The following is a 57,671-nucleotide window of genomic DNA, read 5'->3' on the forward strand; positions in this document are numbered from 1 at the left end:
CTCCTGCTTAACATTCTCTTGAAGTCTCCCTAACTTCCATTGTATGGAAGAAAATACTAACCAAAAAACAATAGTTTCTTCATCATCTAATTCATTCTTGTATTCCTCAATTACAATCCTACTTGCTTCCTCATTTGAATATTCATTTGCTAACAAATCCTTATACAGTAACTTAATATCTTCAGCAATATCGTCTGATAATATCGCTACTCCCCAAGCACCCATACATTAACACTCCAATCTATACACTAAAAACCTCTCATTCCCATTCTTCTCATAAGCACCCGGTAACCTTACTTCCTTCTTCAGCTCAAATGCAGTCTGATTCTCTAAGAAGAAAATATAATCCTCCGAAGGATAGTATAAAATAATATCCACTTCTCTCTCTGTTTCTTCTACCGAAAGCAAAATGTTATTCACTACGTTCATAAATACTTGTACAGAAAATGGATTGAAGAAATAAAACCGGTTATCACGTGGATCAATCTCATATTCCTGCGCTAAACAACATTCAAACCGAATTTTATCTTTACTGTTTCTCACTTTTCGCGCATAACGATCACGATTATCCATTGCTTCTTTATAAAACTCTTCATTCATTTCAATCCCAACGGCCGAAGCACCACACTTATGGTGCATGTAAAAGTTTAATCTTCCTTTCCCGCATCCAAAGTCTATAACCCGGTCGCTACTTCTTATTTCATATTGATTCAATAACTCATCTAATCCGCTATATGGCGTCGGTTCATAACGATGATAATGCATAGACTTATTAAACCCTTTTTGTTCACCGACAGTTTTTATATGTAATACAGCATCATAATATTGTTCGTTCATTCGTACTCTCCTATTAAGAAATATTACTTATTATTATACACCACGTACTGGAGGAGAATTTTTCATCAAATTAATTGGTACGTGAAATTATATTGTCGCTAAATCGAATATATCGACTTAATGACAAATTCCTACAAAAAAACAGGAGCTTTCTAGCCCCTGTTTTCTAATACTTTCAATACAGTTTGTTTCAATATTTCTACTCCATCCATTATGCAAGAATGGTCAAACTTCATATACGGATGGTGTAATCCAGGTTGTAGGTTTGCCCCTAGTCCAAGCATGACAGCTTTTAAATGTGGTCTCTTCACTGTGTAGTAATGGAAATCATCGCTTCCTGTTGTATACAGTGGTCCCGTACATCCCTCTTCCCCATACACTGCAAGAATGCCTTTTCGCATAAAGCGCTCCGCTTCTTCTGAAACCTCTGCTCCTGGTGCAAGATCGATCCACTCATAAGAAACTTTAGATCCCATCGATTCAGCTGATTGAATTACTTGCTCTATTTTTTTCTTTAATTCATTTAGTAATATGTTATTTTCTGCTCTTACATCTAAACTAAAATGTCCGTTACCTGGAATGATATTTAGATTATCACCACCAGCTTGGCACCTCGTCATCTTAACTGAATACGAGGTCTGCGGTGGTAGCCATATATTTTTCAAACCGATATTAATCATAGAAATGACATCAATTGCATTTATCCCTTGATGTGGGCGTGCCCCATGTGCATCATCTCCATGAATCGTGCCCTCTAAAAACCCTGCTGCTCCGTGGCGAATAGATGGTGCAGCTTGTTTCAAAGGCAGTTCTTCAATTGGCCTTAAATGAACACCAAATAAGAAATCAGCATCATCCACAGCGCCCTTCTCTACCATCTTTAAAGAACCATTTCCTTTTTCCTCTGCTGGCTGAAAAATAAATCTAACTGTACCGCTATCCCATCTCATATTTTTCAATTGTAAAATAAGCCCCATCACAATTGTCATATGAGCATCGTGACCACACGAATGGTTCGCTTTAAATTCTCCGTCTACTTCTTGCCATAGTGCATCCATATCAGCACGAATCGCGATAACTGGATTCCCGCTTCCGATTTCCGCAATCACACCAGGACAATCATCAAATGTTTTATATGAAATTCCTTCTTCTTTCAAAAAGTCAGTAATATAAGCTGTCGTTTCATACTCTTTCCAACTTACTTCAGGGTTTTCATGTAAATGTTGAAAAATTTCCGTTAAACGCTCTTGTAGTTCTAATGTTTTCAAAGCTTCATTCTCCTTCCCAAATTGCAAACCACTCAGGTTAATTATACTTATGAAAAACAGATGTTTTTATGAACATATTGAATTTTAAGAAAAAAGTCAATTATTTATTTTTAAATGGCGTTAATACCCGATTTCAACACGTCTTATAAAGTGAAACTTTAATCAGTAGGGGTTTTCTTGATCCCCTGCCTAACTCCTTTGCATTCGCTGGATTTTGAGGTGAGGTCTTACTGCCCGGCGAATAGCGGAATAAAGATATCTATACAAATAGAACATTCAATATTTTCTGTTTTTACATTGACGCTTACATCTACTTTTAGTTATTATAATTTAATAACGTCTATTTTGCGACAATTCTAAAAATACAAACATACATATGAGGAGGCAGTTTATGAAAAAAGAAATACCTTTTGGCGTAGCAATAATCCCTATTATCATTACAGTTGCAGTTATGATGGTTACAATTGTTGTATTAAAACAAAGCCCTCACGTCCCACTTATTATCGGTACAACCGTTGCTTCTATCGTTGCCTGGCGTTACGGTTACAAATGGAACGACATTGAAGAAGCAATGTATAAAGGAATTCGCCTCGCATTACCCGCTATCGTTATTATTATTCTTGTCGGTTTAACAATCGGTGCTTGGATTGGTGGCGGAATCGTCGCAACAATGATTTATTACGGTTTAAATCTTTTAACTCCATCACTATTTTTAGTTTCAATTACAATTATTTGTTCTATTGTTGCATTAGCTATCGGTAGCTCTTGGTCTACAATGGGAACAATTGGTGTTGCAGGAATGGGAATTGGTCTAAGCATGGGAATTCCAGCTCCAATGGTTGCCGGTGCTATCATTTCCGGTTCTTATTTCGGCGATAAAATGTCACCGCTTTCAGACACGACAAACTTAGCTGCAGGATTAACAAATACAGATTTATTCACACATATTCGTCATATGTTATTTACTACAATTCCAGGTTTAATTATTACTCTTATCGTTTATACGTTCTTAGGAAGAAGCTTTGGCGCTAACAATATTGATGCAAAAAGCATCGATCAAACATTACAAGTATTGCAACAAAACTTTGTTATCTCGCCTTTCCTATTAATCATACCCGTAGTCGTTATGGTATTGGTCGCTAAAAAGGTTCCTGCTATACCAGCTATTCTCGTCGGTATTATTTTAGGATTTTTATCACAAGTCTTTATTCAAGGTGGTTCTGTCTCATCAGCTGTCGGCGCACTCCAAAATGGATTTGTCATAGACACTGGAAACAAGCTAGTAGACGAACTCTTTAATCGCGGTGGCTTAGATTCAATGATGAATACAGTTTCGATGACAATTGTCGCTATGACTTTCGGCGGAGTACTAGAACATACCGGTATTCTCCGCGCAATCGTAAATCAAATTTTAAAATTAGCGACATCCGCAAAAGGGCTTATCGCTTCTACTATCGCATCTTGCTTTGCGACAAACCTTACTTGCTCTGAACAATATATTTCGATTGTTGTTCCTTCCAGAATGTACGCAAATGCATACACTGAAAAAGGACTGCATTCTAAAAATTTATCCAGAGCATTAGAAGATGGTGGAACATTAACTTCTGTCTTCGTTCCTTGGAATACGTGTGGTGTATTTATTCTAGCAACACTTGGCGTAGGTGCCTTTGAATATGCTCCTTATGCTATATTGAATTTCATCGTACCTATTATCTCAATCATTTACGGTATAACGGGTCTCACAATTACGAAACTATCAGACATTGAAAAAGCAGAACTACTGAAAAAACAGAAAGCTCAACTAGAAGCTTAAAATTTTTGAAACGAATACATCGGTAAATTCAACTCATATATTGCGCGAGGACGCCCTTGTTGATAGGGCATTTCCTCGCCGCAAATATGAGCATACCCATAATCAACTAGTTTCTTTAACAACCGTTCCGTCGATCGCCGGGTCACTTGCAAGTACTCAGAAAGATCAGCTGCTGTAAATTTCAATGAAGGATGCGATTGACTAAACTGAATGATTTTGGACAAGTTTGCCGGACTCAGCTTCGTTTCCTTCGCTATTTTCATTAATTCAGGATTATCATTTTTCAAACTTTGTACTCTCTGTTCTTTCGGGAACGGACCAAATAACTCTTTATCACTCGTTAGTATATAAAAACAACAGTCTATCGGATTATTTTTTGCGAAACCTTGAGCGATTTTTGCATTTTGCTCAGCTTCTTTCACGGTTTTCCCATAACCAAATCCAATAGCTATCTTGCCTTCTACACTCGTAAATACTTTATCTATCATATTTGTTTTTATAATTGATTCGATATCACCGCGAGTTGTATACAAAATGAATGTCATTTCATCAACTTGTTTAAATGAACCGCGTAATTCTTTTGAAATTACATTTAATTGTTCAAGCGAGCTTTCTTGTAACTCTATAAAGGATATAATACAAGCACCAACAGTAGCTGAATGGCTTTTTGCTAACTCAGCTTTTATTTTTGCATCTTTTAATCCATGTATAATTGATTGCGTCGGATCTATCATACGCTCTGAAGGAATACCTATTTTTTGAAGTTCATTGTAGACAGCGTGAATACTAGTTAAAGCTAAATGAGCCGCTCCAGATTGATATTTAGCTAAATGAAAATCAATGATACTCTTAATTTCATTGTTACTCCACAACATATTTTCATAATCCATCACTTGCGGAGTTTCTTTCAGGCCGATATCATGGAACACATTTGTAATAAACGAACGATCTACTAAATCAATTGAAATTTTATGAGGTTGAATACCTTGATGATATAATATAGAAAGAATTGAAGATGCAACAGTTGTCTCATCTTGCTGCAAATATACACTTGGAATTGGTAATTGTTCTCTTATTTCTTTTGCCATATAATAAGGTAAAGCACCTGAGAAAAAGATGACATCACAAGGCTTTAAACGCTTTAATAGTTCAGAAGATTCTGTTGGATGAAGATAAATATATGGATCAATCTCTATTTCTTCTAGTTTATGAGCAATAGGTAAAAGTGTCTCCATAAACTCTTTTGAACCGACAACTGCAATTTTTATCATCATTTCTCTAACTCCTTATCATTAATTAACGACTATTTAACGTCAACTATATCAAATGTACAAAACCATTGTAAACAGGAAGGGGTCTTTATTCAATGAAAATTACAGCTATTCACCTTTACGCAATTCGTTTACCGCTTCGCGATCCGTTTGTTATTAGTTATGGTTCTTATTCTGATATGCCTTCTATTATCGTCAAAATGGAAACAGATGAAGGCATTATCGGTTACGGTGAGGGCGTTGCTGATGACCACGTTACAGGCGAATCATGGGAAAGTACTTTCCATACTTTAAAACATACACTAGCCCCTACTCTTATCGGACAAAATCCAATGAATATCGAAAAAATACACGATATGATGGACAATACCATTTACGGTGTTCCTACAGCAAAAGCTGCGATTGATATCGCTTGTTTTGATATAATAGGCAAAAAACTAAATCAACCTGTATATCAATTAATTGGCGGACGCTACCATGAAGAGTTTCCTGTCACTCATGTCTTAAGTATTGCAAGTCCAGAAAATATGGCTGAAGAAGCTGCTTTGATGATTCAAAAAGGTTACCAATCTTTCAAAATGAAAGTCGGTACGAATGTAAAAGAAGATGTAACGAGAATTGAAGCTGTACGCGAACGTGTAGGAAATGATATCGCGATTCGCGTCGATGTAAACCAAGGTTGGAAAAATAGCGCAAACACATTAACAGCACTTCGTTCATTGGGGCATTTAAACATCGACTGGATTGAACAGCCTGTTATAGCGGATGATATTGACGCAATGGCTCACATTCGTTCTAAAACAAACCTTCCGCTTATGATTGATGAAGGACTAAAAGGCTCTCGTGAAATGCGCCAAATCATTAAATTAGACGCAGCTGATAAAGTAAATATAAAACTAATGAAATGCGGCGGTATATATCCAGCTGTAAAACTCGCTCATCAAGCTGAAATGGCAGGCATTGAATGCCAAGTTGGCTCAATGGTTGAATCATCCGTTGCTTCTTCCGCAGGATTCCATGTCGCTTTCTCAAAAAAAATCATTACTAGCGTCGAGCTGACAGGTCCATTAAAGTTCACGAAAGACATAGGAAACTTACATTACGACGTACCATTCATTCGCTTAAACGAAAAGCCAGGACTCGGTATTGAAATAAACGAAGATACATTACAAGAACTAACCGTCTTTCAAGACGTTGTACGCTAAAGGAGGACTAATTACATGACAGTTCTATACAAAGGAACACTAAAACAAAACAACGACCCATTTCACGTTACATTACTATCTTTAGAACATATGGAACAAATTTTATCATTACAAAACGTTATAGTTGAAGCGCTAGAAGATAAAGGTCGTTTACAACCGCTCTCACTAGAAGAATTTCAATACATTCTAGAAGGAAACGGCATGATGATCGGTGCCTTTATCGAAAACGAACTCATCGCATTTCGTGCCCTACTCGTCCCTCCTATTGACGATGAACATTTAGGACTTGATATTGGCTTACCAGAAAGTGAACTACACCGCGTCATCTATCAAGAAATCTCAAACGTTCATCCGAACTGCCGAGGAAATGGCATGCAAAAAATATTAGCAACAATCATCATGGACGAATTACAAAAAGAAGATAGCAAATACGACTATGTTTGCTGCACCGTTGCACCTTTTAACATCCCGAGTTTAAAAGATAAATTTGCGCAAGGGATGGAAATCGCTGCATTGAAGGAGAAGTATGGTGGTAGTATGCGATATGTTTTTGTGAAGGAGTTGCGCGGGGATAAAGAAAGCAATTGGACGGATATTAAAGATGTTCCGATGAGTGATGTTAGTGAAAAGCAATCGTTACTTTCGGAGGGGTATCGCGGGTATGAGATGGAGAAAACAAACGATACTTTCATTGTGAAGTTTGGACGATAATTTATATACAAAAAGAAAAGGATGTCACCTATTCAAAAATTTGAATGGCGACCTCCTCTTCTCTTTTGATGAACTGTACCTTGGTAAATAAAATTATATGAGCGATTTTTTGAATATATCGACCGTAACTCCAAATATATCAGCGATTTTTGAAATATATCGACTTACCGACAAAGATTGACAATAATCGCAACCTATATAATCCACATTACTAAACCGTCATCTTCCAACTCGATAACGCTAACCAGTTTTCCATTTCCTTATAATCAGGCATTATCTTCCCGACAAGACGCCAAAAAGATCGATCATGATTTAAATGGACCATATGACACATTTCATGAACAACTACATAGTCAATTACCTGCTGTGGTGCCATTGCTAACTTCCAATTAAACGTTAACTGCAAGTTCGAATCACAAGTTCCCCACGTGCGACTACTATCTGTAATACGAATGGAACGCGGTTTTGTTTTAAAGTTATTTTGATGTGCTTTAATACTCTTCTCTACTAACGCCTTGCACTGCTTATAGTAAAATCGTTTTAAAGCTTGCTGTATTTTCTCATCCTTAGGCTCTTTCACATAAATGTGGAGCTTATCTCCTTCAAAAATCGCATTGTCTTGCTCAATACTTATATCCTGAGAAATCTGTATCGGATACGTGTTTCCTAAATACAGAAACCCCTCTCCTTGATCATAAGCCTTTTCCTGTGGACCATGCACTCTCTCTTGCATTTCCTTACGTGTTTTCTGAATCCAATCCCATTTCTCCTCTAGCAACTGGACTAAGTATTCAACAGGTGTACCTTTTGGAGCCTGCACTTCCACATTTCCATACGAATCTACAAAAAGACGCACGGACTTTTTCTTCTTATAAGTTATATGAAAATTAATTGTCTCACCTAAATATGTATGTACCATTTCATCACCTAGCATATTATTTTTACAAATAAAAAAGAGTAGGATACGAACGTCCTACTCTATCTATTATATCATTTACTGCTTTAACGAACTTATTATCCTCTATACTTTACACCTAATCCCTTAATGAAATTCCTTGCGTATCTATCGCCACACTCTTTGTAGTTTTTATGGCCTTTTTTTCTTAACAGAGCGCCTAACTCTCCTTTTGTTACCGTAACGCCTACGCTATCTAATATATCAAGTACATCTTCACTCGTTAATGAAAGTGCAATTTTCATTTTCTTTAAAAGAAGGTTATTGGCACTCTCCTTGCTCTGTACAGGTGCCGGTTGTCCTGGTTTCGGATCTTGCTTTCCTCTTTTTAAAGTAATAAATCCATTTAAAAATGCCTCTAACATCATCATATCGCATGTTAGTACGTACTCATCTTCGATTACATCGTCATTTTCAACTTCATGTTGCGGCGCTCTCTTTATTTTTGTAAGCATATCAACTACTTCTTCTTTCGTTACTTCCATCCCGCCAAGTTTAAAGATTTCCACCATATCTATATCTCTTATATCTAAAGCATATCTTACTCTTTTTAATATATCGTTGTTGCTCATTGCCATTGTTTTTCCTCCTGAAATGTTGATTATAATAATGCTTTTAGCATGTGTAAATTAATGTCGTTAAGTTACTACTTTAACATTTTAGGGGGAGGTTTTGTAGTCTTAGGTGGATTAATACTTTTGGGGATGATTTTAAAACAGCAACATATGTTGTTTAGGCATTTTGAATTATCCATTTAAACCCAATCGAATTATAATGCTACTAGAGTTAATATGAGAGAGAATCAATATTGAATTATCTAATTGGTTATAAAGATGCTGAACGAAACTTCGGACATGAGGATCTAATGCTAACAGAATATACATATGGAGAGTCAGGATCTGATACTTAAAAGTACAAAAGGTAGATTTTCTATCCTTTCATAAAACAATACATAACAAGCTCTATATAACCGCATATTATGTGGTCGAAGAATTCGCGCTTATAAAAGATATCAAACTATGTAAAGAAGAATTAAAATCAAATACCGTAAAAGGTATTTTAGTTGGCAATAGGATAACTCCTTCCTTTGAAGATGATATTAATAAAGCAAAAAAGGATGGGATAATCGTACGAAATTACGGATGGGGATTTACAATTAATTAACACACTTGAAAATGGACTAACCTGATATAGGTTAGTCCATTTCTTTTTATACAACTCTAAATTTGTGATACGGTTCACCTTAACTAATCTAAATGAGTTTATTGTTTATTATTTATATAATTAAATTTAACAAGAAAGATTGTGCCTTCCGATCCTGTTTGAATTTCTATTTTTGCATTATGACGGGCAGCAATGGCATAACATATACCTAACCCCAATCCAGTTCCATTATCTTTGGTTGTATAAAATGGAGTACCCAGTTTCTCTAATACTTCAGGCTTGATACCTTTTCCTTGATCTCGCACTGCAAGCACCACACAATTTTGACCTTCCTTGTAAGTGCTAATGGTTAGTACTTTCCTTGTGCTCATCGCTTCTAAGCCATTACGATATAAGTTTATTAATAATTGCCGTATCTCATTACGGTTTAAAAGTAATTCCGGAATGTCATTTGTATCAACTTGAATATATTTATTTTGATTATACGTATCAACCTTTATTAAAGGAATAATGTCGTGAATAATTACATTTAAATCTAACATCTGCAAATCTGATTTCCTTGTATTACCCATTGAGAGAAATTCAGTAATAATAGAATTGGCACGATCAAGTTCTTCAATCATTAATTTAAAGTACTTATTATGTTTCTCATAGGTGTTCTCTTCTTTTAATAACTGCAAAAATCCCCGTACTGCTGTCACTGGATTTCTAATCTCATGACTGATACCTGCTGCCATTTGCCCTATTAACTCTATGTTGGATAACCTTTTCAATTCCTGCTCATATTGCTTTTTTTCCGTTATGTTTTTAAAAATACAACAAATACCATCATCATACGGGTATGCAATAACCTCGTGCCAATATTCATCAGAGGTAGAAAGAAATTCGAAATGAACTGTAGTTCGCTCTGACATTGCACGATGAAATTCCTTATACATAACTGTGTCGACGCTACTCCGGAAAATTTCCCATACATTCTTGCCTAATACATCTTTTGCTGTTTTTCTTTGTGGAAAATATTGATGCTTATTTACGTACGTAAATTCCCATTTATTATTCAAAGTAAAGAATCCATCCGTAATACTTTCAATCACACTTGTAACTTTTTCATTAGCAGCAGCTAGTTCTCTCGTTCGCTCTTCCACCATGCTTTCCAATTGATCCATATATAACAAGTTTGATAACGTAGGAGCTGTGGCATCAACGATAGATTTTGCCAGTTGAATTTTGGAATTATCGTAATTGTGAGCTTTTCCCTCTTTGCCAACGACGATTACCCCTAATACTCCTCCCATTGAAACCAATGGAATCATCAGTAGACCCTTACTATCTATATTTTTTGTTTGAATAACCTCTTGGATCTTGGCTTCATAGCTTTTCTCCATCCAATCCGCTTCTGTCCAATTGCAGTCCTTGCTTAACTTCGTTGTTTTAATCGTTGTTTTGTCTAGCGGGTCTAAAAGGTGGACGCCCATGTTTTTACTCTCTAAAATCTGTCCTAGGTAAAAAAAACATTTATCAAAACTCTCCTGTATCGAGGAACACATTGATAAATCACGGGTAACATTTAGTAACAGCTGCTTCTCGGCAATAAGGTTTTCCTTTTGTGTTAAATTATTTGCGTTTTGAATTGCGACCGCAGCCATATTTACATACGCTTCAACACTTTGAATTTCTGAATCTGTTAAGTTCATTGGAGCTCCATAATCAAATAAAAAAACCAGACCAAATAACTCCTGCCCAAATGAGATAGGCAGAGCTAATAAGGATTTAATTTTGAACGCATCAACTGGTCTCGGATCTGGTCGATGATCCTTTGAGGTATCAGGGATATAGATGGTTTTTTGGGTTTCAATAACCTCTTTTGCCAGTAAGTCTATTTCAGGATCAATTACCTGAGTATCGAGCGTTACGCCATTTATGGTCTCTGGTTTTCCTGCAAACCCTCTAAATGTTCCATCTTCCTGGGGTAAATAAATTCCAACAGCGTTGCACCTAACAATCTCCTCTGATATCGCCATTGTTACACGCTGCAATACTTCACGTAGTTCTAATTTTGTATTTATTATTTTTGTTATATTCGCGAGCCTAGAATATCTCGTCTGATCACTTAACATTCACATAGCCTCCAGTTATAGGCATAATAAAGTAAAACTTTAATCAGCCCTCACCAATCGGGCTTTTACGGGTAGCACGACTCCCACCTAACTTCTTTGCACTAGCTGAATTTTGAGGTGGGAGTTTTACTACCCGGCAAATAGCGGGATAAAATAAACATGATAATATCAGTGAAAATCAAGACCAACCATTTTCTCCTGTATTCATTTCTTATCCTTGTTTTACATAGAATACATCACTTACTTATGATACGGTTCACCTTAATTAAAATGAAACAAACACTAATTAAATCGCTATACCCTATCCCGCTAACTTTCAAAAGTTACAATGTTTCACTATCTCCATCCTTATCAACACTAGCCTCAAACTTATCAAGCAACGCACGCACTTCATCAGTCGATTTCGTGCTCATCAATTGATTTCGTAGTTCAGCAGCTCCAGGGAAGCCTTTTACATAAATTTTGAAGAAGCGATGAAGCCCTGTGATTGAGCGTGGCAGTACTTCTGCATATTGATCTTGAAGATCAAGTTGTAGTCTTAGAAGATCAAGATGTTCTTTACTACTATGTTCTCTTGGCTCTTTTTCAAAGGCAAATGGATTTTTGAAGATGCCCCGTCCGATCATTACGCCATCAATGCCGTATTTTTCGGCAAGTTCCATTCCAGTTTGACGGTCAGGAATGTCTCCATTAATTGTTATTAACGTATTTGGTGCGATACGGTCACGTAATTTTTTAATTTCTGGAATTAGCTCCCAATGCGCGTCTACTTGGCTCATTTCTTCTCTTGTACGTAAATGAATAGAAAGGTTCGCAATGTCTTGTTTGAAAATATGCGTTAACCAATCTTCCCACTCACTTAACTCTTTAAAGCCAAGTCGTGTTTTTACGCTGACAGGTAGTCCGCCCGCTTTTGCTGCTTGAATAAGTTCTGCTGCAACATCTGGACGTAGAATAAGGCCACTACCTTTTCCTCTCGATGCTACATTTGGTACTGGGCAGCCCATATTAATATCGATTCCTTTAAATCCTAGCTCTGCCATGCCAATACTCATTTGACGGAAATATTCAGGATTGTCTCCCCAAATATGTGCCACAATTGGTTGTTCATCTTCTGTAAAAATTAAACGACCACGTACACTTTTCATACCTTCTGGATGACAATAGCTATCCGAGTTTGTAAACTCTGTGAAGAATACATCTGGACAACCAGCTTCACTTACTACGTGACGGAAAACAACGTCTGTCACATCTTCCATTGGTGCAAGTACGAAAAATGGTCGTGGTAAATCACGCCAAAAATTATCTATCATTTCAAATTCAAATCCTCTCACTATGAATACAATTTCAAACTCTCAATTTATAATTTTTGAAAATCAGCAATATTTATTTTAACTAAAATCGTTTCTAAATGGTATTTTTATAAACCAAAAAGCAGATGGTATAGATTTTTTCTATATCAACTGCTTTTTCATTATACCAACTTAAGCCAAGCCACACACTCCACATGAGTCGTATGCGGGAACATATCAACAGGCTGTACTTCCTGCGTTTTATATCCGCCTTCTTCTAATACTTTTAAGTCGCGTGCTAATGTCGCTGGGTTACATGATACGTATACGACGCGTTTTGGCTTCATGTCGATCATTGTGTTTAGTAGTGCTTCGTCACAGCCTTTACGCGGTGGATCTACGACCATTGTGTCAGCAATTACGCCTTCTTTGTACCATTTTGGAATGACTACTTCTGCTTCTCCTACGCCAAATTCAGCGTTTGTCATGTTGTTTAGTGCTGCGTTACGGTTTGCGTCTTCAATTGCTTCTGGGACGATTTCAACGCCGTACACTTTTTTTGCTTTTTGCGCCAGGAATAAGGAGATTGATCCGATTCCGCAATAGGCATCGATTACTGTTTCGTTACCGTCTAACTTTGCGTATTCTAACGTTTTATCGTATAGTACTTTCGTTTGTTCTGGGTTTACTTGATAGAATGAACGTGCCGAAATCGCAAATTTAATGTCACCGATAAAGTCATAAATATATTCTGATCCGTACAGTACTGTCGTTGTGTCTCCGAAGATTACGTTTGTACGCTTCGTGTTTACGTTTTGAACAATTGATTTTACTTCTGGGAATTTCGCAACAATTTCTTCAATGATTGCTTTTTTGTTTGGTAGTTCAGCTGTGCGTGTAATAAAGACAAGCATAATTTCCCCTGTTACTTGTCCGTAGCGAGCCATTACGTGGCGAAGTGTTCCTTTGTTACGCTCTTCGTTGTATGCCGAGATACCATGTTTCTCACAAATACGTTTCACTTCTTGAATTAATGTATCGTTTTCTTCTGCCTGAATTAAGCATGATTCCATATTAATGATGTCATGCGTTCCTTGACGATAGAAGCCAGCTACAAGTCCGCCTTCACGTTCCCCAATTGGTACTTGTGCTTTATTGCGGTATACCCACGGGTTTTTCATGCCAAGTACAGGATGAACAGGAACATCGCTTAACCCGCCGATGCGCTGCATAACGTCGCGTACTTGTTTTTCTTTCGCTTGTAATTGTCCTTCATATGTTAAGTGCTGAAGCTGGCAACCGCCGCACTCATTGTACACTGGGCATTCTGCATCTTTACGATATGGACTTTCTTGATGAAGCTTCATTAAACGACCAAACGCGAAGTTTTTCTTCACTTTAATAATTTTAATTTGCGCTTCTTCACCTGGTAATCCGTTTTTAACGAAAATAGGATAGCCTTTTACTTTCGCAACACCGGCACCATCATGCGTTAAATCTTCAAATACTACATCTATAAACTCGTTTTTTTCAACTGGTGGCGTCATTTTTGTACTCATTTTCCGACCTCTCTTTTTCATAACACTGCGTTACATTTTATCATACTTATATGGTCTATTTCTATTGGAAGAAAAAAAGCTATTGACGATAGTTCTCTAGTAATGTTACGCTACTACTAATTTAATACGGACGATGTTACCTCATATATACTTGATAATATGGATCGAGAGTTTCTACCCGGCAACCTTAAATTGCTGGACTATGGGGAAAACTAATGAATATTAGCCTATGCGCAAAAAAGGACTCATATTGATTAGCTTTCTCTCATAGATGAAAGTGAATCCATATGGGTCTTTTTTTATTTTTATTTTTCTAAAAGGTCAGACATCTTACGTATGACATAAAACCTCTTCGTTTTATTTTTAGTAATATAACGAGCGTTTTATGTACAAACTTTATACGAACTTCTGAAAGGGGCAACTACATGCAATATGTAATGAGCATTATCGGCATTCTTGTCGTTTTAGGTTTATGTTTTGCTTTGTCAAACAACAAAAGTAAAATCAACTTCCGTGCAATTGCTATTATGATTGGTTTTCAAATTTTAATCGGTTGGTTTATGTTTGGCACAAAGATTGGTCAACAAATCATTGTTTTTATTGGTAAAGTTTTCAACAAACTAATTAAACTTGGTACGACAGGTGTCGATTTTCTCTTTAATGGAATTCAAAGAGATTTTGTCTTTTTCTTAAATGTATTATTAATTATCGTATTTTTCTCAGCACTACTTTCTATCTTTAGTTATTTAGGTGTTTTACCATTCATCGTTCGCGTTATCGGCGGTGCACTTTCAAAAATTACTGGTTTACCACGTGTTGAATCATTCCACGCAGTAAACTCTGTATTCTTCGGTTCAAGTGAAGCGTTAATCGTTATTAAAAACGATTTACAGCATTTTAATAAAAACCGTATGTTTATCATTTGTTGTTCTGCGATGAGTTCAGTTTCTGCTTCTGTTACAGCATCATACGTAATGATGTTAGATGCGAAATATGTACTAGCAGCTCTTCCACTAAACTTATTCTCAAGCTTAATCGTTTGTTCGTTATTAACACCAGTTGATACGAAAAAAGAAGATGAAGTGATTCAAAAATTTGATAGAACTCTATTCGGAGACAGCTTTATCGGTGCAATGATTAACGGTGCGCTTGATGGTTTAAAAGTAGCTGGTATCGTTGCCGCATTAATGATCGCCTTTATCGGTGTTATGGAAGTTGTAAACTACGTAATTAGCGCTGCTTCAGGTGCAATGGGATATGCTGTTACTTTACAACAAATCTTCGGTTATATACTTGCCCCATTCGCATTTTTAATGGGTATCCCAGTTCATGATATTATCCCAGCTGGTGGTATTATGGGTACGAAGATTGTCTTAAATGAATTCGTAGCAATCCTTGATTTAAAAGGCGCTGCTGCAACATTAGACCCACGTACAGTTGGAATCGTTACTGTATTCTTAATTAGCTTCGCAAGTATTAGCCAAATTGGGGCAATCGTTGGTACAATCCGTGCCCTTTCTGAAAAGCAAGGAAGCATCGTATCAAAATTCGGTTGGAAAATGCTATTTGCATCAACACTTGCGTCTATTTTATCTGCGACAATCGCTGGATTGTTTATTTAACAAAGAAAATCACCTTTGCTTACACAGCAAGGTGATTTTTTTATTATCATTTAAGAAACTGAGGAAAACTCTAATGCCTCTTCCTTATTAATAATTTCTCCCTTATATTTACCTTTCACCGAAATATCAATAATTGATTTATTTCCTGTTTCCATTTTCCCTAAAGAAAACATATATATTAAGTCATCTTTTTTTAACATCCATTGTTTTCCGTGCCAAGGACCAGTTAACTTCTGCTCTGGCGATGCCAGTATTTCTCCAAAATATTCACATTCTCCTAGAGATGTTTTTACTGTATTCTTCTCCGTATCAATAACTATATGTTTAAGAAGCTTTATACTTTCACTTGAAAAAATCTCTACTTCATGATCACTTTTTTTCTTAAATTTAAGCTTTCCATCCCTTGTATTCACCAATTTACTTTGATCAATTGCATTTAGTACAAACTCATACTCTTCTTTTGTAACACCGAAATTAAGATGATATGGAAGACTTTTTTTCTCAGCATGCTCTTCTACGTATTTTAAATACCATTCCATATTATTCGCTAGATGCTCTCTCATTCTTTGACCAATATTCCCTACTTTTTTAAGAGTATCTGGATCCATCTCTAACGTCATAATATCCGCCGTAACTTCCGCGTTCATAAGATGTGCTGGAATATACTCTTCCACACTATTCACCTTACTCACTTCACTTTGACAACCAACTACAAATAGCGATATGAGAAGGATATATACTATTTTTTTATATTTCATTTTGTTCTCCACTCCGTACATCATTCTACTTAAATTTATAGCGGTTCTTATTATAGTACAAAATCCTTATATTTTAATAAAAAAACTACTACCTATATGCATAATTGCATATTAACAAGCCTTCCTCTTACTTTAAAATTAGCTTAAAACACTTTCCAAATTATACAAATTACAAACGAACAATGTTATAATTTGTAAAAAAACATTGGAGGATATTTATGAAAGCCCACGCCCTTTTCGACTTCTTACATTTACTAGTTTTAAGCATGAAAAGCTATTATGTATGGGGAATGCCTATCTATGTCTTCATTATTCCTCTTATCTTTGTAGTTGGTTATATTATTATCAATTTGAATAAAAAACGAAAGAATACATCTATTCAAAGCCACTAATCTATCACCCTAATCCCCCTAAAAATCATATTCCCCTCATTTTCTTCAAATGATATGATGAACAAGGGTATATCCCCACCACTCTTATAGTGGTGGGGATTTTAATGTAAATATGCAACATAATACACAATAGAAGGTGATTTCATGAAAAAATACGCAGCAATTGCTTTATGTACATCTGCTATTCTAGCAGGCTGTAATACTAGCAATGTAAACCAGGAACCTAAAAAAGAGAAAAAGGTTCAAGAAGTTAAGAAGCAAGAAGAGACTGTGCAAGAACAAGGTAAAATTTCTTATAATCCGATTACACACGAATCTACAAACACAAGTATTCATATTACAGACATAAAAGATGCTTTAACCGAAGTACAATATAAAATTTGGCGCACAGCTGATGGAAAGGAAAGTGCTAAATCTTTTTCTTCTAAAGAAAAAGAGAAACAATTTACACTTCCTTTTGATATAAAAGAATTTGAAGGAAAACGCGGTGAGTTTCAGATTGAAGCAACAGGAATTAAAGAAGATGGGAAAACGATCCCGCTCACGAAATCTACTATTTCTTTCGAGCAAAAAGTGCCTGTTCTTATGTACCACGCAATTGATGATTATCACGGGCAAGGTATTAAAGATTTATTCGTATCGCCTGCTAACTTTGAAGCTCAAATGAAGTATTTAAAAGACAATGGTTATACATTATTAACATTTGAACGCTGGGGCGATATTAATAAAGTAAACAAGCCGATTTTCGTTACATTTGATGACGGTATGAAAAATAATATGAATGCATTTCGCATTTTACAAAAGCTAAAAGATGATACTTTCAAGCCAGCAGCAACGGAATATATGATTGTTGATAACGTTGATGTAGAAGGCGCTCTTTCTACATCTGAAATAAAAGAAATGGTTGATTCAGGTATTTTTTCTGTACAATCTCACACAGCATCACATGCAGACTTGCCGAAAATTACAAACTATGAAGAAGAATTAAAAGGATCGAAAGAGAAGCTCGAAAAAATAACAGGTAAGCCTGTTATCGCAATTGCTTATCCATTCGGTCATGTAGACGATAAAGTTGTCGCAGAAACAAAGAAATCCTATCAATTTGCAACGACAACGAAGCCTGGACAATTCATTACGAAAGGTGAACCGGATGAGTTGTTAAAAATGAAACGTGTCCGTATACACCACACAACTACTGTGGAGCAATTCGCCTCTTCCATTAAATAAATGTGAGAGCTCAATACATTTTGAGCTCTCTTTTTACTTTATATTTATATATATTTTTAGAATTTTCTTGTATTATATATAGTAAGAAATCTTTCAAACTAAAGGAGATTATACATATGTCATTTGAACAAACGTTAGAGAAATATGCTGCTCTTGCAGTCAATGTTGGTGTTAATATTCAACCCGGACAAACTTTATCAATTAGTGCACCTCTTGAGGCTGTACAGTTTGTACGCCTCGTTACAGAAAAAGCATATAAATCTGGTGCAAAACACGTATATGTTGATTGGAATGATGAGACGTTAACACGCTTAAAGTTCGATCTAGCTCCTGAAGAAGCTTTCTCTGAATTTCCTTCTTGGAAAGCACATGCTCGTGAAGAATTAGCAAAAGAAGGCGCTGCATTTATGTCTATTTATGCAGAAAATCCTGATTTATTAAAAGGTGTAGAAGCAACACGTATCGCAACTGCTCATAAAGTAGCCGGTGAAGCGATGAAAGTATACCGTGATTACGTACAAGCGGACAAAGTAAGCTGGTGTGTTATTTCTGTTCCTACGAAAGAATGGGCTGCGAAAGTATTCCCTGATGTAGCACCAGAGGAACAAGAAGCTAAACTATGGGATGCTATCTTCAAAGCTACTCGCGCTGATTTAGAGAATCCTGTGGAAGCATGGAAAGAACATGATGAAACGCTACATACAAAAGTTGATTACTTAAACGAAAAGCATTATAAAGCTCTTCATTATACAGGTCCTGGAACAGACTTAACGATCGAACTTCCAGAAAAGCATATATGGGCTGGTGCTGGTAGCCTAAATGAAAAGAACGTACCATTTATGGCTAATATCCCAACTGAAGAAGTATTTACAATGCCACTTAAAACAGGTGTGAACGGCCAAGTGTCTAGCACAAAACCGTTAGCATTTGCAGGTAACATTATCGATCACTTCACGTTAACATTTGAAAACGGACGTATCGTAGACTACAAAGCTGAATCTGGTGAAGAAGCTTTAAAACATTTAGTAGAAACAGATGAAGGCTCTCACTTCTTAGGAGAAGTAGCTTTAGTGCCTCATAACTCACCAATTTCAAACACAAATATTTTATTCTACAATACGCTATTTGATGAAAACGCATCTTGCCACCTTGCAATCGGAAGCGCTTATGCATTTAACTTAGTTGGCGGAAAAACAATGTCTAAAGAAGAACTTGCTGAAAATGGTGCAAACGCTAGTATTACACACAACGACTTCATGATTGGATCAGCTGAGCTTGATATCGACGGTATTACAGCTGATGGAAGACATGAGCCGATTTTCCGTAAAGGTAACTGGGCGTTTTAATATAAGAGGAGGCTACCCCAATGGGCAGCCTCCTTTTATTATGTCGTTTTTTCCGGCACATCAATATATTTCAAAAATCGCTGATATAAATTGTGACAAAGAAAAAAGCTATCTTCTACAAAAGATAGCTTTCATGATGCCGATGACACCTTAAGTCCAATTACTCCTAGAACAATAAAGAGAATACAACACGCTTGGAATAAGTTAATATGCTCTTTAAAGAAGTACACACTAATAATTGTAATAAGTAGTGTCCCTAGGCCGGACCAGATCGCATAAGCAATACTTAGGTTAATCTTCTTTACAACGATAGCAAAGATACTGAAGCAAATACCATAAAAAACGAAAATAAGGACACTTGGAACAAGCTTTGTTAAACCGTTTGATAACTTCATCGCAATCGTTCCAGCTACTTCAAAAATAATTGTTACGAGTAACAATAGCCAATATACCATACTAGAATCTCCTTCTCTGTTACCTTATAGAGATTCTAGTATACTACTTATAATCCTAATGAAATATATTTAACCTCTAAATATTCCTCAATGCCGAAATGGCCTCCTTCGCGGCCGATACCACTTTCTTTAAAGCCACCAAATGGTGCTTGTGCAACTGATGGAAGTCCATCATTCAAACCGATAATACCGTACTCTAACGCTTCGCTAATTTGGAATGCTTGGCTAATATCTTTTGTGAAAATATAAGCAGCTAAACCATATGGTGTATTATTTGCACGCTCGATTACTTCTTCAACTGTTTTAAATTTAGCAACTGGTGCAACTGGTCCAAATGTTTCTTCATTCATACAAAGCATCGTGTCATTTGCCAATCCAATTACTGTTGGCTGAATGAAATATCCATCTAACTCTGCAAATTTTTGGCCACCATATAAAACCTCTCCACCCTTTTGAATTGCATCTTCAATATGTTCTTGTACTTTCGAAATTGCATTCGCATCAATAAGTGGACCTACAGTTGTTCCTTCACCGAATCCGTCTCCAACTTTAAGTTGCTCTACAGCTTTTGTGAACTTCTCTGCAAATTCTTCGTACACTTCTTCTTGAACAAAGACGCGGTTTGTACATATACACGTTTGTCCTGCGTTACGGAATTTCGAACCGATTACCGCTTCTACCGCCTTATCTAAATCAGCATCATTCATAACAATAAATGGAGCGTGACCACCTAATTCAAGCGAAACCTTTTTCATCGTTTGCGCAGCGCTAGCCATTAATTCTTTCCCAATTTCAGTTGATCCTGTAAAGGAAACTTTTCGAACGCGCTCATCTTCCATCCACGTATCAGCAATTGCTTTTGCACTACCTGTTACAATATTTATTACACCTTTTGGAATGTCTGCTTCATGTGCTAATTCAACTAATTTCAATGCAGTTAATGGCGTTTGACTCGCTGGTTTCACAACTGCCGTACAACCTGCTGCAAGCGCCGGTGCTACCTTTCTCGTAATCATAGCGGCTGGGAAGTTCCACGGTGTAATAGCTGCCATAACCCCAACTGGTTGCTTCATAACTAAAATGCGCTTATTCGGATGAGAAGCAGGAATCATTTCACCGTATATTCTCTTTCCTTCTTCTGCGTACCATTCAACAAAACTATTTGCATAATTCACTTCACCAAGTGCTTCTGCAAACGGCTTCCCTTGCTCTCTCGTCATGATTGCTGCAATTTCTTCTTTATTTTCATCAATGAGTGTGAACCACTTTTTTAACTTTACTGCACGATCCGCTGCCGTTAATTTTGACCATAATTTAAAAGCCTCATGTGCAGCATCAACTGCTTGCTTTGCCTCTGTAATCCCGCCCTTTGGTACCGTTGCAAATACTTCCTTTGTCGCTGGATTATTTACTTCGATTTGTTCTTGTAGTGTAATCCACTCACCATTTATATACATCGCTTTTTTCTCTAAGTTTACGAACATCGCTTTTTTATCCAATGTTTTCTTCCTCCTCTATAAACTTCTTAATTTTCCTAGTAGCAGCAGATTGACTTATTTGCAAAAACTCAGCCACTTTATAACTTGATCCATACGTTTTATACGCTTTAAGAATAATATTTCTCTCTACCTCTTCCAGCATTCTATAAAGACTTTGTCCGGATTGTTCAACTGTTGCCTCTTGCATAGATAGTGGCAAATCTTCTACCGTTACAAAATCATCAGCAGTGATAACAATTCGTTCAATTACATTTTCAATCTCTCTATTATTTCCTTCCCAAGGGTACCCTACAAACATTTGCAACGTACTAGGAGCTAACTTCACATCACGTCCGTACTTTTTATTAAAATGCTGTAAATAATGATAAATGAGCGGCAAAATGTCTTCTGTTCTCTCCCGAAGTGGCGGAATTGAAATTGGAATGACATTCAGACGATAGTATAAATCTTTCCGGAATGTTCCTTGTTTCACCATCGTACTTAAATCTCTATTTGTTGCCGCTACAATTCTAACGTCCACCTTTTTTAACTCTCTTCCGCCTATAGGACGAAACGTTTTTTCTTGTAATACTTGCAAAAGCTTCGCTTGAATTTCAAGCGGCATTTCACCAATTTCATCTAAGAAAAGAGTTCCTTTATGCGCTGATTCTAATAACCCCTTTTTCCCTTCACGATTTGCACCTGTGAAAGAACCACCTGAATATCCAAAAAGCTCTGATTCAATTAAATTCGTCGGTAATGCCGCACAATTAATTTCATAGAAATTTTCATTCTTCCGGTGACTTACTTCATGCAAATGACGTACTAATCGGCTTTTACCCACTCCAGTCTCACCTAAAACGAGAACTGTACTATCTACTACAGATACTTTTTTTATTGTTTCGACTATTTTTTGCATAGCGCTACTTTTAAAAATAAGACCTTCGTGTTCATATGTTTCTCTTAATTCTTTTTTATATGTTTTTAACTGATTATCCATCTCCTCTACCTTTTGACGTAATTGATAGAGTTCTGTAAGATCACGAGAATAACTAATCACTCTTCTTAAATTTCCTTCATCATCAAAAACAGGTCTTGTACGAACATGCAAATACTCTCCTGATTTTGTTGTTTGAACAAGTTCAACTGGTCTTTTCTTTTCAATTACTTCTAATGTTGCAGACGGATAAAAAATTCCTTCTTTCTGTAGTTCTTTTACATGCTTTCCTACTAATTCCTTAGCAGAGAGTTGGTAATGTCTTTCACACATACTATTTACACGCACAACGATTCCTTTATCATCTGTAACAAAAATTTCGTCAAATGCATATTCAAATACATCTTGTAAATCCATCAACACTCGTTCCTTTTCTGCAACCATCCTAGCCACTCCCTACTTCATATCCATCGATTCACTTTACTACCTTTATTATAAAGTGAATTTTCTGCATTTTATATAGAGTAAGCTAGAATGTTTGCGATTTATAATTCAGTTTTTAAACACGAGCGATGTTTGCTTGCTCATAACAAGCTTGCAATGATTCTTCAATTATTGTTAAACCTTCCTCTAGCTGCTCATCTGTAATAACTAATGGCATTAACACGCGAATAACATTTCCATATGTTCCTGCTGATAGTAGAAGTAATCCCCGTTTATTTGCTTCCGCACATAAATTAGCTGCCAATGTTTTGTCAGGCGCTTTCGTCTTACGATCTTGAACGAGCTCAAATGCACACATTGCCCCTAAGCCACGCACATCACCAATGCAATTATATTTATTTTTCATCTCTTCAAATCGGTTCATTACGACTTTTCCTAATTCTATCGCTCTATCATTTAATTTCTCTTTTTCAATTACATCAAGCACAGCTAATGCAGCCGCACATCCTAGTGGGCTTCCTGCATACGTTCCTCCCAGCTCTCCCGGTGCAGACTCATTCATAATTTCTTTACGGCCAATAACACCACTAATCGGTACACCAGCACCTAGTGATTTAGATACTGTAATTAAATCCGGAACGACATCATAATGATCAATTGCAAAGTATTTTCCGGTACGACTAAAGCCTGTTTGAATTTCATCAGCTACAAATAAAATACCGTGCTCTGAACAAATACTGCGTACTTCTTGAACAAATTTCTTACTTGGAACGATAAATCCACCTTCCCCTTGAACAGGTTCCATCACAACGGCTGCAATTGTTTCTGGTGCTACTTCTGATATGAAGAAGTTCTTAAACTCTTCAATGATAAAATCATCATACTGCTCTTCTGTTAACCCTTCTGGACGACGGTATTCATATGGGAATGGTGCTTTATAAACTTCTGGAGCAAATGGACCAAATCCAAATTTATATGGTTTTACTTTACTTGTCATCGTCATTGTCATTAATGTACGCCCATGAAACCCTTTAGAAAATGCGATAATCCCAGGTCTCTTCGTATATTTACGAGCGATTTTCACCGCATTCTCAACTGCTTCTGCACCACTATTTAAAAACAGGACTTGTTTATCAAAACTTCCTGGCGCTAATACAGCAAGCTTTTCCGCTAATTCAATATATGGCTCATACATCATGACATTAAATCCCGTATGAATATATTGATCTACTTGTTTATGAAGTGCTTCTTTAACAGCTGGATGACAATGTCCTACGTTAATCGTCCCTATTGCTCCTGCAAAATCAATGTACTGATTACCATCAACATCTGTTACAAGAGCTCCATCTGCAGACTGTACGAATGTTGGAATACCATTACTTACTCCTTTTGGTACTATATTTTGGCGGCGTTCTAATAAAGACGCTGCTTTCGGTCCTGGAATTTGTTCATTTACTTTAGCAAATTTTTTTGTGTTCATTGTGTACCCCATCCTTTTCTATACAATGTTTTCTCTTTATATTGCAAGATGTATGCCAACTTCCCCTTTCTAGTATTCATCCCATCCTCTTAATATCTCAGCATAAAAAACAAGTCTATAAAGACTCATAAAGAGTCTTTATAGACTTGTTCGTTTATACATTAGACTTTCCTTGTTTCCAAATAAACTCACCTGAATGAGAAATTAAACCTTCAACAGATTGTAACACTAAATCTGCAAGTGGTTCTAACGTTTGACGATCACCCGTACCAGATAGTACACCAATAGCATAGCAGTCGCCACCATTTTTCGCTAAATGTAAATCCGTCGGTGTATCCCCGACGACCGCTACTTCACATGTTTCTAAATTAAATCTCTCACAAAACGATTCTATAATTCTTTTATCTGGTTTTTGTGCCGGAAACGTATCTGAGGCTATGACACAATCAAAAAAGGGTTCTAATTGATACTGCTTTAAAAATAATTCTGTCGGTGCAAAATCATCAGCTGTGACGATACCTAAAATAAGCCCCCTATCCTTTAATGCTTGTAAAACTTTTGGTAAATCTGCCGTCATCCTCATATGTTCTCGATACTCATACATAAGAGAAAACAACTTTTCACTTACCCATTCATGCATCTCTTCTTCTCTAGATGAAACGATATACTTACAAATCCCCTTCGCTACATCAAAGCTCGTTCCAGCTGCTAGCGCACTACGCGGATGAACAACTGCTCCGTCTACGCCAATCTCTTTTAATATAACCTGCTGCATTGATTCTGGTAATTGATATAAATTTATACATTCAGCTACAAGCTCTTCAGCTACTTTTATCCAAATTGAATGAAAATCCATTAATGTCCCATCTTTATCAAATAGTATTGCTTTTACCTTCTCCATAGCACCCTACCTCTCATTTCTTATCTCTTCTAGTGTATCAATAAAATATGGATATAAAATAAACGGATTGTAAAAATACCATAAAAATCAAACTAACTTCCAATTTACAATTCACCTGCATAAAGTGAAACTTTAATCAGCGGGAGAATCTTATTACTCGCAAATAGTGAGGTAAAAGCAAAAAAAAGATGCCTTTACAGGGCATCCTCTTGGTGTTCTGGAACAAATAGTTCCAGACAATGATATATATTTTCGAATTCCATCGGTGCATCTCCACCATATTCACCATCTAAATTAATCATTAATTTATCTGGTGAATGCACTTTAATTCGATTCGCTTGTGTATATAGCACTTTTGGATTGTTAATATGTTCCCCTCGCTGCGCTTGTGTTGCTGCTTTAATTAAATCAGCGATAGAACCTTTTTTCAGCACTAATAAATCAAATAACCCATCGTTAATAGACGCATATGGTGCTACCTTTTCAAATCCACCAACTGAACGAGTATTTGTAATTAAAAACATCGTAATTTCTTCTTGTAGTAACTTCCCATCATACTCGATTTCAACATATGTTGGATGTAATGATGGTAACATTTCGATTCCTTTTAAATAGTAAGCAAGTTGACCTAATACCGTTTTCAGCTTACTTGGCACTTCATATGTTAATTCTGTAATACGGCCGCCACCAGCAATATTAATGAAATATGTATCATTCGCTCTACCAAGATCTAACGGAACTGTTTTCCCTTCACAAATAATATCCGCAGCCTCTTCAATAGCACGAGGTACACCAATCGCACGCGCAAAATCATTTGTCGTTCCAACTGGAATAATTCCAAACTTTGGACGATGTTCATGTCCTACTAAACCGTTCACCACTTCATTTAACGTACCGTCACCACCAGCTGCGATAACAACATCAAACTTACGATCCGCAGCTTGCCTCGCTGCCACAGTCGCATCTCCAGGACCAGTTGTCGCATGACAAGACGCTTCATATCCAGCTTGTTCTAATTTTTGTAATACTTCTGGTAAGCTCTTCTTAAATAGCTCACGTCCAGAAGTAGGGTTATAAATAATCCTTGCTCGCTTCATCATTTATTAGCACAGGAAATTTCTTTATGTATCGAAAAAGAACATACCGAACTTCTATTCAGTATTCCCATGCCTACCTCCTCTCATCTTCCTATCCTTCTTTTATCCCGCTCAAACAGGCAGTAAGAACCCGATTCGTGTAGCCCATCAAAAGTAAATATTCATTTCAATGGTTTTGTTTTATTTTACAAAAAAATTTATGTCCATCTATTTCCTCACATCAATTTACATATAACGAATAATAATTATCTATTATTTCATGAGATGAAAAAAACCTCTATGTCTAGATTTATCATTATTCCCACCTTTTTGCAACTATCATACCATAGTTGCTATACAAACATTTTTTCACTTTTGACAGTTAATCAAACGTTTATTTAAATTATTTTTCACCATTTAAACAAACGTTTGATTAACTCAGAAAAAACACCCAAATACGGGTGTTTTTTCTGTTTAATCTTTAAAAATCTATACTATTTTAGCGCTCAAAAATAAGAATTCCTCTTTTATTTTTATCGCTTATTAATCTCTTCAAGTAAGATTTTGTTAACAAGTGGTGGGTTGGCTTGTCCTTTTGTCGCTTTCATAATTTGACCAACTAAGAAGCCAATTGCACGGTCTTTACCGTTTTTAAAGTCTTCGATAGATTGCTCATTATTATCAAGAATTTCTGTTACAACTTTACGAAGTGTACCTTCGTCAGAAATTTGAACAAGACCTTTCGCTTTAACGATTTCTTCTGGGTCTCCACCTTTTTCAATTAATTCGTTAAATACTTTCTTCGCGATTTTAGAAGAAATTGTACCTTTTTCAATTAATTGAACCATTTTAGATAAACCAGCAGGCGTTAATGCAACGTCTTTTAATTCTTTTTGTTGTTTGTTTAAGTATGCAAGCACTTCACCCATTAACCAGTTTGATGTTAATTTCGCATCAGCACCGTCTGCAACAGTTGCTTCAAAGAAATCAGACATTTCTTTCGTTAATGTTAATACGTGTGCATCATAAGCCGGCAAGCCAATTTCTTCAACATAGCGAGCTTTACGTGCATCTGGAAGTTCTGGAATCGAAGCACGTACTTTTTCTTTCCACTCATCGTCGATGTAAAGTTCAACTAAGTCTGGCTCTGGGAAGTAACGGTAATCGTCAGATCCTTCTTTTATACGCATTAAGATTGTTTTCTTCGTTGCTTCATCATAACGACGTGTTTCTTGTTGGATGATACCACCAGATAATAATTCTTTCTCTTGGCGCACTTGCTCATGCTCAAGACCTTTTTGCACGTAAGTGAAAGAGTTTAAGTTTTTCAGTTCTGCTTTTGTACCGAACTTCTCTTGTCCAACTGGACGAAGTGAAATATTCGCATCACAACGAAGAGAACCTTCTTCCATCTTACAATCAGATACACCTGTATATTGAATGATTGATTTTAACTTCTCTAAGTACGCATATGCTTCTTCTGGAGTACGCATATCTGGCTCAGATACGATCTCGATTAAAGGCATACCTTGACGGTTGTAGTCTACTAATGAACCATCAGCTGTATGCGTTGATTTACCAGCATCTTCTTCTAAATGAAGACGTGTAATACCGATACGTTTCTTTTTACCGTCTACTTCGATTTCAATCCAACCATTTTCACCAATTGGCTTATCAAATTGAGAGATTTGGTAAGCTTTCGGATTATCTGGGTAGAAATAGTTTTTACGGTCGAACTTCGTTTCCGTTGCGATTTCACAGTTTAATGCCATTGCAGCTTTCATTGCAAAGTTAACTGCTTCTTTATTTAAAGTAGGAAGTACCCCTGGGTATCCTAAGTCAATTACACTTGTTTGTGTATTTGGCTCCGCTCCGAATTCTGTTGGACTCGCAGAGAAAATTTTCGAATTTGTTTTTAACTCAACGTGAACCTCTAAACCAATAATTGTTTCTAAATTCATCTATGCTCGCCTCCTTACAGACTTGCTTTTTTTGTATGATAGTCTGTTGCTTGCTCAAACGCATGTGCAACGCGGTAAATTGTCGCTTCATCGAAGTGTTTACCAATGATTTGTAGACCAAGTGGCATGTTGTTAGCACCGAATCCACATGGAACAGAAATCGCTGGAACACCCGCTAAGTTTACTGGGATTGTTAAAATGTCATTTGCATACATTGTCATTGGATCGTCCACTTTTTCGCCCACTTTAAATGCCGGAGTTGGCGTTGTCGGTCCAATAATAACATCATAGTTAGCAAATACATTTTCAAAGTCATTTTTAATTAATGTACGTACTTGTTGTGCTTTTTTGTAATATGCATCATAGTAACCAGAGCTAAGTGCAAATGTACCAAGCATAATACGGCGTTTTACTTCATCTCCGAAACCTTCGCTACGTGTGTTTTTGTAAAGATCTAATAAGTTATTTACATTATCAGAACGAACACCGTAACGTACACCATCAAAGCGTGAAAGGTTAGCTGATGCTTCAGAAGAAGATAATAAGTAATACGTTGCTAGAGCGTATTTAGAGTGCGGAAGAGATACTTCCTCCCAAGTTGCGCCCATACCTTCTAACACTTTTAATGCAGCTAGTACTGACTCACGAGCTTCTTCGCCAACACCTTCGCCTAAGTATTCTTTCGGTACAGCAATGCGTAAACCTTTAACGTCGCCTGTTAAACCAGCTAAGTAGTTTCCTACTTCAACGTTTGCAGAAGTTGCGTCCATGCGGTCAATACCTGAAATAGCTTGTAATAGGTATGCATTGTCTTCTACTGTACGTGTAATCGGTCCGATTTGGTCAAGTGAAGATGCGAATGCTACTAATCCGTAACGAGATACGCGTCCATAAGTTGGTTTTAAACCTACAACGCCGCAATATGCGGCTGGCTGACGGATAGAACCACCCGTATCAGAACCTAGAGAGAATAATACTTCTCCTGCTGCTACAGCTGCTGCAGAACCACCACTAGATCCGCCTGGAACGTAATCTAAGTTCCATGGGTTTTTCGTAGCATAGAAACCTGAGTTTTCATTTGAAGAACCCATTGCGAACTCGTCCATATTTAACTTACCGATTGTAACTGTGTCAGCAGCTTTTAGCTTTTGTACAACTGTCGCATCGTAAATTGGATCGAAGTTTGCTAACATTTTGCTCGCACAAGTTGTACGAAGACCGTTAGTTACAATGTTATCTTTTACACCGATTGGCATACCGAATAATAAACCATTATCTTCAGCACCAATCTTTGCATCTAATTCTTTCGCTTTCGCGCGTGCATTTTCTTCATCTAATGTAAGAAAAGCTTTTACGTTATCTTCAACATCCGCAATACGTTTGTAAGATTCTTCTACTAAATCCGTAACGGAAATTTCTTTGTTGTTTAACTTCTTATGTAACTCTGATACCGAATGATCAAATAATGACATCGAAATTCCCTCCTCTATTCTAATACTGCTGGAACACGGATTTGATTATCTTTGTGATCCGGTGCATTTTTTAATACTTCTTCTACTGGTAAACCTTTTTCTGGTACATCTTCACGCATAACATTTTTCATAGTTAATACGTGAGTTGTTGGTTTTACATCAGTTGTATCTAATTCATTTAACTGTTCTGCAAATGTAACAATTGCATCTAGTTGTTTTTGAAATTTTTCTGCTTCTTGATCAGTAATTGCAAGACGTGCTAAATGTGCTACGTGCTTTACATTCTCAACGGAAATTCTTGACACGGCTAGGCCACCTCCATAATATATCGTTCAATCTACAATACTATTGATGATACCAAATTTTCAGTACTTCAAGCAAGTCAACACACGGTACTTACGGTATTTTTACATAAAAAAAGAAAGGCAAATGCCTTTCTTTACGATTTACTCTTTATCTAACGGTTTATTTTTCGGAAATCTCTCGTTATCCTCTTCATTATCACGAATTGTTTTTTGTAATACAAAACAAGACATCGTTAAAAATAATGTTCCAATTAAATAGTATCCTTTTACACTAAGCGTTTCATCTAACGTATAAATCCCAATTAGCATACCTGAAAGCGCGCAAACAAATGAAGTCCATGCTAAAAACGTGAACGCTTGCGTATTTCGTCTTCTCATCGTTCTCCCCCTCGTTGGCTGTACACCCATTATAGATAAATATATTTATCATGATGGATTTTTATGTAAATTCTATTTTGCTATTTATAAATCTATCATAAAAAAATATTATTTTAAAGATAGTTTTCTGTCTAATCCGAAAAAACAGTTAAAATTATTGACATTTATTTCAATTCCACATAAAATAAAAACAAATATTACGAACCTCGAAATATACGGGAGTGGAAATAATTGTTGCAATATGAACATTTTTTAGACTTACTGCTAGATAACGCCAAGAAACTTTTCTATCCTGAAGAATGGGTCAGTCTAGATTTAACACTTTCTAAAACAGAAGTATTTTGTTTACTTTGGATGGAGCGAAACACAGATATTACAATGACAAAAATCGCTGAACTTCTTGATATACCAATGAGTACAACGACAGGCGTTGTAAATCGTCTTGTAAAAAAGGGGTATATTGAACGATACCGTGATGAAAACGATCGACGTATTGTATTAATTCGTTTAACAGAAAACGGCTTAATGCTCGTTCAAGAAGTGAAACAAAATGCGGCCCATTACTTTAACCTAGTGACAGAAGCTTTGTCAGAAGAAGAAACAGCTTTCTTACTACAAATATTCCAAAAGATCATGAATCACATCGCTACGTCACAGCAAAAAACAGAAGAAAAGGTTTCTACACCTAAAATGAAAAACATTCCGATTGAATAAAACCCTAGCTGGGTTTTTATTCAATTAAATACTTCGACACTCGTAATATTCGAAACTCGAAACAAAGGGGATAGAATGATGAGAATTATTTTGTATACAGGTAAAGGCGGCGTAGGAAAAACTAGCATTTCAGCAGCAACAGCACTCCAAAGCGCAAAAAAAGGATTAAAAACATTAGTAATGAGTACAGATCCTGCTCATAGTTTAGGAGATTCATTTGGCATAAAACTATCTTCTGAACCATTAGAAATTCGAGAAAATTTATGGGCACAAGAGATTAATACGATTTATGAAATGGAAAAAGGCTGGGGAAAGTTACAGAAATACATTACACTGCTCTTCACTTCCAAAGCAGCTGATGATATTACGACAGAAGAATTAACGATGTTTCCTGGTATGGAAGATTTAATTAGCTTACTTCGAGTACTCGATTATTATAAAAAAAACACATACGACGTTATCATCATTGATTGCGCTCCAACAGGAGAAACATTAGCAATGCTTAGTTTTCCTGACATGCTCGGTTGGTGGATGGAAAAATTATTTCCTATTAAAAGAAAAGTTTTAAAAGTCGTTCGTCCTGTAGCTCAACCACTTCTTGGTGTCCCCCTTCCAACCGATGATATTATGGACGAATTAACAAATACACTTGAACAGCTTGGAGAAATGAGAGATATTTTATCGAACCGAGAAATAACAAGTATCCGCATCGTTGTAAATCCTGAAAAAATGGTCATTAAAGAAGCTCAGCGTAGTTTTACTTATTTAAATTTATACGATTATAACGTAGATGCCATCATGATTAACCGTGTCATCCCTAACACTGTCACCGATCCTTATTTTCAAGCATGGAAAGATACGCAAAAGAAATATAAAACATTAATTCAAGATAGTTTTCAGCCACTTCCTATTTACGAAGCTCCCATGTTTGAACAAGAAGTTGTTGGTTTACCTATGTTAGAGCGTGTAGGCAATGCTTTATTTAAATCCGATCCTTCTCCTACTGAAGTGAAATTCAATGGTCGCACACAATATGTGAAAAAAGATGGCGATGAGTATATTTTCGTTCTGTCCATTCCCTTCTCAAACAAAAGTGAACTTTCATTAAATCAAAAAGGTGATGAGCTTATTATTCGAGCCGGCTCTGTTAAACGGAACATCACATTACCAAAAACATTAACACACCTTTCTATTCAAGGAGCCAAGTTTGAAGAGGATGTACTAAACATTCGATTTGGAGGTGTGGTGCATGCATGAGGAATTACTACGAAAAGTAATTCGGACAAAAGTAAGAGTCGGTATGCGTATATTAGAAGAGCTACCTACTCCAATCCAGCAATCAGCTAAACAAATGCTAAGTATTTTGCAAGAGGAGCTAGCTGCTTATCCGAAAGAACGAGACCATCATGAAGATAATTTAAAAAGTATCATAATTGAATAATCATCTCTGTATAGAGGGCCTTTTTTAGGCTTTCTATACTTTATTGGAGTGATATAAGTTGATGAAAAAACATTCCACTATTACGCTTTGGATCATTCCATTATTATTTTTCATTCATAACCTTGAAGAAGCTTTCCAAATGCCACAATATCTTGCTAATCAATTTTCAATTCATCTTATAACTAGCCAACAATTTTTCATTGCCATTTCCATATTAACAATCTTCGTCGTACTTATCATCTTTCTATATCAACTAAACTTCTTGTCTTCTATATATTGGATTATTTTTATACAAGGAGCCATTTTCTTTAACGCTGTGCAACATATTATTTTGTTTTTGATTTATCGCTCCTATAATCCTGGCGTAATATCCTCAGTTTTCATTGTTATCTTTTCTATTTTCTTTTTTTCATCCAAAAGACAATTAATTCATAAAAAGCAATTCGTAATTACACTCATTTTCAGCTTACTTTCTTATCCTATTATAATTTGGATTACCTTACTATTCGCTAGCTGCTTTCAGTAATAAAAAAAGACCAGGAAAACTCCCGGTCCATCACTCTACTTAACAAACATTGGATTCTATGTTATACAAAATTGGAAGGTACAGAATTAGGGTTTTGTTTGTTAAGTAGATTATATGTTGAACGAGCTAACAGCGGAGGGGTTCCTACTGTTAGTCGTTAAACTCAATAATTATTTTACGATTTTTTCAAGCTCATCAAGTGAAAAATCTACTGAAATTGAACCATCATTTGTTTCTTTCTTAATTGCATCTGTTACTTCTTTTGAATGATATAGTTCAATTACTTTTTTCAGTGTTGGATCATCTTTATCTTTCGTACGAGCTGCGAAAATATTAATATATGGCTTCGCATTTTCATTTTTCGGATCTTCTAAGAAGATTGGATCCTTCGCTGGATCTAATCCAGCTTGACCAGCAACACCGTTATTAATAACTGAAGCTGCTACATCTTTTAATACACGAGGTGTTTGCTGTGCGATAACCGGTGTAATTTTTAACTTCTTCGGATTTTCAGCAATACCACTTGGATCTCCAAATAATCCAAAGTCTTTCTTAAGCTTTAATAATCCAGCTGCATCAAGAAGTTTTAATGCGCGCGCTTGGTTCGTTGGATCATTTGGAATAGCAATTTCTGAACCATCTGGGATTTCATTTGCTTTCTTATATTGTTCAGAGTATAAACCCATTGGTGCAATTTGCGTTGTACCGACAGCTGTAATATCTAACTTATGCTCCTTTTTAAATTGCTCTAAGAAAGCGATATGCTGGAATGAGTTTAGTTCAATATCTCCATCAGCTAACGCCTTATTTGGCGTTGTGTAATCAGAGAACTCAACTAGTTTAATTTTAATCCCTTCTTTTTCAGCTTTTTTCTTCAAAATTTCCCAAGCGTCTCCATCTGTTCCAGTTACACCGACGCGAACTACCTTCTCTTTCGCTCCTGCACCTGTATCTCCACCTGAGCAGCCGCTTAAAGCTGTAATTCCTACGATTGCTGATAATGCAAATGCTAAAATTTTCTTCATTTTCTTTTCCCCTCTTCCTTTTTATGATCTGCGTAAAAAGACTTTTGCAAAGTAGTTTCCTAAATTTTGAGCTATTTGTACGAGAATAATAAGTAAAACAACCGTTACGAACATAACTGACGTATCAAAACGTTGATAACCATATGTCATTGCTAAGTCACCAAGACCGCCACCACCGACAAGCCCAGCAACTGCAGAAAATTCAATTAAACCAACTGTCATAAACGTAACACCTAAGATTAATGGCGCTAACGCTTCTGGCACAAGAATTTCAAAAACAATTCTAATTGGTGAAGCTCCCATTGCTTGCGCTGCTTCAATTACCCCTTTCGGAACAGAAACAAGATTTGTTTCAACCATTCTAGCAATACCAATTGATGCAACTAACGTCATTGGGAAGATTGCTGCTGCTGTTCCAATCGTCGTTCCGATAACACTTCTTGTTAGTGGGCTTAAAGCTACTAAAAAGATAATGAATGGAACCGGACGAATTGTATTAATTATGATATTAAGAATAGAAAAGACCCATTTATTTTCTAAAAAGTTTCCTTTCCTTGTTACATATAATAGTAAACCTAGAGGTATACCAAGAATTGTAGCAAATATAAGAGTTACAATTACCATTAAGAGGGTATCCCCCGTCGCATCTAATATGCGGGGCCAAAATATACTCCAATCAACTCGCATGAGCTTCTACCTCCTTCAGCTGCACTTGCAGTCTTAGATGTTGTAACGCTTTTTGAATTTCCTTCTGTTCACCTTGCAATTCTACAAGAAGATTTCCAAATAGCACATTTTGAAGTTCAATAATATTTCCGTACAATACATTTACATCGACGCTATAGTTCTTCGCGATATAAGATAGTACTGGCTGCCCTGTCTCCTCACCAGTAAATGTTAAGCGATAAATTTGTCCACCATTTTGAATTTTCGCTAGAACACTGTCTGGTAAGTGATCATTAATAACAGAACGTACAAAGTTTTGAGTTGTTTTTGTTTTTGGTTGTGTGAAAACGTCAAATAGTTTTCCTTCTTCAATAACTTTCCCCTTCTCCATTACAGCTACACGGTGACAAATTTCTTTCACTACGTGCATTTCATGTGTAATAAGTAGAATCGTTAAATTATATTCTCGATTTACTTTCTTTAATAAGTTCAGAATTTCTGTCGTTGTTTCTGGATCTAAAGCTGATGTTGCCTCATCACATATGAGAATATCCGGTGATGTCGCCAGTGCTCTTGCAATCCCAACGCGCTGTTTTTGTCCGCCTGATAACTGCTCTGGATAATAGTTTGCTTTATCTTCTAAACCAACAAATTTTAGTAATTCAGTTACTCTTTCTTTTATTTCATTCTTTGGCAATTTCGCTAACTTTAATGGATATGCAATATTTCCAAACACTGTTCTTGAATTAAATAAATTAAAACTTTGAAAAATCATCCCAATTCTTTGTCTTAATTTCCGTAATTCTTTCGTCGATAATGATGTAATATCTTTATCATCTATTGAAATCGTTCCCGCAGTTGGTCTCTCTAGCATGTTTACTAGACGTAATAACGTACTCTTTCCAGCACCACTAAATCCGATAATGCCAAAAATTTCGCCCTTTTCAACTGATAGCGTTACATCCTCCACTGCATGAACAGATTGCCCACCTGATTCATATACTTTACTTACATTGTTAAAAGAAATCATTTTCTTCCCTCCTATATGCTGTAAAACTTAAAGTAGAGCTTTCGAGGTAAAATAAAAAGTGCTCCCCTTCTTATCACTTGTAAAAGATAAGAAGGAGAGCACTTATATGTACTCGTTCACATCTTCTCATCTTCCAAGCTTACTTTAAGCTTGCTGGAATTAGCACGGTATTAAAAAATCCGTTGCTGAGGTATCGTAGGGCCAGTCCCTCCACCTCTCTGGATAAGAGTGTATCGATTTAATTATCATTTAATTAATTCTCATTATAGAACTCAGAATAATAAGAGTCAATACATTTTTCGGAAAAATATTAATTATTTCTCTATTAAAATTTTTAAATAAAAATTCACAATACAATGTTATGTTAAATTCTCCTCACTCATATTTTTTAAAAGGAGAATCCTCTCTATGAATTGAATAACATTATTTGAATATGAAACTCGGAGGAAGATGAATATATGAAAACAGCCCTTTTGCTCGTCGATATTCAAAATGACTATTTTCCAAATGGAAAGATGGAATTACGTAATCCAGTAGAAGCAAGTGAATATGCTAATCAGCTACTGCAACATTTTAGAATAAGAAACGAACCTATTTTTCATATCCAGCATGTAGCTATAAAAGATAACGCTACTTTTTTCCTACCCAATACAGAAGGTGTCCATATTCACGAAAATGTCCGTCCACTTAGAGAGGAAACCGTTATCCTTAAACATTATCCAAATAGCTTCCGAGAAACTAATCTTCTAGAACGATTACAACATTCAGGAATTGAGCACGTCGTAATATGCGGGATGATGACCCATATGTGTATTGATGCTACGGTAAGGGCTGCTTTTGATTTTGGCTTTCACTGTACCCTAATACACGATGCTTGTGCTACAAAAGATCTTTCATTTAAGAATGCTACTATACCAGCTGTTTATATTCATAATACAATTTTGGCGAGTTTGAATAATATATATGCTGAAATACTTAGCACAAAAGAGTTTGTACAACGAAAAAAATCCTTTTGAAAATTCAAAAGGATTTTTTTCGACTATATCATAGTATATTTACCATCTATTTATGCCCTATTTTTAAGAATTCATATTATATCTATAACAACCTTACTAATTATTTACATTGATACATTATCATTTTTACTATCTTTTGATTGAGTCCAATTTTTCCATAAAAATTGAATATTACATGTACGAGAAGCTTCCTTAAAGCTCATTCCTGTTAATGGATAACATGTGATTTTCATACTTGCAAAAATTATAATTGCTATCATTGTTATAGCCGTAATTATTATGAAAGCAGCCAGTAACATCCAAATTGATTGTGCTGGCCAAAGATTTAATTTATTCCCAATATATACAACTACTAAATTATGCATTAAATACACACCAAATGAAAAAGCAGATAAAACTTGTATTCCCTTAAACATAAATGGCTTCATTGAGTAATTCCTAAAATATTCTTTTACTAATAAGAAGATTGAACCTGAAAGTATTACTTCGAATACTCTAACATACGCCTTGAAATCCTCAGAGTACTCTCCGATTTTAACCGTTTCATACCAAGTACCCAATATAATTAGAAGTGTATCTATAACAATTATGGATAGTAACAACCTTTTTGATACCTTCTTCTCATACGTCATTAAATAATAACCTAAGAGGAAATACCCTATATATCCACCTAAAAAGTTCATATCAAAATTAGGATACAACGTGAATATTGGTTTTAATTTATTTGGAACTAGTACTGCAATTGTTGGCAATAGCGAACTTACTATAAACCAAAGAATTAACATGTACTTTATAAGCTCTTTACTTAAAGCATCTACCATTTTCTTTAAAAGAGGAGAAAGAATATACAAAGGAATAATGGCATACATAAACCAAAGGTGTACTGTCGCCGCTTGATTCGGTATGTATAAAATACTCTTAATAACATTTGTTATTTGTATCGGTCTTGGCGTAAAATATAACACGGCAATAATTGACCATATAATAAATGGTACAATTAATTTTGGCAAACGTTCTGTATAAGCTATTTTAAGCGATGTCGTTTTACTACTCCTCATTAACATCGCACCAGAAATCATAAAGAAGATAGGCACACTTGTACTAAATACAGTTGTCAGTGCATTCGTTATATGCCAAGTACCTGAACCGATATTCCCCCGTAAGCTTCCTGCAGCAGTATGAAGAAATACTACCGCAAACATCGAAAATACACGTAGTACGTCAACATATTCAACGTAATTCTTTTTCACCCCATTATTCATCTAACAATCGTCCCTTCCCACAGAATATTTTTTCTAACCATTTTCGTCTTTTCCAAAAGTACAAATCCATTATGTCGGAATATAATTAATGTTAAAACAAAAATGAAAACCTAAAATCTTGATATTCGACTATAAAACACTGAGTATACTATATAAAATTTTAACAATAAATTCAATTTTTTTCTTATATATTTAATATTATCCAAGTTAACTACTTAAATAGAGATTTTTTCTTCCATCTAACTGTTGAATATTCTTAAGACAAGACTCTTAATCTATATCAATAAAAAAAACACTCCTTTCAGTGAGCAAAACCGAAAGGAGTGTTCTCTTGTCTAACCATAGATTTTCTTTCAAATTGTATTATACAGGAAATTCTCAAAATGAATACTAAAAAATATGACTAATAAGTCAATTTTTCTCGCTATTTTGTTTCTATTTACATGTTTATCCCACTATTAATAGGGTTTAACTAATTCCAAAGAACAAATAGTAATATTTGGTAATATTTTCTTAATTAAAATTAACTAGCTTCTATTATAGAGAATTTCTCAAAAAGAAAAGATCTTCACAATCTGTGAAGATCTTTCCTACTATTTCTTATAAAGTTTCAGAAGTAGTTTTTGCTTGCATGTGAAGTGCTAAGTAATCAGGGCCACCAGCTTTAGAGTCTGTACCAGACATGTTAAAGCCACCGAATGGTTGGTAACCTACGATTGCACCAGTACATCCACGGTTGAAGTATAAGTTACCAACGTGGAAGTCTTCACGTGCTTTTTCAATGTGGTCACGGTTGTTAGTAACAACTGCTCCTGTTAAACCGTATTCTGTATTGTTTGCAATTGCAAGTGCATGATCAAAGTCTTTTGCTTTACAGAATGCTACTACTGGTCCGAAGATTTCTTCTTTCATTAAGCGAGCATCTTCTGCAACGTCAGCAACGATTGTCGGTTGGATGAACCAGCCTTTAGAATCGTCTCCTTCGCCACCAGCTAGAATTCTACCTTCTTCTTTACCAATTGCAACATAGCTCATTACTTTATCGAATGCAGCTTGGTCATTAACAGGACCCATGTTTGTACCTAATACAGCTGGGTTAGCAACTGTTAATTCTTTTGTTAATTCAACTGCACGATTTAATACGTGATCGTATACATCTTCGTGGATTACTGCACGAGAACATGCAGAACATTTTTGTCCTGAGAATCCGAATGCTGATGCAACGATAGATTTAGCTGCTAATTCAAGATCTGCTTCTTTATCAACAACGATTGTATCTTTACCGCCCATTTCAGCGATAACACGTTTTAACCAAATTTGGCCTGGGTTTACTTTCGCTGCACGCTCATAAATACGGATACCTACATCACGAGATCCAGTGAAGCTTACGAAACGTGTACGAGGGTGATCTACTAAGTAGTCACCAACTTCAGAACCATTACCTGGAACGAAGTTTACTACGCCAGCTGGTAAACCAGCTTCTTCTAATACTTCCATAAATTTCGCTGCTACTACAGGAGTTGTACTAGCTGGTTTTAGTAATACTGTGTTACCAGAAACTAAAGCAGCTGTTGTCATACCTGCCATAATTGCGAATGGGAAGTTCCAAGGAGAAATGATAACACCTACTCCTAATGGAATGTAAGAGAAACGATTATATTCAATTGGACGGCTTTCTACTGGAATACCGTCTTTTAATTTTAACATTTGACGAGCATAATATTCCATAAAGTCGATTGCTTCTGCTGTATCAGCATCTGCCTCATTCCATGGTTTACCTGCTTCTTTTACAAGGATAGCAGAGAACTCATGTTTTCTACGACGAACGATTGCTGCAGCACGGAATAAAATGTCTGCACGCATTTCTGGTTTTGACTTTCTCCAAGTTTGGAATGTCGCATCCGCTACTTGCATTGCTTTTTCAGCTAATTCACGGCTTGCTTTTGAAACGCGACCAACAAGTTCCTCTTTATTTGCAGGGTTTACAGAAACAATTTTGTCTTCTGTAGTGATCTTTTCTCCCCCGATAATTAATGGATAGTCTTGTCCAAGATAAGATTCTACTTTCTTTAAACCTTCTTCAAACGCTAATTTGTTAGCCTCTACTGAAAAATCTGTAAATGGCTCATGTTTGTATGCTACTACCATTTTTTTAGCCTCCCCTTAGAAAAACGTTTACATTTTACAACATTATTCTACACGATAATTTAGATTTATTCAAATATTCCTAGACTTATATTTTAAAAATTAATTAATTTTTAAAATATAATAAAAAAAAGAGATTCATACATACGTATGAATCTACAAAATATGAGTATATTCCAAAACATTTTTCCCTATTAATAAAATAGTAACTAATAAAAATAAAGTCCTTACATATCCAACACCTTTTTGAACCGCAAACTTCGATCCAAAATAAGCACCTAAAATCATTGATAACCCCATAATAATACCGTATTCAAAATGAATCACATCTAAAAATAAAAAAGTAATTAAAGATACGATATTACTAACGAAATTCAAAAGTTTTCCAGATGCTGCCGCTTGAATAAAATCCAAACCAATTAATAAAAATGCAAAAATTAAAAAGGATCCTGTCCCAGGTCCAAAAAATCCGTCGTAAAACCCTATCATTAAAATAACAAAGAAAAACATTAATGTTTTCCCTTTTGTCATCTTTTTATAGGTAGATGCACTTCCCCAATCTTTTTTCGCAATAATATAAATGGCAATAAAAACCAACATTACGAGTACTAGTGGACGCAAAATATCAGGTGGAATAAACTTTACCACTAAAGCACCTGCGACTGCTCCAACAATAGTTAATGGGATTAACTTTCCTACAATTCGAAAATCAACCTTACCTGATCGAATAAAATAAATTGTACTCGTAAGCGTCCCCATCGTTGCAGCTAATTTATTTGTTGCAATTGCCGAAGCTGGTGATAAACCAACAAACATAAGTGCAGGAAGCGAAATTAACCCTCCTCCTCCAACAACCGAATCAATAAAAGCAGCTAAAAACCCGAATGCAATTAATAAAATAATGACTTGAAAGCTTAGTTCTTCCATGATTTTACCCCTTACCCCTTTATTTGTAACATTTAAAATTATAACAAAATTTTTCAAGAAAAAAAGCTGTTCCTTTATAGAAACAGCTTTCATCTTTAATCTAAAATTTTCACAAGTGGTTCATCTTGCTTCGCTTCACGTATAATAATTGCTTCTGGGCGTTCCACTGATTTAATTGTTACTTGTACTTTCATATAATTCGGGAAGTATTCCATAACAAGTCCAGCTACATATTGTGTAAAACCAATGACTTCAGCTTTCCCATTGAATTGGACAGGAATATCGAGCTTCATTTCTTTTAATTCATCATCTCTATACATTCCAGTACCAATAATAGCTGTATAATCGCCTTGGAAATACTCACTTAATTTTGATTTAAAGTTTGACACCCTTGCAAGGTCTTCACGTTTATTATCCGCTTTTGCTTGTTCAGACGGGAACAAATAATATTTTTCATTGATCGGCTTCCAATCCTCAACCGTTTCACTGCCTTTTTCTACCTTAGCATAAGAAACAAAATTCCCTGGCACAAGCGAAGACTGTGGACCTTGACGATAAATTGCAAATGTAACCGGAATATTTTTTATTTCAGGCTTTTTTTGCTGCATTACTTTCAAGATTTCTTGTGCCATTTTTTTCCCTTCAGCTAACATTTTTTCTTGCTCGATTTTAGCCTCACGCGGATAACCATGCTCTTCCTCGTAATAATGAACCGAATTCATCGCTAATCCAACTACAACACCATCAGGCTGAGTACCTTTATCACCATTTTGTAAGTAATAGTCATGTTCTAAAATATTTGAGATATACATTGGATTTTTTGTATTTTTTACTTCTAACGATTCTGATCCTTCACCTAAGGTAGGATTCAACCCTATATTTGGAAATTTAACCGCATCTTTTTTCAACTTATCCTCTAGCTCTTTTTGCTCAGCATCTGTACGCTTTCTTTTCACAAGCATTTGAATCGTTTGTGTGTCTAAAAAGTCTCCACCTTTAAAGAAATAATCTTTCGTGCTAAATGAGTCTTTCGCAATGCGCATTAGTCCCGTTTCAAATTCATCTATATCTAGACGATTGTTCAAACTTTGTCCAACTAAACCACGTGCACTACCTGGATCAAATGGAAATGTTGTCTTATAATATTCATCCGAAATGGAATATTTTGAGATAACCGCTTGCTCTTTCGCTTTCCCTGATTTCTCAACTGTTTTTTCATCTTTGTTAGAACCCATGCTACACCCACTTACAAGTAGGCTAAGACTTAATACCGCTAACGCTATTTTTTTCATCGTAAGTTTGCACCTCTTACTTATTCAGCTCTTGTAAGAACCTCTCTTCATTCCAAACTTCAACATTGTGCTTCTCTGCTTGTGCTAATTTCGAACCAGCAGCTTCACCAGCAACAACTAAATCCGTACTTTTACTAACACTTCCTGTTACTTTTCCACCTAATGCCTCAATTTTCTTCTTCGCTTCACTGCGGCCCATAACTTCTAATTTCCCTGTTAAGACGACAGTTTTTCCTGCGAAGTACGATTCAACATTTTGTAAATCAGCAATTTTTATCCCTTTGTATGCCATGTTCACGCCATACTCTTTAAATTGTTGTAATAGCTCTAATACGTCTTCATTATCGAAATACGTTACAACGGATTGAGCCATTTTTTCACCAATCTCATTAATTGTTTTTAGTTCTTCTTCCGTCGCTTTCACAAGCTCATCCATCGTTTCGAAATGCTCAGCAAATGTACGTGCCGCTTTCGCACCTACATGACGAATACCCAGACCGAATAATAATCGCTCTAATGAGTTTTCCTTAGAATTCTCAATTGCTTGGACTAAATTTGTTGCTGATTTTTCACCGAATCGTTCTAGCTGTAATAATTGCTCTTTCGTCAATGAATATAAATCAGCAAACGTACGAATATAATCCGCATCAAAGAGTTGTGTAATTACACGTTCTCCAAGTCCGTCAATATTCATTGCATTTCTTGAAACGAAATGGATTAACCCTTCACGAATTTGAGCTGGACAAGTCGGATTTATACATCGAAGTGCTACTTCTTCTTCTAAACGAACAAGTTCACTCTCACACGCTGGACAATGCGTTGGCATATGATATTCTTCTTCCTCACCAGTACGCTTATCAAAAATAACGTTCACAACTTCAGGAATGATATCTCCAGCTTTTTTCACAACAACGTAGTCACCGATTCGAATATCTTTTTCACGAATTAAATCTTCGTTATGTAAAGAAGCACGACGAACAATAGTTCCAGCTACTCGCACTGGCTCTAGCTCTGCAGTTGGTGTTACAACCCCTGTGCGGCCGACACTTAATTCAATCCCTGTTAATCTCGTAACAACTTCTTCAGCCGGGAATTTATAAGCAATCGCCCATCTTGGACTCTTTGCTGTAGTTCCTAAGCTTTCTTGAAGAGCAACATCGTCTACTTTTATAACGATTCCATCAATCTCATAATCAAGATGCGGGCGTTTTTCTTGCCATTCTTCTACATAGGCTATTACATCTTCGATTGTTTCACATGTACGACGATTTGGATTCGTCTTAAATCCAAGCTCCCCTAAGAAATCCAGTGATTCACTATGGGATGGAATTGTTTTTTCTTCTACATTAGCAAGACCATACACAAACATAGATAAATTACGCTTCGCTGCAATTTTCGGATCAAGTTGACGTATCGATCCTGCTGCCGCATTACGTGGATTCGCAAATACATCTTCACCATTTTGTTCTTTCTCTTCATTCAACTTAACGAATGAACGCTTCGGCATATAAGCCTCGCCTCGTGCTTCTAACGTTACTTCTTCATTTAAACGCAGCGGGATAGCTTTAATCGTTTTTAAGTTTTGGGTAATATCTTCACCCGTTATACCATCACCACGTGTTGCTCCTTGAATAAAGCGTCCTTTTTCATAATGAAGTGAAACAGCAAGTCCGTCAATTTTTAATTCGCATATATATCTTACATTCGCATCATCAATTCCCTGATGTACTCTTCGATCAAAATCACGCAAATCTCCTTCATTAAACGCGTTTCCTAAACTTAACATTGGTGATTTATGCGTTACCTTTTCAAATATATCAAGAACAGTCCCCCCAACGCGAATGGAGGGAGAGTCTTCACTCATAAACTCTGGGTTCTCTGCTTCTAATTTTATAAGCTCCTGCATATTACGGTCATACTCCGCATCAGAAACAGAAGGATTGTCTAATACGTGATATTGATAGTTAAATGTATTTAACAAATCACGTAGTTCTTCTATACGTTTTTTTGCTATCTCTTTTGACATATCCTCATTCCTTTCCTATTGTTTCGTCACAGGTGCAAATTTTGCTAATAAACGTTTAACACCAATTGGGCTTGGGAACGCAATATCTAATTCTTTTGCATCACCTTCACCTTTTACACTTACAACTGTACCGACTCCCCATTTTTGGTGGGAAGCTTTATCGCCTACTGCCCAGCCAATTTGTTCGCCACCCGTTGTCTTAGCTGCAGGACGTACGAAAGCTGAACGAGAACGGGTTGTAGTTGTACTTGTTGTTGTACTTTTCGTTCTTCCCTTTGCCCCAAACGAAGTTTCACGCTTCGGCGCTGTTTCATTTAATGATTCCACTAGTTCTGCCGGGATTTCTGTAATAAATCGAGATGATGCGTTCATACTTGTTCTACCAAATAAAGTACGCATTTGTGCATTGGATAAATATAATTCTTCTTCTGCACGAGTAATACCTACATAAGCAAGACGACGTTCTTCTTGCATTTCATCTTCTTCCATCAGAGAACGAGTATGCGGGAATATCCCTTCCTCTAAACCAACAATAAAAACAACTGGAAACTCTAATCCTTTTGCCGAGTGCATCGTCATCAAAATAACTTCTTCACCAGCAGTTGGATCTTCATCTACACGATCAATATCCGCAACAAGAGCTAAGTCTGTTAAGAAGGCAACAAGGCTCTTATCTTCACTTTGAGATTCGAATGTTTGTGTAACAGATAGAAACTCGTCTAAGTTCTCTAGACGACCTTCTGCTTCTAAAGTACGCTCATTTTTCAGCATGTCGCGATAGCCTGTCTTTTCAATAACTTCTTCAACCAATTCTGTAACAGATAAATACTCTTGCATATTTACCCAGTTGTGTAATAAACCTGCGAATTCTTTTACTGCCTTTGTAATTTTCGCACTTACTCCAACATGCTCAATCTCATCGAATACAGCAGTTAATGAAATTCCATTTTGTACACCGTAATTAATAATTTTATCGATAGAAGTCGCACCAATTCCGCGCTTCGGCATGTTAATAATACGTGCGAAACTAATTTCATCATCTGGATTCCCAATTAAACGTAAGTACGCCAAAATATCTTTAATCTCTTTACGGTCGTAGAACTTAGTACCACCGACAATTTTGTAAGGAATATTAGATTTCAGGAAAATCTCCTCGACCATACGAGACTGAGCATTTGTACGATATAACACTGCAAAATCAGTATATTTTCGTTTTCCCATTTGAATATCGTCACGAATTTTTTTCGCAACAAAATACGCTTCGTCTTTTTCCGTTGCAGCACGGTAATACGAGATTTTGCTTCCAACTTGATTGTCTGTCCATAATTTTTTCGGTTTACGGTTTGAATTTTTTTCAATAACAGCATTCGCTGCATTTAAAATATTTTGTGACGAACGATAATTTTGTTCTAACAGGATAACTTGCGCATTCTCATAGTCTTTTTCAAATGACAAAATGTTAGAAATGTCAGCCCCGCGCCAGCGGTAAATAGACTGATCAGAATCACCTACAACGCAAAGATTTTTAAAACGTGCTGCTAAATGTTTAACAAGAAGGTACTGCGCTTTGTTCGTATCTTGATACTCATCCACGTGAATATATTGGAACTTACGCTGATAAAACTCTAGTACTTCTGGAACACGTTCAAATAGCTGAATCGTTGTCATAATTAAATCATCAAAGTCTAATGAATTATTTTTCAAAAGACGTTTTTGATATTCTGTATATACATCGCTCGTTAATTTTTCATATGGATCAGCGATTGTAATTTTTTTCGCATATTTATCTGCAGATAACAATTCATTTTTCGCATTACTAATACCAGCTAAAATAGAGCGCGGCTCAAATTTCTTCGGATCAATATTGCGCTCTTTCATAATTTTTTTGACTACAGTTAACTGATCGCCTGAATCTAAGATTGTAAAGTTACGATTAATACCAATACGATCGATATCGCGTCGTAAAATACGTACACACATAGAGTGGAACGTCGAAATCCAAATATCTTCTGCTTCTGGTCCGACAAGTGTATCAATACGCTCGCGCATTTCACGAGCTGCTTTATTTGTAAAGGTAATAGCTAGTACATTCCATGGTGCTACACCTTTTTCACCAAGTAAATACGCAATACGATGTGTTAACACACGTGTTTTACCACTACCTGCGCCTGCCATTAATAGAAGTGGTCCATTCGTTGTTTGTACTGCTTTTTGTTGTTGCGGATTTAAACCATTTAATAACCTATCTGTCGTACTCATATACGCCTGCACCTACTCTCCTTTTACTGCTTTAACTGTTTTTAATGCCGATTTTATATCATCATAAATAATATTTCCAACAACTACCGTATCAGCATACTGCGCCATTTCTTTCGCTTGTTCTGCATTAGAAATACCGCCGCCATAATACAACTTCGCTTGTTTTAATTCTGCTTTTACATTTTTAACAAGTTCAATGTCGCCATACGTACCGCTATATTCTAAATAAAATATCGGTAAACGTAATAGCTTGTCTGCTAAACGCGCGTATGCAATCACATCATCTTCTGTTACATCACATTTCGCATCTGTAAGCTGGGCTACTTTCGCTTCAGGATTTAAAACACAATACCCTTCCATGAAAATTTCGTCCCAGTCCATAATATCCCCAAATTCTTTCAAAGCCTCATGATGAACACCTGTTACCCATTCTACCTTTCGGCTATTTAAAACACTTGGGATATAATAAAAATCAAATCCTGGTGTAATTGCTTCCACATCAGAAACCTCTAACACACAAGGAACTGCATATCTACGAATGCTTACTAGCATGTGTAGTACATTATCAATTGTTATGCCATCACTTCCGCCTACAATAACAGCATCTGTTCCAGACTCACAAATCATTTCTAAATGTTCATCGCTTAGCTCCTTATTTGGATCTAGCTTAAATACATGTTTCCATTTGGAAATATCGTACATGAAAACACCCTTTCTTTTTTCTAATCATATCTATATCCCTGCTCAAAAAAGCAGTTAGTTTTTATTAGGATTTTTGAAATTCTTCTACTACATCTGTTCACAAAGGCGAGTCGAGTTTCGCGCTCCCTTTTATGCATTCTTTCATTATAACAAAAAAAGCTACTTACACACACGCCCATTCCAACATCTTTTTTAACGTCAAATGTTGGATTACATATCATCAAAAGCACACGGGATACTAATAAAAGAAATAGTATTTGCTATTTCGAAGTTCATCAAAAAGGAGTGTTTTTCAAATGAAGCAAAACATCGGTACAATCAATGCTCTAATTCGAATTACACTCGGACTTATCCTCTTCGGTTGTAGTACCGCTAAACTCGTACGCAAACCTTGGTGCACTTGGTCTAAAGTTTTACTATGGTTTGGTGCAATGAAAATTGCAGAGGGGATTGTTCGTTTCTGCCCTATTGCTGAAGTATGTAAATTTGGAAAATTCATGAGTATGGGCGCATTTAAAATGCCTAGCATGAATTTTGCTGAAAAAGGACATGCTAAAGAAGAAGTGAACCAAACTTCCAATCATGACAAACCACAGTCAAATGGAAGTTATGACGCTTCTGACAAAGAGATTGAGTCAGCGATTGAAGATATAATCCTGGCAAAACCGCTTTGAATCATTTGTCACGACGCAAGATGCTCTCAAAGAGACTTAGCTGCTGCAGTGGGCGGTTAAGTCTTCTTTATTTTACCACAAAACAGAACGTACATTCTTATATTTTAGAGTTACATCCCTGAAACGTACATAAATCAATCAATAAAATTCAGAAAATTAGGTGTAAACCCCTTGCATAGAATGATATAAAAGTGATATCATTTTTATATCAGGAGGCGATCATATGAAAGAAAAACAAGTATTTTATGTTAATGGATTTCTCGGCGTTATTGGAATTTTAGTTTTAGCCGCTATCGGTGTATTTTGCCTTGTCCAAGAAATTTTCATAATAGCAGCATTAACAATTATTTTAGCAGCGGTTCTCGCTACAGGTATTGGTATTGTTCAACCTAACCAAGCGAAAGTCATTACGTTCTTCGGTAATTATTTAGGAACAATTCGTCAAAACGGTTTATTTTTAACAATTCCGTTTGCATTCCGTCAAACTGTATCTTTACGTGTTGAAAACTTTAATAGTAAGAAATTAAAAGTAAATGATGTTGAGGGAAATCCAATTGAAATTGCAGCTGTTATCGTATATAAAGTTGTTGATTCTGCAAAAGCAATGTTTGGCGTTGAGCATTACGATCGATTCGTAGAAATCCAAAGCGAAACGGCAATCCGCCACGTTGCAACAAAATATCCTTATGATAATTTCCAAGATGAAACTTGTATCACGTTACGAGGAAACACTGAAGAAATCTCTGAAGAATTAAAGCGTGAGCTAGAAGCACGCCTTGAAATTGCTGGTGTAGAAGTATTAGAAACTCGTTTAACGCATTTAGCTTACGCAACAGAAATTGCCCATGCAATGCTCCAACGTCAACAAGCAAAAGCAGTATTAGCTGCTAGAAAAGAGATTGTTGAAGGTGCTGTGAAGATGGCGAAAGATTCAATCCACATGTTAGATGAAGAAGGCGTACTGGAACTCGATGACGAGCGTAAAGCAAATATGGTGAACAATTTATTAGTTGCCATCGTTTCAGATAAAGGTGCGCAACCAGTTATTAATACAGGAAGCCTATATTAAAAGGTTGTAAATAATTATGGCTAAAAAGAAAAGCTTTCCATTACGTATTGATCCTGAATTACACGCAGTCATCGAAAAATGGGCGAATGATGAGTTTCGTAGCGTCAATGCACACATCGAGTATTTGCTTCGAGAAATGGCAAAGCAAAAAGGAAAATTAAAAAAAGATAAAGATGAATAAAAAATCCCGCTGAGAAATCAGCGGGATTTTTATATTAGCTTCTCGTCATCTCATGCCCAATTGCACGATATCCTATATCACTTCGATAAAATAGACCATCACTCTCAATTTTACCGATTTCTTTATATACTTTGTCTTTCGCTTCTTGTAAACTATTCGCCTTACAAGCAACAAATAGTACACGGCCACCGTTTGTTACAAAGTCACCATGTTTCATCGCTGTACCCGCATGGAAAACAATCACATCTTGCAGCGCATCTAGTCCGCTAATAATATCACCTTTTTTATATGCTTCTGGGTATCCTTTAGAAGCCAGTACGATACCGATTACCGATTCTTCTGACCATTGTAATTTTAATTCACTTTCATCTAATACAGCATTACATACATCAACTAAATCGTTTTCTAAGCGTGGTAATACAACTTCCGTTTCAGGATCACCAAAGCGCGCATTAAATTCAATTACCTTTGGACCATCATTTGTTAAAATAAGACCTGCATATAAAATACCTGTAAACGAACGGTTTTCTGCAATCATCGCCTTGGCAGTTGGGTGTAATACTGTTTGAATCGCTTCTTGAACTGCTGATTCTGGAATTTGTGGTACTGGAGAATATGCACCCATTCCGCCTGTATTCGGACCTTTATCCCCATCAAAAGCGCGTTTATGATCTTGAGCAATTACCATCGGATGTACGGTTGTTCCATTCACGAATGCCATTAATGAAAATTCTTGTCCATCTAGAAACTCTTCAATAACGACCTTCTTGCTTGCTTCACCGAATTTCACATCTTGCAGCATTTCTTTCACAGCTTGTAATGCATCTTCAAGTGTCATTGCTACTGTTACACCTTTACCAGCAGCTAATCCATCAGCTTTAATAACAATTGGCGCACCAACTTTTTGAATGTACTTTACTGCTTCTTCATAGTCTGTAAAAGTTTCATATGCCGCAGTTGGAATATCATACTTTTTCATAAGCTCTTTTGTAAAAGCTTTACTACCTTCAATAACAGCAGCCGCTTTATTAGGACCAAATACACGAAGTCCCTCTTCCTTAAAACGATCCACGATTCCGTTCATAAGTGGAATTTCTGGTCCAACGAAAGTTAATTCAACATTATTCTCTTTTGCAAATAAGACTAATGCATCGAAATCATTCTCATCAATATCAACTGGTGTTGCAACATCTCGCATACCTTCATTACCTGGCGCTACATATACTTTTTCTACCTTTTCAGATTGTGCAAATTTCCAAGCTAAAGCATGCTCACGCCCACCGCGACCAATTACTAAAACATTCATATTTCATCCCCCAATACTTAAATAAGTACAAACTAGAAGCTATGCTCCTAGTTTGCTTTCATATCAATAGAAGTTTAAAAGGGAGGATCAAGAGAACCGAGCAGATCGAGGCGCATTCGCCAGGAGGACACGGAGTGTAGTTTTCCTACATGAGTACCGCACTGGCGATGCAACGATGACATGCGACAGTTATCTTGACCGGACCTTTTAAACATCCTCTATTAGTGTTTGAAATGACGTACGCCAGTGAACACCATAGCAATCCCATACATATCTGCCACTTTAATAGAATCCTCATCACGAATTGATCCACCTGGTTGGATAATTGCTGTAATACCAGCTTTTGCTGCTTCTTCTACTGTATCTGGCATTGGGAAGAAAGCATCAGATGCAAGTGCGCTACCTTGTGCTTTTTCGCCAGCTTGTGTAATTGCGATTTTTGCAGAACCTACACGGTTCATCTGTCCCGCACCTACACCAACTGTCATGTTATCATTCGCTAAAACAATTGCATTTGATTTCACATGTTTTACAACTTTCCAAGCTAGTTTTAAATCTTTCCATTCTTGCTCTGATGGTTCACGTTTCGTTGGAATTGAAATTGCGTCCTCATCTAATGATAACGTATCTTCCTCTTGAATAAGAAGTCCACCTTGTACAGAAGTTAGTTTTTTGCTTGCACTTGTCGCTTTTTCAATATTTACAGTTAGTAAGCGTAAGTTCTTCTTACTTTGCAACACTTCTAAAGCTTCTTGCGAGAACGAAGGTGCGATAACAATTTCTAAGAAAATTTCATGTAACTTTTCAGCTGTAGCTTTATCAATTTCACGATTAGCTGCAATAATACCGCCAAAAATTGATACTGGATCTGCCTCATAAGCACGTGTGTATGCTTCATGAATATCAGTTCCTACTCCAACACCACATGGATTCATATGTTTTACCGCTACTACTGCTGGTTCTGTAAATTCTTTTACGATGCTAAGCGCTGCGTCTGCATCGTTAATATTGTTATAGGATAATTCTTTACCGTGTAATTGTTCTGCGTATGCAACAGAAGAAGTTGCAGCGAATGGCGCTTTATAGAATGTTGCTTTTTGATGTGGATTTTCTCCATAGCGTAAATCTTGTTTTTTCTCAAATGTCACCGTTAATGTTTCTGGACTTTCTTCACCCATTTGCTCTGTTAAGTAGTTAGAGATTAACGCATCATATGCCGCTGTATGACGGAATACTTTCGCTGCTAATTTACGTTTCGTCTCTTCTTTTACTTCGCCGTTCTCTTTCAGTTCCGCTAATACAACATCATAATCTACTGGATCTACAATTACCGATACAAATTTATGATTTTTCGCAGCAGAGCGAATCATTGTCGGGCCACCGATATCAATATTTTCAATTGCATCAGCAAATGTTACATCAGGCTTAGCGACTGTTTCTTTAAATGGGTATAAGTTAACAACAACAAAGTCAATTGGTTGAATGCCTAATTCATTCATTTGCGCTACATGCGTTTCATTATCGCGAACTGCTAATAGACCACCATGAATGTTTGGATGTAATGTTTTTACGCGACCATCCATAATTTCTGGGAAACCAGTTACTTCAGAAATACCAATTACTTGTAAGCCGTTTTCTTCTAGTAATTTTTTCGTACCACCTGTTGAGATAACTTCAATCCCTTGTTCAAGTAAACCTTTAACAAATTCTACTACTCCTGTTTTATCTGAAACACTTACTAATGCACGCTTTTTCATTTATCCTTCACCCCTGGTTGTATGTTAGTTAACAGTTGTTTCTTTCACAGACTGAACAATTTGATTCACTGTATTTACGTATAATTTATGTTCAACTTGTTGAATTTTCTTTTGTAAGCTTTCTCTCGTATCCCCTTCAGAAACAACTACTGCTTCTTGCGCAATAATCGGACCTGTATCCATACCTGCATCTACATAATGAATCGTTACTCCAGTTACTTTCACACCCGCTTCTAACGCTTGACCAACAGCATCTTTACCTGGGAAACTCGGTAATAGTGATGGATGAATATTAATAATCTTCCCACCATACGCTCCTAGTAAAGTCGACCCAATTAAACGCATATATCCAGCTAAAATAACATAATCAATTTCATACTCTTCTAGCTTCTTTAATATCTCTTTTTCAAATGCTTCTTTTGACTCATATGCTTTCGCTGAAAAGGCGAAACACGGGATATGATGATAATGTGCCCGTCCAACAGCACGTGCTTCTGGTTTATCACATACTAATAAACTAATATCTGCATCCAATCTTTTTTCTTCTAACGCGTTAATAAGAGATTGGAAGTTCGATCCGCTTCCAGAAGCAAAGACTGCTAATCTACTCATAGTTCTGTGCTCCCGTTAAAAGTAACGCCAGCACCTTGTACAGTGCGTCCAATAATACGAGCTGTTTCTCCTTGCTCTTCAAGAAGACGAACAATATCTTTTGCATCTTCTTCCTTCACCGCTACTACCATACCAATACCCATGTTAAAAATATTGAACATTTCTTTCTCTTCCAGTTTTCCAACTTCTTGAAGTAAACTGAAAATCGGCTGAATTTCCCAAGCTCCTAGCTCAATTTCAGCACCAATTCCCTCTGGCAACATACGTGGAATATTTTCAATGAATCCGCCACCTGTAATATGCGCCATACCGTATACTTCATGTTTCTTCAATAGTTCTAAAATAGGTTTGACATAAATTTTCGTTGGTTTTAATAATTCTTCACCAAGAGGTAGCTCTAAGCGTCCGTAAATGCGATCTAAAGATAGTTCTCCATCTTCTAGTAACACTTTTCGTACTAAAGAGTAACCATTACTATGAATACCGCTAGATGCTAATCCAATTAATACGTGACCAGCTTCAATTTTCTCACCTGTTACAATTTTCTTTTTATCAACAATTCCAACTGTAAAACCAGCTAAATCGTACTCTTCCGTAGAATACATTCCTGGCATTTCAGCTGTTTCTCCACCAATTAATGCACAACCAGCTTGGCGACAGCCCTCTGATATACCTTTGACGATGTTTTCAATTTTGCTAGGTTCAGCTTTACCACAAGCAATATAATCAAGGAAGAAAAGCGGTTCTGCTCCTTGGACAACAATATCATTTACACACATTGCTACTGCATCAATACCAATTGTGTCATGTTTATCTGCCATAAAAGCGAGCATCAATTTCGTTCCCACGCCATCTGTTCCAGATACTAATACAGGTTCTTCTAATGCAAATTTTGATAGATCAAACATACCTCCAAAACCGCCTAAACCGCCTAGTACTTCTTTTCTCATTGTTGTTTGTACGTGTTTTTTCATGCGAGATACCGCTTCATATCCAGCTTCAATATCTACTCCTGCTTGCTTATATGCATTCGCCATCGTTATTTACACCTCGTCTTTTAATTTCTCCCCATCCAGGGCGGCCGTTTTAAGAAAGAAGCTAGCTTCTACATCAAAAGAAGTAGAAGCTTTTCCACTTTCTTATTTCATACTTTCTAAAAGCTCTTGCTCATAATCATAAAGAGCTGTTGGATAGTCTCCATTGAAGTAAGCCATACATAGGCCGCCATATTTCCCTTCATACGGACGTCCAATTGCATCTACTAATCCATCTTCGCTTAAAAATGTTAAAGAATCTGCTCCGATTATTTCACGGATTTCTTCTACTGTATTATTTGCTGCAATTAATTCTTTTCTCGTTTGAATATCAATGCCATAGAAACATGGATACTTAAGAGGTGGTGAAGCGATTCTTACATGAACTTCTGTCGCTCCAGCCTCACGAAGCATACGAACAATTCGTTTACTTGTCGTTCCCCTTACGATAGAGTCATCAATCATAACAACTCGTTTTCCTTCAACTACACCTCTTACTGCGGAAAGCTTCATCTTTACCCCTTGCTCGCGCAGTTCTTGAGAAGGTTGAATAAATGTACGTCCAACGTAACGATTTTTAATTAATCCTAACTCATACGGAATGCCTGTTGCCTCCGCATAGCCGATCGCAGCTGAAATACTAGAGTCTGGTACACCAGTAACAACATCAGCTTCAATAGGAGCTTCTGCCGCTAAGCGTTTCCCCATGTTTTTACGTGCTGCATGAACGTTAATACCTGCAATATTAGAATCCGGACGTGCAAAGTAAATATACTCCATACTACAAATTGCATGATCTACTTCATTTGTAAAACGATCTACGTGAATTCCTTCATCATTGATGATAAGTAATTCACCAGGTTCTACATCACGAATGTATGTTGCACCTACTACATCGAAAGCACATGTTTCTGATGCTACAACGTAAGCATCCCCCATCTTTCCAATTGAAAGAGGACGGAACCCGTTCGGATCTAGCGCAACAATCATTTCATTTCCAGTTAGTAAAAGATATGCGAACGCACCTTTCACTTTATTTAGAGCTTCTTTTACACTTTCAATTAAAGAATCTTTCGTACTACGTTTAATGAGATGTAAAAGTACTTCTGTATCTGAACTAGTTTGAAAAATACTTCCTTCTGCCTCTAATTCACGGCGAAGCATTTTTGCGTTAATTAAATTCCCGTTATGGGCTAGCGCCATACTGTGATCAGAAAAACGGAATAATAATGGCTGAACGTTAGCAACTTCACTTCCACCAGCTGTCGCATATCGTACGTGTCCGATTGCTGATTTTCCGTTTAATCCTTCTAGCTCACCTCTTGAAAACACTTCCGATATTAAACCTAACCCCTTGTGACCGATGATCTTTTCCCCATTATTTACAACAATGCCAGCGCCCTCTTGTCCACGGTGCTGCAAACTGTGCAATCCGTAGTACGAAACTTGTGCTGCATTTTCATGCCCCCAAATTCCGAAAACGCCACATTCTTCATTTAACCCCTTTATTTCAGCAAGCATGGGATTGCCCCTTTCCAAGCCTTTCTCATTTCATCTACATTTGCTGTAAGTAATACTTCATTTTCTTCATTATGAATTGTTACTTCATTTGTATTTGTTACTTCTCCAACTTGAGTTGCTTCAACGACTTTCTCGAACGCTTCTTTATTTTCACGTTTTACAGTTAGAACGAAGCGAGATTGTGATTCCGCAAATAATACCGCCGTTGCTTCTCCGTCTAATTTCACAGTAGCACCTAAACCGTTAGCACCAATTGCACTTTCAGAAATCGCAACTGCTAAACCACCTTCAGCAACATCATGTGCAGATTGAACAAGGCCAGCTTGAATTGCTTCTAATACTTGTTTTTGACGTTTTAATTCTACATCTAGATCGATACTTGGTGATTGGCCGAAAATTTTGCCGTGGACCATTTTCTGTAATTCACTTCCACCAAACTCAGCTTTCGTCTCTCCGATTACGTAAACTAAATCGCCAGCTTGCTTAAATTCTTGTGTTGTTACGTGTTTTAAATCATGTACAAGACCGACCATACCAACAGTCGGTGTTGGATATACCGCTTCACCACTACGCTCGTTATACATCGATACGTTTCCGCCGATAACTGGCGTTTGTAATGTGCGACAAGCTTCACTCATACCGTCTACTGATTTCTCAATTTGCCAGAAGATCTCTGGTTTTTCTGGGTTACCAAAGTTTAAGCAATCTGTAATTGCAAGTGGTTCTCCGCCAGAACATACGATATTACGCGCTGCCTCTGCTACTGCAATTTTCCCGCCCATTTCTGGATCTAAGTAAATATAGCGTGAGTTGCAATCTGTCGTCATTGCTAATCCTTTTTCTGTACCGCGTACACGTACAACCGCTGCATCTGAACCTGGTGTAACGACTGTGCTTGTGCGTACTTGATAATCATATTGATCATATACCCACTCTTTACTTGCAATTGTCGGTTGTTGTAGTAAAGCGAATAACGTTTCTTTATAATCTTCTACTTTTGGTGTTTCCATTTTCATCTGCTGGAACTCAGCAAAGTACGCTGCTTCTTTTGATGGTTTATGATAAATTGGTGCTTCTTCTGCAAGAGCATCTGCTGGTACTTCAGCTACCTTTTCACCTTTATGGAATAAACGAAGCATTTTGTCTTCCGTTACTTTCCCCATCGTAACTGCTGCAAGACCATACTTCTCAAATAAATCTACTATTTCTTGCTCTCTACCTTTTTTTATAACAATTAACATACGCTCTTGAGATTCAGATAACATCATTTCATATGGTGTCATTCCCGTTTCACGCTGTGGTACATCATCTAAGTACATTTCAATACCCATACCTGCTTTACTTGCCATTTCTGCAGAAGATGAAGTTAAACCAGCAGCTCCCATATCTTGAATTCCAACAAGTGCATCCGACTGAATAAGTTCTAAGCAAGCTTCAATAAGAAGTTTCTCCATAAATGGATCTCCTACTTGAACTGCCGGACGTTTCGCTTCTGAGCTTTCAGATAGCTCTTCAGATGCGAATGTTGCACCGTGAATACCATCACGACCAGTTGATGCTCCTACGTACATTACTGTATTACCAGCACCATGCGCTTGCCCTTTTTTAATATCTTCATGGTTAATTAAACCTACGCACATTGCATTTACAAGTGGATTTCCTTCATAACATGGATCAAATTGTACTTCGCCGCCAACAGTAGGAATACCGATGCAGTTACCGTATCCTGCGATTCCTGCTACTACTTCTTCGAATAAATATTTCACACGTGGTGATTGTAATTCACCGAAGCGAAGTGAGTTTAATAGAGCTACTGGACGTGCTCCCATAGAGAATACGTCACGGATAATACCACCAACGCCTGTTGCTGCTCCTTGATATGGTTCAATAGCAGAAGGATGGTTATGGCTTTCCATTTTAAATACAACCGCTTGATTATCACCGATATCTACAATTCCAGCGCCTTCTCCAGGCCCTTGCAGGACACGCTCACCTGTCGTTGGGAACTTGCGAAGAACTGGTTTTGAATTTTTATAACTACAATGTTCAGACCACATTACAG

50 protein-coding genes and 2 riboswitches (2 of these 52 running past the window's edge) are annotated in these 57,671 nt (G+C 36.6%); of the genes, 14 read left to right on the plus strand and 36 right to left on the minus strand.

Features of this window, described 5'->3' with window-relative positions; all coding sequences use genetic code 11:
* The 3 genes from JDS80_RS13645 to JDS80_RS13655 form a co-directional block, all read right to left on the minus strand.
* On the minus strand, positions 1 to 225 hold the 5' portion of the coding sequence (locus tag JDS80_RS13645) for a hypothetical protein (protein WP_071747231.1). It extends 522 nt beyond the left edge of the window; 225 of the gene's 747 nt are visible here — the first part of the coding sequence; the start codon lies at positions 223 to 225; its stop codon lies beyond the left edge, outside the window.
* A gap of 3 nt (positions 226 to 228) precedes the next feature.
* A complete protein-coding gene (locus JDS80_RS13650) occupies positions 229 to 837 on the minus strand; it encodes an SAM-dependent methyltransferase (protein ID WP_199638886.1) in 609 nt (202 codons plus the stop codon).
* A gap of 152 nt (positions 838 to 989) precedes the next feature.
* On the minus strand, positions 990 to 2,105 hold the full coding sequence (locus tag JDS80_RS13655) for a M20 peptidase aminoacylase family protein (RefSeq protein WP_199638888.1): 1,116 nt from the start codon (positions 2,103 to 2,105) through the stop codon (positions 990 to 992).
* 391 nt (positions 2,106 to 2,496) lie between these two features.
* Between JDS80_RS13655 and nhaC the strand changes: the two genes are divergently transcribed.
* Positions 2,497 to 3,918, plus strand: a complete 1,422-nt coding sequence (nhaC, locus tag JDS80_RS13660; RefSeq protein WP_199638890.1) for a Na+/H+ antiporter NhaC — start codon at positions 2,497 to 2,499, stop codon at positions 3,916 to 3,918.
* Here nhaC and JDS80_RS13665 read toward each other — a convergent pair.
* Positions 3,915 to 5,192: a transcriptional regulator gene (locus JDS80_RS13665; protein WP_199638892.1), complete on the minus strand. Its 1,278-nt coding sequence runs from the start codon at positions 5,190 to 5,192 to the stop codon at positions 3,915 to 3,917. The genes nhaC and JDS80_RS13665 overlap by 4 nt on opposite strands.
* A 92-nt stretch (positions 5,193 to 5,284) precedes the next feature.
* On the opposite strand from JDS80_RS13665, the gene JDS80_RS13670 reads away from it, so the two are divergent.
* Positions 5,285 to 6,394 carry a mandelate racemase/muconate lactonizing enzyme family protein gene (locus JDS80_RS13670; protein ID WP_199638894.1) on the plus strand — a complete coding sequence of 370 codons (1,110 nt, stop codon included), beginning with the start codon at positions 5,285 to 5,287 and terminating at the stop codon, positions 6,392 to 6,394.
* A gap of 15 nt (positions 6,395 to 6,409) precedes the next feature.
* Positions 6,410 to 7,105 (plus strand): GNAT family N-acetyltransferase, encoded by a 696-nt coding sequence (locus JDS80_RS13675; RefSeq protein ID WP_199638896.1) that lies wholly within the window; start codon positions 6,410 to 6,412, stop codon positions 7,103 to 7,105.
* A 211-nt stretch (positions 7,106 to 7,316) separates the two neighbouring features.
* On the opposite strand, the gene JDS80_RS13680 is transcribed toward JDS80_RS13675, so the two are convergent.
* The 5 genes from JDS80_RS13680 to rlmD all read right to left on the minus strand — a co-directional run bounded on the left by JDS80_RS13680 (position 7,317) and on the right by rlmD (position 14,192).
* Complete coding sequence (locus JDS80_RS13680; protein WP_199638898.1) at positions 7,317 to 8,024, minus strand: M48 family metallopeptidase; 708 nt, start codon at positions 8,022 to 8,024, stop codon at positions 7,317 to 7,319.
* A gap of 95 nt (positions 8,025 to 8,119) precedes the next feature.
* A complete protein-coding gene (locus tag JDS80_RS13685; RefSeq protein ID WP_199638900.1) occupies positions 8,120 to 8,638 on the minus strand; it encodes a YehS family protein in 519 nt (172 codons plus the stop codon).
* Positions 8,639 to 9,322: 684 nt separating this feature from the next.
* Complete coding sequence (locus JDS80_RS13695; protein ID WP_199638902.1) at positions 9,323 to 11,341, minus strand: GAF domain-containing sensor histidine kinase; 2,019 nt, start codon at positions 11,339 to 11,341, stop codon at positions 9,323 to 9,325.
* A gap of 323 nt (positions 11,342 to 11,664) precedes the next feature.
* Entirely contained in the window at positions 11,665 to 12,654 is a 990-nt protein-coding gene (locus tag JDS80_RS13700; protein WP_071747221.1) for a tRNA dihydrouridine synthase, read from the minus strand.
* A gap of 161 nt (positions 12,655 to 12,815) precedes the next feature.
* On the minus strand, positions 12,816 to 14,192 hold the full coding sequence (gene rlmD, locus JDS80_RS13705) for a 23S rRNA (uracil(1939)-C(5))-methyltransferase RlmD (protein WP_199638904.1): 1,377 nt from the start codon (positions 14,190 to 14,192) through the stop codon (positions 12,816 to 12,818).
* Positions 14,193 to 14,313: 121 nt separating this feature from the next.
* Positions 14,314 to 14,415: riboswitch (purine riboswitch) on the plus strand.
* A 202-nt stretch (positions 14,416 to 14,617) separates the two neighbouring features.
* Here rlmD and JDS80_RS13710 point away from each other — a divergent pair.
* Positions 14,618 to 15,814, plus strand: coding sequence for a NupC/NupG family nucleoside CNT transporter (locus JDS80_RS13710; RefSeq protein WP_071747219.1), 1,197 nt, complete (start codon positions 14,618 to 14,620; stop codon positions 15,812 to 15,814).
* Positions 15,815 to 15,864: 50 nt separating this feature from the next.
* Here the strand turns inward: JDS80_RS13710 and JDS80_RS13715 are convergent, their stop codons facing one another.
* Positions 15,865 to 16,572, minus strand: coding sequence for a hypothetical protein (locus JDS80_RS13715; protein WP_199638906.1), 708 nt, complete (start codon positions 16,570 to 16,572; stop codon positions 15,865 to 15,867).
* Between the two features lie 536 nt (positions 16,573 to 17,108).
* Between JDS80_RS13715 and JDS80_RS13720 the strand changes: the two genes are divergently transcribed.
* On the plus strand, positions 17,109 to 18,191 hold the full coding sequence (locus tag JDS80_RS13720; RefSeq protein ID WP_199638908.1) for a polysaccharide deacetylase family protein: 1,083 nt from the start codon (positions 17,109 to 17,111) through the stop codon (positions 18,189 to 18,191).
* Positions 18,192 to 18,307: 116 nt separating this feature from the next.
* A complete protein-coding gene (locus tag JDS80_RS13725; protein ID WP_199638910.1) occupies positions 18,308 to 19,537 on the plus strand; it encodes an aminopeptidase in 1,230 nt (409 codons plus the stop codon).
* A gap of 131 nt (positions 19,538 to 19,668) precedes the next feature.
* Here the strand turns inward: JDS80_RS13725 and JDS80_RS13730 are convergent, their stop codons facing one another.
* The 10 genes from JDS80_RS13730 to JDS80_RS13775 all read right to left on the minus strand — a co-directional run bounded on the left by JDS80_RS13730 (position 19,669) and on the right by JDS80_RS13775 (position 30,424).
* Positions 19,669 to 19,992: a DMT family transporter gene (locus JDS80_RS13730; protein WP_071772037.1), complete on the minus strand. Its 324-nt coding sequence runs from the start codon at positions 19,990 to 19,992 to the stop codon at positions 19,669 to 19,671.
* A 47-nt stretch (positions 19,993 to 20,039) separates the two neighbouring features.
* A complete protein-coding gene (gene gabD, locus JDS80_RS13735) occupies positions 20,040 to 21,491 on the minus strand; it encodes an NADP-dependent succinate-semialdehyde dehydrogenase (RefSeq protein ID WP_199638912.1) in 1,452 nt (483 codons plus the stop codon).
* Positions 21,484 to 22,851, minus strand: a complete 1,368-nt coding sequence (locus JDS80_RS13740; RefSeq protein WP_071747213.1) for a sigma-54 interaction domain-containing protein — start codon at positions 22,849 to 22,851, stop codon at positions 21,484 to 21,486. The genes gabD and JDS80_RS13740 overlap by 8 nt, the downstream gene beginning before the upstream one ends.
* Before the next feature lie 115 nt (positions 22,852 to 22,966).
* Positions 22,967 to 24,331, minus strand: coding sequence for a 4-aminobutyrate--2-oxoglutarate transaminase (gabT, locus tag JDS80_RS13745; protein ID WP_071747212.1), 1,365 nt, complete (start codon positions 24,329 to 24,331; stop codon positions 22,967 to 22,969).
* 154 nt (positions 24,332 to 24,485) lie between these two features.
* Positions 24,486 to 25,232, minus strand: coding sequence for an HAD family hydrolase (locus JDS80_RS13750; RefSeq protein ID WP_199638914.1), 747 nt, complete (start codon positions 25,230 to 25,232; stop codon positions 24,486 to 24,488).
* A 194-nt stretch (positions 25,233 to 25,426) separates the two neighbouring features.
* Entirely contained in the window at positions 25,427 to 26,332 is a 906-nt protein-coding gene (locus JDS80_RS13755; RefSeq protein WP_000977668.1) for a diacylglycerol kinase, read from the minus strand.
* 509 nt (positions 26,333 to 26,841) lie between these two features.
* Positions 26,842 to 28,269, minus strand: a complete 1,428-nt coding sequence (gatB, locus tag JDS80_RS13760; protein ID WP_071747210.1) for an Asp-tRNA(Asn)/Glu-tRNA(Gln) amidotransferase subunit GatB — start codon at positions 28,267 to 28,269, stop codon at positions 26,842 to 26,844.
* A 14-nt stretch (positions 28,270 to 28,283) separates the two neighbouring features.
* Positions 28,284 to 29,741, minus strand: a complete 1,458-nt coding sequence (gene gatA / locus JDS80_RS13765; protein ID WP_000051449.1) for an Asp-tRNA(Asn)/Glu-tRNA(Gln) amidotransferase subunit GatA — start codon at positions 29,739 to 29,741, stop codon at positions 28,284 to 28,286.
* Between the two features lie 14 nt (positions 29,742 to 29,755).
* On the minus strand, positions 29,756 to 30,046 hold the full coding sequence (gene gatC, locus JDS80_RS13770) for an Asp-tRNA(Asn)/Glu-tRNA(Gln) amidotransferase subunit GatC (RefSeq protein WP_000086999.1): 291 nt from the start codon (positions 30,044 to 30,046) through the stop codon (positions 29,756 to 29,758).
* Between the two features lie 141 nt (positions 30,047 to 30,187).
* Positions 30,188 to 30,424: a YiaA/YiaB family inner membrane protein gene (locus tag JDS80_RS13775; protein WP_001254393.1), complete on the minus strand. Its 237-nt coding sequence runs from the start codon at positions 30,422 to 30,424 to the stop codon at positions 30,188 to 30,190.
* A 231-nt stretch (positions 30,425 to 30,655) separates the two neighbouring features.
* On the opposite strand from JDS80_RS13775, the gene JDS80_RS13780 reads away from it, so the two are divergent.
* From JDS80_RS13780 to JDS80_RS13795, 4 genes are all read left to right on the plus strand, one after another.
* On the plus strand, positions 30,656 to 31,138 hold the full coding sequence (locus JDS80_RS13780) for a MarR family winged helix-turn-helix transcriptional regulator (protein WP_199638916.1): 483 nt from the start codon (positions 30,656 to 30,658) through the stop codon (positions 31,136 to 31,138).
* Positions 31,139 to 31,213: 75 nt separating this feature from the next.
* The gene (locus JDS80_RS13785; protein WP_199638918.1) at positions 31,214 to 32,395 is read left to right on the plus strand and encodes an ArsA family ATPase; all 1,182 of its coding nucleotides are present in this window, start codon (positions 31,214 to 31,216) and stop codon (positions 32,393 to 32,395) included.
* Entirely contained in the window at positions 32,388 to 32,579 is a 192-nt protein-coding gene (locus tag JDS80_RS13790; protein WP_199638920.1) for a DUF3926 domain-containing protein, read from the plus strand. Before JDS80_RS13785 ends, JDS80_RS13790 begins: the two co-directional genes overlap by 8 nt.
* 58 nt (positions 32,580 to 32,637) lie before the next feature.
* Positions 32,638 to 33,105, plus strand: coding sequence for an HXXEE domain-containing protein (locus tag JDS80_RS13795; protein WP_199638922.1), 468 nt, complete (start codon positions 32,638 to 32,640; stop codon positions 33,103 to 33,105).
* A 170-nt stretch (positions 33,106 to 33,275) separates the two neighbouring features.
* Here the strand turns inward: JDS80_RS13795 and JDS80_RS13800 are convergent, their stop codons facing one another.
* The 3 genes from JDS80_RS13800 to JDS80_RS13810 are packed head-to-tail and all read right to left on the minus strand — an operon-like array spanning position 33,276 to position 35,826.
* On the minus strand, positions 33,276 to 34,130 hold the full coding sequence (locus JDS80_RS13800) for a MetQ/NlpA family ABC transporter substrate-binding protein (RefSeq protein WP_199638924.1): 855 nt from the start codon (positions 34,128 to 34,130) through the stop codon (positions 33,276 to 33,278).
* 21 nt (positions 34,131 to 34,151) lie between these two features.
* Positions 34,152 to 34,817 carry a methionine ABC transporter permease gene (locus tag JDS80_RS13805; protein ID WP_001261864.1) on the minus strand — a complete coding sequence of 222 codons (666 nt, stop codon included), beginning with the start codon at positions 34,815 to 34,817 and terminating at the stop codon, positions 34,152 to 34,154.
* Positions 34,807 to 35,826, minus strand: a complete 1,020-nt coding sequence (locus JDS80_RS13810; protein WP_071747204.1) for a methionine ABC transporter ATP-binding protein — start codon at positions 35,824 to 35,826, stop codon at positions 34,807 to 34,809. The genes JDS80_RS13805 and JDS80_RS13810 overlap by 11 nt, the downstream gene beginning before the upstream one ends.
* A gap of 123 nt (positions 35,827 to 35,949) precedes the next feature.
* A riboswitch (SAM riboswitch) is annotated at positions 35,950 to 36,055 on the minus strand.
* Positions 36,056 to 36,284: 229 nt separating this feature from the next.
* Here JDS80_RS13810 and JDS80_RS13815 point away from each other — a divergent pair.
* Positions 36,285 to 36,842: a cysteine hydrolase family protein gene (locus tag JDS80_RS13815; RefSeq protein WP_071772030.1), complete on the plus strand. Its 558-nt coding sequence runs from the start codon at positions 36,285 to 36,287 to the stop codon at positions 36,840 to 36,842.
* A gap of 104 nt (positions 36,843 to 36,946) precedes the next feature.
* Here JDS80_RS13815 and JDS80_RS13820 read toward each other — a convergent pair whose 3' ends face one another.
* The 7 genes from JDS80_RS13820 to pcrB form a co-directional block, all read right to left on the minus strand.
* Positions 36,947 to 38,104 (minus strand): acyltransferase, encoded by a 1,158-nt coding sequence (locus JDS80_RS13820; RefSeq protein ID WP_199638926.1) that lies wholly within the window; start codon positions 38,102 to 38,104, stop codon positions 36,947 to 36,949.
* 600 nt (positions 38,105 to 38,704) lie between these two features.
* Positions 38,705 to 40,252, minus strand: coding sequence for an L-glutamate gamma-semialdehyde dehydrogenase (gene pruA / locus JDS80_RS13825; protein ID WP_071747202.1), 1,548 nt, complete (start codon positions 40,250 to 40,252; stop codon positions 38,705 to 38,707).
* 153 nt (positions 40,253 to 40,405) lie between these two features.
* Positions 40,406 to 41,176 (minus strand): TSUP family transporter, encoded by a 771-nt coding sequence (locus JDS80_RS13830; RefSeq protein WP_071747201.1) that lies wholly within the window; start codon positions 41,174 to 41,176, stop codon positions 40,406 to 40,408.
* Positions 41,177 to 41,271: 95 nt separating this feature from the next.
* Complete coding sequence (locus tag JDS80_RS13835) at positions 41,272 to 42,468, minus strand: CamS family sex pheromone protein (protein WP_199638928.1); 1,197 nt, start codon at positions 42,466 to 42,468, stop codon at positions 41,272 to 41,274.
* Positions 42,469 to 42,484: 16 nt separating this feature from the next.
* Entirely contained in the window at positions 42,485 to 44,494 is a 2,010-nt protein-coding gene (ligA, locus tag JDS80_RS13840) for an NAD-dependent DNA ligase LigA (protein ID WP_071747199.1), read from the minus strand.
* 15 nt (positions 44,495 to 44,509) lie between these two features.
* Complete coding sequence (gene pcrA, locus JDS80_RS13845; RefSeq protein ID WP_128856113.1) at positions 44,510 to 46,753, minus strand: DNA helicase PcrA; 2,244 nt, start codon at positions 46,751 to 46,753, stop codon at positions 44,510 to 44,512.
* A 12-nt stretch (positions 46,754 to 46,765) separates the two neighbouring features.
* Entirely contained in the window at positions 46,766 to 47,455 is a 690-nt protein-coding gene (gene pcrB / locus JDS80_RS13850) for a heptaprenylglyceryl phosphate synthase (protein WP_097829005.1), read from the minus strand.
* A 296-nt stretch (positions 47,456 to 47,751) separates the two neighbouring features.
* Between pcrB and JDS80_RS13855 the strand changes: the two genes are divergently transcribed.
* The 3 genes from JDS80_RS13855 (at position 47,752) to JDS80_RS13865 (ending at position 49,379) form a co-directional block, all read left to right on the plus strand.
* Complete coding sequence (locus JDS80_RS13855; RefSeq protein WP_000812335.1) at positions 47,752 to 48,129, plus strand: YgaP family membrane protein; 378 nt, start codon at positions 47,752 to 47,754, stop codon at positions 48,127 to 48,129.
* A 223-nt stretch (positions 48,130 to 48,352) separates the two neighbouring features.
* Positions 48,353 to 49,198, plus strand: a complete 846-nt coding sequence (locus tag JDS80_RS13860; RefSeq protein WP_199638930.1) for an SPFH domain-containing protein — start codon at positions 48,353 to 48,355, stop codon at positions 49,196 to 49,198.
* Between the two features lie 16 nt (positions 49,199 to 49,214).
* Positions 49,215 to 49,379 carry a type II toxin-antitoxin system antitoxin gene (locus JDS80_RS13865; RefSeq protein WP_001085172.1) on the plus strand — a complete coding sequence of 55 codons (165 nt, stop codon included), beginning with the start codon at positions 49,215 to 49,217 and terminating at the stop codon, positions 49,377 to 49,379.
* 34 nt (positions 49,380 to 49,413) lie between these two features.
* On the opposite strand, the gene purD is transcribed toward JDS80_RS13865, so the two are convergent.
* From purD to purL, 6 genes are all read right to left on the minus strand, one after another.
* Positions 49,414 to 50,685: a phosphoribosylamine--glycine ligase gene (gene purD, locus JDS80_RS13870; protein ID WP_199638932.1), complete on the minus strand. Its 1,272-nt coding sequence runs from the start codon at positions 50,683 to 50,685 to the stop codon at positions 49,414 to 49,416.
* Positions 50,686 to 50,906: 221 nt separating this feature from the next.
* Positions 50,907 to 52,442, minus strand: coding sequence for a bifunctional phosphoribosylaminoimidazolecarboxamide formyltransferase/IMP cyclohydrolase (gene purH, locus JDS80_RS13875; RefSeq protein WP_098888307.1), 1,536 nt, complete (start codon positions 52,440 to 52,442; stop codon positions 50,907 to 50,909).
* Between the two features lie 24 nt (positions 52,443 to 52,466).
* Positions 52,467 to 53,054 (minus strand): phosphoribosylglycinamide formyltransferase, encoded by a 588-nt coding sequence (gene purN, locus JDS80_RS13880; protein ID WP_071747193.1) that lies wholly within the window; start codon positions 53,052 to 53,054, stop codon positions 52,467 to 52,469.
* Positions 53,051 to 54,091, minus strand: coding sequence for a phosphoribosylformylglycinamidine cyclo-ligase (gene purM / locus JDS80_RS13885; RefSeq protein WP_071747192.1), 1,041 nt, complete (start codon positions 54,089 to 54,091; stop codon positions 53,051 to 53,053). Before purM ends, purN begins: the two co-directional genes overlap by 4 nt.
* A 102-nt stretch (positions 54,092 to 54,193) precedes the next feature.
* Complete coding sequence (gene purF / locus JDS80_RS13890) at positions 54,194 to 55,609, minus strand: amidophosphoribosyltransferase (protein ID WP_000879018.1); 1,416 nt, start codon at positions 55,607 to 55,609, stop codon at positions 54,194 to 54,196.
* Positions 55,594 to 57,671, minus strand: the 3' portion of a protein-coding gene (gene purL, locus JDS80_RS13895; protein ID WP_199638934.1) for a phosphoribosylformylglycinamidine synthase II. Its footprint extends 142 nt past the window's final position; only the last 2,078 of its 2,220 coding nucleotides appear in the window; the start codon falls outside the window, past its right edge; it ends in the stop codon at positions 55,594 to 55,596. Before purL ends, purF begins: the two co-directional genes overlap by 16 nt.

Source organism: Bacillus cereus group sp. N8, assembly GCF_016483685.1.
In the GTDB taxonomy this organism is placed as follows: Bacteria; Bacillota; Bacilli; order Bacillales; family Bacillaceae_G; genus Bacillus_A; species Bacillus_A proteolyticus.

Excerpts from the sequence above, each read along its gene's own strand:
- JDS80_RS13800 (WP_199638924.1), bottom strand. The coding sequence starts at position 34,130 with ATGAAGAAAATTTTAGCATTTGCATTATCAGCAATCGTAGGAATTACA.
- JDS80_RS13750 (WP_199638914.1), bottom strand. The coding sequence starts at position 25,232 with ATGGAGAAGGTAAAAGCAATACTATTTGATAAAGATGGGACATTAATG.
- JDS80_RS13695 (WP_199638902.1), bottom strand. The coding sequence starts at position 11,341 with ATGTTAAGTGATCAGACGAGATATTCTAGGCTCGCGAATATAACAAAA.
- JDS80_RS13725 (WP_199638910.1), top strand. The coding sequence starts at position 18,308 with ATGTCATTTGAACAAACGTTAGAGAAATATGCTGCTCTTGCAGTCAAT.
- ligA (WP_071747199.1), bottom strand. The coding sequence starts at position 44,494 with ATGTCAAAAGAGATAGCAAAAAAACGTATAGAAGAACTACGTGATTTG.
- JDS80_RS13685 (WP_199638900.1), bottom strand. The coding sequence starts at position 8,638 with ATGGCAATGAGCAACAACGATATATTAAAAAGAGTAAGATATGCTTTA.
- JDS80_RS13790 (WP_199638920.1), top strand. The coding sequence starts at position 32,388 with ATGCATGAGGAATTACTACGAAAAGTAATTCGGACAAAAGTAAGAGTC.
- JDS80_RS13715 (WP_199638906.1), bottom strand. The coding sequence starts at position 16,572 with ATGAAATATAAAAAAATAGTATATATCCTTCTCATATCGCTATTTGTA.
- JDS80_RS13860 (WP_199638930.1), top strand. The coding sequence starts at position 48,353 with ATGAAAGAAAAACAAGTATTTTATGTTAATGGATTTCTCGGCGTTATT.
- rlmD (WP_199638904.1), bottom strand. The coding sequence starts at position 14,192 with ATGAGTACAAAAATGACGCCACCAGTTGAAAAAAACGAGTTTATAGAT.
- JDS80_RS13650 (WP_199638886.1), bottom strand. The coding sequence starts at position 837 with ATGAACGAACAATATTATGATGCTGTATTACATATAAAAACTGTCGGT.
- gabT (WP_071747212.1), bottom strand. The coding sequence starts at position 24,331 with ATGAACACAAAAAAATTTGCTAAAGTAAATGAACAAATTCCAGGACCG.
- purH (WP_098888307.1), bottom strand. The coding sequence starts at position 52,442 with ATGAAAAAGCGTGCATTAGTAAGTGTTTCAGATAAAACAGGAGTAGTA.
- JDS80_RS13700 (WP_071747221.1), bottom strand. The coding sequence starts at position 12,654 with ATGATAGATAATTTTTGGCGTGATTTACCACGACCATTTTTCGTACTT.
- JDS80_RS13805 (WP_001261864.1), bottom strand. The coding sequence starts at position 34,817 with ATGCGAGTTGATTGGAGTATATTTTGGCCCCGCATATTAGATGCGACG.
- pcrB (WP_097829005.1), bottom strand. The coding sequence starts at position 47,455 with ATGTACGATATTTCCAAATGGAAACATGTATTTAAGCTAGATCCAAAT.
- JDS80_RS13810 (WP_071747204.1), bottom strand. The coding sequence starts at position 35,826 with ATGATTTCTTTTAACAATGTAAGTAAAGTATATGAATCAGGTGGGCAA.
- JDS80_RS13820 (WP_199638926.1), bottom strand. The coding sequence starts at position 38,104 with ATGAATAATGGGGTGAAAAAGAATTACGTTGAATATGTTGACGTACTA.
- JDS80_RS13785 (WP_199638918.1), top strand. The coding sequence starts at position 31,214 with ATGATGAGAATTATTTTGTATACAGGTAAAGGCGGCGTAGGAAAAACT.
- pruA (WP_071747202.1), bottom strand. The coding sequence starts at position 40,252 with ATGGTAGTAGCATACAAACATGAGCCATTTACAGATTTTTCAGTAGAG.
- purN (WP_071747193.1), bottom strand. The coding sequence starts at position 53,054 with ATGAGTAGATTAGCAGTCTTTGCTTCTGGAAGCGGATCGAACTTCCAA.
- JDS80_RS13855 (WP_000812335.1), top strand. The coding sequence starts at position 47,752 with ATGAAGCAAAACATCGGTACAATCAATGCTCTAATTCGAATTACACTC.
- JDS80_RS13830 (WP_071747201.1), bottom strand. The coding sequence starts at position 41,176 with ATGGAAGAACTAAGCTTTCAAGTCATTATTTTATTAATTGCATTCGGG.
- JDS80_RS13710 (WP_071747219.1), top strand. The coding sequence starts at position 14,618 with ATGCAATATGTAATGAGCATTATCGGCATTCTTGTCGTTTTAGGTTTA.
- JDS80_RS13730 (WP_071772037.1), bottom strand. The coding sequence starts at position 19,992 with ATGGTATATTGGCTATTGTTACTCGTAACAATTATTTTTGAAGTAGCT.
- gatB (WP_071747210.1), bottom strand. The coding sequence starts at position 28,269 with ATGAATTTAGAAACAATTATTGGTTTAGAGGTTCACGTTGAGTTAAAA.
- JDS80_RS13670 (WP_199638894.1), top strand. The coding sequence starts at position 5,285 with ATGAAAATTACAGCTATTCACCTTTACGCAATTCGTTTACCGCTTCGC.
- purD (WP_199638932.1), bottom strand. The coding sequence starts at position 50,685 with ATGAATGTTTTAGTAATTGGTCGCGGTGGGCGTGAGCATGCTTTAGCT.
- JDS80_RS13755 (WP_000977668.1), bottom strand. The coding sequence starts at position 26,332 with ATGATGAAGCGAGCAAGGATTATTTATAACCCTACTTCTGGACGTGAG.
- purM (WP_071747192.1), bottom strand. The coding sequence starts at position 54,091 with ATGGCGAATGCATATAAGCAAGCAGGAGTAGATATTGAAGCTGGATAT.
- JDS80_RS13665 (WP_199638892.1), bottom strand. The coding sequence starts at position 5,192 with ATGATGATAAAAATTGCAGTTGTCGGTTCAAAAGAGTTTATGGAGACA.
- JDS80_RS13680 (WP_199638898.1), bottom strand. The coding sequence starts at position 8,024 with ATGGTACATACATATTTAGGTGAGACAATTAATTTTCATATAACTTAT.
- pcrA (WP_128856113.1), bottom strand. The coding sequence starts at position 46,753 with ATGAGTACGACAGATAGGTTATTAAATGGTTTAAATCCGCAACAACAA.
- gatA (WP_000051449.1), bottom strand. The coding sequence starts at position 29,741 with ATGTCATTATTTGATCATTCGGTATCAGAGTTACATAAGAAGTTAAAC.
- JDS80_RS13815 (WP_071772030.1), top strand. The coding sequence starts at position 36,285 with ATGAAAACAGCCCTTTTGCTCGTCGATATTCAAAATGACTATTTTCCA.
- JDS80_RS13865 (WP_001085172.1), top strand. The coding sequence starts at position 49,215 with ATGGCTAAAAAGAAAAGCTTTCCATTACGTATTGATCCTGAATTACAC.
- JDS80_RS13740 (WP_071747213.1), bottom strand. The coding sequence starts at position 22,851 with ATGGTTGCAGAAAAGGAACGAGTGTTGATGGATTTACAAGATGTATTT.
- JDS80_RS13835 (WP_199638928.1), bottom strand. The coding sequence starts at position 42,468 with ATGAAAAAAATAGCGTTAGCGGTATTAAGTCTTAGCCTACTTGTAAGT.
- JDS80_RS13675 (WP_199638896.1), top strand. The coding sequence starts at position 6,410 with ATGACAGTTCTATACAAAGGAACACTAAAACAAAACAACGACCCATTT.
- purF (WP_000879018.1), bottom strand. The coding sequence starts at position 55,609 with ATGCTTGCTGAAATAAAGGGGTTAAATGAAGAATGTGGCGTTTTCGGA.
- JDS80_RS13775 (WP_001254393.1), bottom strand. The coding sequence starts at position 30,424 with ATGAGAAGACGAAATACGCAAGCGTTCACGTTTTTAGCATGGACTTCA.
- JDS80_RS13720 (WP_199638908.1), top strand. The coding sequence starts at position 17,109 with ATGAAAAAATACGCAGCAATTGCTTTATGTACATCTGCTATTCTAGCA.
- nhaC (WP_199638890.1), top strand. The coding sequence starts at position 2,497 with ATGAAAAAAGAAATACCTTTTGGCGTAGCAATAATCCCTATTATCATT.